The organism is Paracoccus haeundaensis, from assembly GCF_006239215.1.
Lineage (GTDB): Bacteria > Pseudomonadota > Alphaproteobacteria > Rhodobacterales > Rhodobacteraceae > Paracoccus > Paracoccus marcusii.
In genome coordinates, this window is the sequence record NZ_VDDC01000001.1 from 165211 (window position 1) to 212641 (window position 47431).

48 protein-coding genes are annotated in these 47431 nt (G+C 67.2%); 44 read left to right on the top strand and 4 right to left on the bottom strand.

Translation table 11 applies throughout. The features are described from left to right. The first annotated feature begins 33 nt into the window (after nucleotides 1-33). The 5 genes from FHD67_RS00885 to doeB are packed head-to-tail and all read left to right on the top strand — an operon-like array spanning nucleotide 34 to nucleotide 4904. Nucleotides 34-699, top strand: coding sequence for a TRAP transporter small permease (locus FHD67_RS00885; protein WP_139597513.1), 666 nt, complete (start codon nucleotides 34-36; stop codon nucleotides 697-699). Further along, nucleotides 696-1982, top strand: a complete 1287-nt coding sequence (locus tag FHD67_RS00890; protein WP_139597514.1) for a TRAP transporter large permease — start codon at nucleotides 696-698, stop codon at nucleotides 1980-1982. Before FHD67_RS00885 ends, FHD67_RS00890 begins: the two co-directional genes overlap by 4 nt. A gap of 10 nt (nucleotides 1983-1992) precedes the next feature. Then, entirely contained in the window at nucleotides 1993-2694 is a 702-nt protein-coding gene (locus tag FHD67_RS00895; protein WP_139597515.1) for a maleate cis-trans isomerase family protein, read from the top strand. 27 nt (nucleotides 2695-2721) lie between these two features. Next, nucleotides 2722-3918 carry an ectoine hydrolase DoeA gene (gene doeA, locus FHD67_RS00900; protein ID WP_139597516.1) on the top strand — a complete coding sequence of 399 codons (1197 nt, stop codon included), beginning with the start codon at nucleotides 2722-2724 and terminating at the stop codon, nucleotides 3916-3918. After that, nucleotides 3915-4904: a N(2)-acetyl-L-2,4-diaminobutanoate deacetylase DoeB gene (doeB, locus tag FHD67_RS00905; protein WP_139597517.1), complete on the top strand. Its 990-nt coding sequence runs from the start codon at nucleotides 3915-3917 to the stop codon at nucleotides 4902-4904. Before doeA ends, doeB begins: the two co-directional genes overlap by 4 nt. Here the strand turns inward: doeB and FHD67_RS00910 are convergent. Continuing rightward, on the bottom strand, nucleotides 4901-5527 hold the full coding sequence (locus FHD67_RS00910; RefSeq protein WP_176695008.1) for an alpha/beta fold hydrolase: 627 nt from the start codon (nucleotides 5525-5527) through the stop codon (nucleotides 4901-4903). The two genes, doeB and FHD67_RS00910, sit on opposite strands and share 4 nt — an antisense overlap. Nucleotides 5528-5617: 90 nt before the next feature. On the opposite strand from FHD67_RS00910, the gene FHD67_RS00915 reads away from it, so the two are divergent. From FHD67_RS00915 to cysE, 31 genes are all read left to right on the top strand, one after another. Continuing rightward, the gene (locus tag FHD67_RS00915; protein ID WP_139597519.1) at nucleotides 5618-6496 is read left to right on the top strand and encodes a LysR family transcriptional regulator; all 879 of its coding nucleotides are present in this window, start codon (nucleotides 5618-5620) and stop codon (nucleotides 6494-6496) included. Between the two features lie 90 nt (nucleotides 6497-6586). Continuing rightward, nucleotides 6587-7060: a formate dehydrogenase subunit gamma gene (locus FHD67_RS00920; protein ID WP_139597520.1), complete on the top strand. Its 474-nt coding sequence runs from the start codon at nucleotides 6587-6589 to the stop codon at nucleotides 7058-7060. Then, nucleotides 7057-8574, top strand: coding sequence for a formate dehydrogenase beta subunit (locus FHD67_RS00925; RefSeq protein ID WP_139597521.1), 1518 nt, complete (start codon nucleotides 7057-7059; stop codon nucleotides 8572-8574). Before FHD67_RS00920 ends, FHD67_RS00925 begins: the two co-directional genes overlap by 4 nt. Next, a complete protein-coding gene (gene fdhF / locus FHD67_RS00930) occupies nucleotides 8571-11498 on the top strand; it encodes a formate dehydrogenase subunit alpha (protein WP_139597522.1) in 2928 nt (975 codons plus the stop codon). The genes FHD67_RS00925 and fdhF overlap by 4 nt, the downstream gene beginning before the upstream one ends. 2 nt (nucleotides 11499-11500) lie before the next feature. Further along, on the top strand, nucleotides 11501-12325 hold the full coding sequence (gene fdhD / locus FHD67_RS00935; RefSeq protein WP_139597523.1) for a formate dehydrogenase accessory sulfurtransferase FdhD: 825 nt from the start codon (nucleotides 11501-11503) through the stop codon (nucleotides 12323-12325). After that, entirely contained in the window at nucleotides 12315-12518 is a 204-nt protein-coding gene (locus tag FHD67_RS00940) for a formate dehydrogenase subunit delta (protein WP_127898328.1), read from the top strand. Before fdhD ends, FHD67_RS00940 begins: the two co-directional genes overlap by 11 nt. Nucleotides 12519-12589: 71 nt before the next feature. Then, a complete protein-coding gene (locus FHD67_RS00945; protein WP_246071175.1) occupies nucleotides 12590-13546 on the top strand; it encodes a diacylglycerol/lipid kinase family protein in 957 nt (318 codons plus the stop codon). A 6-nt stretch (nucleotides 13547-13552) separates the two neighbouring features. Then, a complete protein-coding gene (locus FHD67_RS00950; protein ID WP_139597525.1) occupies nucleotides 13553-14344 on the top strand; it encodes a metallophosphoesterase family protein in 792 nt (263 codons plus the stop codon). Nucleotides 14345-14531: 187 nt separating this feature from the next. After that, nucleotides 14532-16211, top strand: coding sequence for a 30S ribosomal protein S1 (rpsA, locus tag FHD67_RS00955; RefSeq protein WP_084693668.1), 1680 nt, complete (start codon nucleotides 14532-14534; stop codon nucleotides 16209-16211). Between the two features lie 239 nt (nucleotides 16212-16450). Beyond that, nucleotides 16451-16735, top strand: coding sequence for an integration host factor subunit beta (gene ihfB / locus FHD67_RS00960; RefSeq protein WP_045999360.1), 285 nt, complete (start codon nucleotides 16451-16453; stop codon nucleotides 16733-16735). A 50-nt stretch (nucleotides 16736-16785) separates the two neighbouring features. Further along, entirely contained in the window at nucleotides 16786-17169 is a 384-nt protein-coding gene (locus tag FHD67_RS00965; RefSeq protein ID WP_127898331.1) for a LapA family protein, read from the top strand. 3 nt (nucleotides 17170-17172) lie between these two features. Continuing rightward, nucleotides 17173-17808 carry a phosphoribosylanthranilate isomerase gene (locus tag FHD67_RS00970; RefSeq protein WP_139597526.1) on the top strand — a complete coding sequence of 212 codons (636 nt, stop codon included), beginning with the start codon at nucleotides 17173-17175 and terminating at the stop codon, nucleotides 17806-17808. A 235-nt stretch (nucleotides 17809-18043) separates the two neighbouring features. Continuing rightward, entirely contained in the window at nucleotides 18044-18451 is a 408-nt protein-coding gene (locus FHD67_RS00975) for a hypothetical protein (RefSeq protein ID WP_045999357.1), read from the top strand. 34 nt (nucleotides 18452-18485) lie between these two features. Continuing rightward, the gene (locus tag FHD67_RS00980) at nucleotides 18486-19745 is read left to right on the top strand and encodes a DNA-packaging protein (RefSeq protein ID WP_045999665.1); all 1260 of its coding nucleotides are present in this window, start codon (nucleotides 18486-18488) and stop codon (nucleotides 19743-19745) included. An 80-nt stretch (nucleotides 19746-19825) separates the two neighbouring features. Further along, entirely contained in the window at nucleotides 19826-21010 is a 1185-nt protein-coding gene (locus tag FHD67_RS00985) for a phage portal protein (RefSeq protein ID WP_045999664.1), read from the top strand. Nucleotides 21011-21013: 3 nt separating this feature from the next. After that, nucleotides 21014-21244: a GTA head formation protein, RCAP_rcc01685 family gene (locus tag FHD67_RS00990; RefSeq protein ID WP_045999356.1), complete on the top strand. Its 231-nt coding sequence runs from the start codon at nucleotides 21014-21016 to the stop codon at nucleotides 21242-21244. Between the two features lie 3 nt (nucleotides 21245-21247). Then, the gene (locus tag FHD67_RS00995) at nucleotides 21248-21778 is read left to right on the top strand and encodes an HK97 family phage prohead protease (protein WP_245008326.1); all 531 of its coding nucleotides are present in this window, start codon (nucleotides 21248-21250) and stop codon (nucleotides 21776-21778) included. Nucleotides 21779-21886: 108 nt separating this feature from the next. After that, entirely contained in the window at nucleotides 21887-23050 is a 1164-nt protein-coding gene (locus FHD67_RS01000; RefSeq protein ID WP_045999354.1) for a phage major capsid protein, read from the top strand. A gap of 190 nt (nucleotides 23051-23240) precedes the next feature. Beyond that, on the top strand, nucleotides 23241-23855 hold the full coding sequence (locus tag FHD67_RS01005) for a head-tail connector protein (RefSeq protein WP_139597527.1): 615 nt from the start codon (nucleotides 23241-23243) through the stop codon (nucleotides 23853-23855). Further along, nucleotides 23855-24193 carry a head-tail adaptor protein gene (locus FHD67_RS01010; RefSeq protein ID WP_139597528.1) on the top strand — a complete coding sequence of 113 codons (339 nt, stop codon included), beginning with the start codon at nucleotides 23855-23857 and terminating at the stop codon, nucleotides 24191-24193. The genes FHD67_RS01005 and FHD67_RS01010 overlap by 1 nt, the downstream gene beginning before the upstream one ends. After that, complete coding sequence (locus FHD67_RS01015) at nucleotides 24190-24609, top strand: DUF3168 domain-containing protein (RefSeq protein ID WP_139597529.1); 420 nt, start codon at nucleotides 24190-24192, stop codon at nucleotides 24607-24609. Before FHD67_RS01010 ends, FHD67_RS01015 begins: the two co-directional genes overlap by 4 nt. 12 nt (nucleotides 24610-24621) lie before the next feature. Continuing rightward, the gene (locus FHD67_RS01020) at nucleotides 24622-25035 is read left to right on the top strand and encodes a phage major tail protein, TP901-1 family (protein ID WP_045999351.1); all 414 of its coding nucleotides are present in this window, start codon (nucleotides 24622-24624) and stop codon (nucleotides 25033-25035) included. Then, nucleotides 25035-25349 carry a gene transfer agent family protein gene (locus FHD67_RS01025; RefSeq protein WP_045999350.1) on the top strand — a complete coding sequence of 105 codons (315 nt, stop codon included), beginning with the start codon at nucleotides 25035-25037 and terminating at the stop codon, nucleotides 25347-25349. Before FHD67_RS01020 ends, FHD67_RS01025 begins: the two co-directional genes overlap by 1 nt. Further along, nucleotides 25346-25600, top strand: a complete 255-nt coding sequence (locus FHD67_RS01030) for a rcc01693 family protein (RefSeq protein WP_045999349.1) — start codon at nucleotides 25346-25348, stop codon at nucleotides 25598-25600. Before FHD67_RS01025 ends, FHD67_RS01030 begins: the two co-directional genes overlap by 4 nt. Then, nucleotides 25587-26231 carry a phage tail tape measure protein gene (locus FHD67_RS01035; protein ID WP_045999348.1) on the top strand — a complete coding sequence of 215 codons (645 nt, stop codon included), beginning with the start codon at nucleotides 25587-25589 and terminating at the stop codon, nucleotides 26229-26231. The genes FHD67_RS01030 and FHD67_RS01035 overlap by 14 nt, the downstream gene beginning before the upstream one ends. Before the next feature lie 13 nt (nucleotides 26232-26244). Continuing rightward, entirely contained in the window at nucleotides 26245-26877 is a 633-nt protein-coding gene (locus tag FHD67_RS01040) for a DUF2460 domain-containing protein (protein ID WP_127898342.1), read from the top strand. Beyond that, complete coding sequence (locus FHD67_RS01045) at nucleotides 26874-27707, top strand: DUF2163 domain-containing protein (protein WP_139597530.1); 834 nt, start codon at nucleotides 26874-26876, stop codon at nucleotides 27705-27707. Before FHD67_RS01040 ends, FHD67_RS01045 begins: the two co-directional genes overlap by 4 nt. Then, nucleotides 27700-28125 (top strand): NlpC/P60 family protein, encoded by a 426-nt coding sequence (locus FHD67_RS01050; RefSeq protein WP_127898344.1) that lies wholly within the window; start codon nucleotides 27700-27702, stop codon nucleotides 28123-28125. Before FHD67_RS01045 ends, FHD67_RS01050 begins: the two co-directional genes overlap by 8 nt. A gap of 24 nt (nucleotides 28126-28149) precedes the next feature. Further along, entirely contained in the window at nucleotides 28150-32031 is a 3882-nt protein-coding gene (locus tag FHD67_RS01055) for a baseplate multidomain protein megatron (protein ID WP_139597531.1), read from the top strand. Continuing rightward, the gene (locus FHD67_RS01060; RefSeq protein WP_045999343.1) at nucleotides 32021-32731 is read left to right on the top strand and encodes a DUF2793 domain-containing protein; all 711 of its coding nucleotides are present in this window, start codon (nucleotides 32021-32023) and stop codon (nucleotides 32729-32731) included. The genes FHD67_RS01055 and FHD67_RS01060 overlap by 11 nt, the downstream gene beginning before the upstream one ends. Nucleotides 32732-32808: 77 nt before the next feature. Beyond that, nucleotides 32809-33636, top strand: a complete 828-nt coding sequence (gene cysE, locus FHD67_RS01065) for a serine O-acetyltransferase (RefSeq protein WP_045999342.1) — start codon at nucleotides 32809-32811, stop codon at nucleotides 33634-33636. Between the two features lie 2 nt (nucleotides 33637-33638). On the opposite strand, the gene FHD67_RS01070 is transcribed toward cysE, so the two are convergent. Both FHD67_RS01070 and FHD67_RS01075 read right to left on the bottom strand, forming a co-directional pair. After that, on the bottom strand, nucleotides 33639-34691 hold the full coding sequence (locus FHD67_RS01070) for a quinone-dependent dihydroorotate dehydrogenase (protein ID WP_139597532.1): 1053 nt from the start codon (nucleotides 34689-34691) through the stop codon (nucleotides 33639-33641). Next, the gene (locus FHD67_RS01075; protein WP_139597533.1) at nucleotides 34688-35023 is read right to left on the bottom strand and encodes a DUF952 domain-containing protein; all 336 of its coding nucleotides are present in this window, start codon (nucleotides 35021-35023) and stop codon (nucleotides 34688-34690) included. The genes FHD67_RS01070 and FHD67_RS01075 overlap by 4 nt, the downstream gene beginning before the upstream one ends. 141 nt (nucleotides 35024-35164) lie before the next feature. Between FHD67_RS01075 and FHD67_RS01080 the strand changes: the two genes are divergently transcribed. The 3 genes from FHD67_RS01080 to FHD67_RS01090 all read left to right on the top strand — a co-directional run bounded on the left by FHD67_RS01080 (nucleotide 35165) and on the right by FHD67_RS01090 (nucleotide 38831). Then, nucleotides 35165-36766 (top strand): bifunctional metallophosphatase/5'-nucleotidase, encoded by a 1602-nt coding sequence (locus tag FHD67_RS01080; RefSeq protein ID WP_139597534.1) that lies wholly within the window; start codon nucleotides 35165-35167, stop codon nucleotides 36764-36766. An 89-nt stretch (nucleotides 36767-36855) separates the two neighbouring features. Further along, complete coding sequence (locus FHD67_RS01085; protein WP_139597535.1) at nucleotides 36856-37449, top strand: nicotinate-nucleotide adenylyltransferase; 594 nt, start codon at nucleotides 36856-36858, stop codon at nucleotides 37447-37449. After that, on the top strand, nucleotides 37446-38831 hold the full coding sequence (locus FHD67_RS01090; protein ID WP_139597536.1) for a D-alanyl-D-alanine carboxypeptidase/D-alanyl-D-alanine-endopeptidase: 1386 nt from the start codon (nucleotides 37446-37448) through the stop codon (nucleotides 38829-38831). The genes FHD67_RS01085 and FHD67_RS01090 overlap by 4 nt, the downstream gene beginning before the upstream one ends. Here FHD67_RS01090 and FHD67_RS01095 read toward each other — a convergent pair. Further along, nucleotides 38828-39250: a tellurite resistance TerB family protein gene (locus tag FHD67_RS01095; RefSeq protein ID WP_045999336.1), complete on the bottom strand. Its 423-nt coding sequence runs from the start codon at nucleotides 39248-39250 to the stop codon at nucleotides 38828-38830. The genes FHD67_RS01090 and FHD67_RS01095 overlap by 4 nt on opposite strands. Before the next feature lie 87 nt (nucleotides 39251-39337). On the opposite strand from FHD67_RS01095, the gene FHD67_RS01100 reads away from it, so the two are divergent. The 5 genes from FHD67_RS01100 to FHD67_RS01120 form a co-directional block, all read left to right on the top strand. After that, nucleotides 39338-40924 carry a lysine--tRNA ligase gene (locus FHD67_RS01100; RefSeq protein ID WP_139597537.1) on the top strand — a complete coding sequence of 529 codons (1587 nt, stop codon included), beginning with the start codon at nucleotides 39338-39340 and terminating at the stop codon, nucleotides 40922-40924. A 129-nt stretch (nucleotides 40925-41053) separates the two neighbouring features. After that, nucleotides 41054-43348 carry a glycosyl hydrolase family 28-related protein gene (locus FHD67_RS01105; RefSeq protein WP_139597538.1) on the top strand — a complete coding sequence of 765 codons (2295 nt, stop codon included), beginning with the start codon at nucleotides 41054-41056 and terminating at the stop codon, nucleotides 43346-43348. 70 nt (nucleotides 43349-43418) lie between these two features. Continuing rightward, entirely contained in the window at nucleotides 43419-44954 is a 1536-nt protein-coding gene (locus FHD67_RS01110; protein ID WP_246071177.1) for a SulP family inorganic anion transporter, read from the top strand. 179 nt (nucleotides 44955-45133) lie between these two features. Further along, nucleotides 45134-47089, top strand: a complete 1956-nt coding sequence (acs, locus tag FHD67_RS01115) for an acetate--CoA ligase (RefSeq protein WP_139597540.1) — start codon at nucleotides 45134-45136, stop codon at nucleotides 47087-47089. Between the two features lie 119 nt (nucleotides 47090-47208). Further along, the coding region (locus FHD67_RS01120) for a DUF4212 domain-containing protein (protein WP_139597541.1) at nucleotides 47209-47431 on the top strand (223 nt) is incomplete at its 3' end.

Genomic DNA, 47431 nt, shown 5'->3' on the forward strand with positions numbered 1-47431 from the left:
GGCGCCCGAGCGAACGATGATGGACAGGTGGCCATGACGCCAGAGACCAAAGGTGACCGGCCCCCAGGCCCGGCCGACGACCCGGACATCCTTGCCGCGGCCGAGGCGACGCAGGCACAGGATGACATCGACGATGCGCTGTACGAATCCGGTCTGCCCGGCGTCCTGGGCGTGGCCGACCGCGCCATCGCCCGGCTGGAGGCCATGGCCCTGGCGATCGGCGTGCTGGCGATGGCGTTCAACACCGTCGCCAATGTCGTCGGCCGCTTCGTCTTTGGCCGCTCGCTCTATTTCGCCGAGGAGGTCAACCAGGCGCTGATCGTCCTGGTGACCTTCGCGGGCATGTCCTATGCCGCGCGGCACGGGCGCCATATCCGCATGTCGGCCATCACCGACGCGCTGCCGCCCAGGGCGCGCAAGGCGATGCTGGTGGCGATATCGGCGCTGACGGCGGTGCTGCTGCTGGTGCTGGCGTGGTTCGCGCTGTCCTATGTCATGAGCCAGGCGGGCCGGGGCAGGGTTCTGCCCGCGCTGCGCATCCCGCAATGGTGGATCATCGTCTGGGTTCCCGCCGGCTTCTTCCTGACCGGCCTGCAATACGCGCTGACCGCGCTGAAGAACCTCAGGGACCCCGACATCTGGCTGTCGACCGCCGTGCGCGACGGGTACGACCTGCCGCAGAAGGACGCCGACGCATGACCACCGCCATCCTGGGCACGATGATCGTGCTGCTGCTGCTGGGCTTTCCGATGATGGTCCCGCTGATCGTCGCGTCGGTCGTGGGCTTCGTCGCGATCTTCGGTGGCATCGGCCACCTGGAGACACTGGTCCAGCAGGTCATCGCGGGCATCCAGCCCGCCAGCCTGATCGCGGTGCCGATGTTCATCTTCGCGGCCGAGATCATGACCCGCGGCCAGTCCGCGGGCCGCCTGATCGACGTGGTCATGGCCTTTCTGGGCCACGTCAAGGGCGGGCTGGCCATCTCGACCGCGGGGGCCTGCACCATGTTCGGCGCGGTGTCGGGGTCGACCCAGGCCACGGTCGTTGCGGTGGGCGGCCCGATGCGGCCGCGCCTGCTGAAGGCGGGCTACAGCGATTCCTTTACGCTGGCGCTGATCGTGAACGCATCCGATATCGCCTTCCTGATCCCGCCGTCGATCGGCATGATCATCTATGGCGTCGTGTCGGGCACGTCGATTGCGGAACTGTTCCTGGCGGGGATCGGGCCGGGGTTGCTGATCCTGGTGATGTTCTCGATCTACTCCTATGTCTATGCGGTGCGCCACGACGTGCCGACGGAACCGCGCATGCCCTGGCCCGACCGGCTGCGTGCCGTGCGCCGGGCCATCTGGCCGATGGGCTTTCCGGTGCTGATCATCGGCGGCATCTATGGCGGGGTCTTCTCTCCGACCGAGGCCGCGGCCGCCTGCGTCCTTTATGCCCTGGTGCTGGAGATGCTGGTCTTTCGACAGGTGTCGCCCCGCCAGCTGTTCGCGACCGCCAAATCGACCGGGCTGATCACCGCGGTGGTGTTCATCCTGGTCGGCGCCGGCGCGGCCTTCAGCTATGTCATCAGCTTCGCCCAGATCCCGCAGGAGATCCTGGCCGGCATCGGCATCGACGGCATGGGCCCCTATGGCGTGCTGTTCACCATCTCCATTGCGTTCTTCATCGGCTGCATGTTCGTGGACCCGATCGTGGTGATCCTGGTGCTGGTGCCGATCTTTGCGCCGGTGGTGCAGGCGACGGGGCTGGACCCGGTGCTGGTCGGCACGATCATCACTCTGCAGGTCGCCATCGGCAGCGCCACGCCGCCCTTCGGCTGCGACATCTTCACGGCCATCGCGGTGTTCCGCCGGCCCTACTGGGAGGTCATCCGCGGCACGCCGCCCTTCGTGATCATGCTGCTGACGGTATCGGTCCTGCTGATCTTTTTCCCGCAGATCGCGTTGTTCCTGCGCGACCTGTCCATCGACGGGTAAGGGGAGCCGCATGCAGGACAATCTGAACCGGTTCGGGCTGGTGGCCCTGGCCACCGACCTGACGATCGAGGGTGACGCGGCCAGCCTGATGCCGCCCGGAACCCGGCTGCACGTCACGCGCATCGCCTTCGACAACCCCACGACCGAGGACAACCTGCGCGCCACCGGCCCGCGCCTGCGCGACGCGGTGGATCTGCTGGTGCCGGGCGTGGCGCTGTCGGGCATCGGCTTCGGCTGCACCTCCGCCGCGGCTGTGCTGGGCGACACGATGGATGCGCTGGCCGGGGGTCGCGCGCCGGTGACCACGCCCGCGGGCGCGGCGCTGCGGGCGTTCGCGGCGCTGGGCGTGGCGCGGGTCACGCTGATGACGCCCTATCTGGCGGCGACGACCGACCTGGTCGGCGATCATTTCGAGTCGCATGGCATCGACGTCGTCCGCCGGTCGTCGATGGGTCATGCCGACGATCGCGACATGGCCATGCTGAACCCGACCGAGATCACCGAGATGGCGCTGGCCAGCGACCACCCCGACGCGCAGGCGCTGTTCATGTCCTGCACGGCGCTGCCCGCGCTGGACCTGATCGACACGCTGGAGGGGCTGCTGGGCAAACCGGTCGTCACCTCGAACCAGGCGCTGTTCTGGGCGATGCTGGAACGCGCGCGCATCCCGGGTCGCGGGCCGGGCGCGCTGTTTCGCACCCGCAGCTGGTAATTCACCCCCCGACGCAAGGTCCGTCCCATGCCCGAACTGCAACGCACGCCCGAACGTTTCGCGACCGAGGAATACGAGGCCCGGCTGGCCGGCACCCGCGCCCGCATGGCGCGCCAGGGCCTGGACGCGCTGATCGTCAGCGACCCGTCCAACATGGCCTGGCTGACCGGCTATGACGGCTGGTCGTTCTATGTGCATCAATGCGTGATCGTCGGGCCGTCGGGCCCGCCGGTCTGGTTCGGGCGCGGCCAGGACGCGCAGGGCGCGCTGCGTACCGTCTGGATGCCCGAGGACGCGATCATCGGCTATCCCGACCATTACGTCCAATCGACCGAGCGTCACCCGATGGAATACCTGGCCGCCCGTCTGACCGATCTTGGCTGTAACCGGGGCACCATCGGGGTCGAAATGGACAACTACTGGTATTCGGCCAAGGCCCATGCCTGCCTGGCGGCGGGCCTGCCCGATGCACGCCTGACGGATGCCGCCTCGCTGGTCAACTGGCAGCGCGCCGTCAAGACCGAGAAGGAACTGGAATACATGCGCAAGGCCGCGCGCATCGTCGAGCGCATGCACCGCCGCATCGCCGACAAGGTCGAGGTCGGCATGCGCAAATGCGACCTGGTGGCCGAGATCTATGATGCGGGCCTGCGCTATGACGAATGGTCCGGCCATGGCGGCGATTATCCGGCCATCGTGCCGCTGCTGCCGTCGGGACCGGATGCGGGCGCGCCGCACCTGACCTGGGACGACCAGCCGATGAAGCCCGAGGAGGGCACCTTCTTCGAGATCGCCGGCTGTTATCAGCGATACCACGTGCCGCTGTCGCGCACGATCTTTCTGGGCACGCCCCCCGACGCCATGCTGGAGGCCGAGAAGGCCGTCCTGGAGGGCATGGACGAAGGGCTGGAGGCCGCCCGCGCCGGCAACACCTGCGAGGATGTCGCCAACGCCTTCTTCCGGGTGCTGGACCGCCACGGCATCGTCAAGGACAACCGCACCGGATACCCGATCGGCCTGTCCTATCCGCCCGACTGGGGCGAACGCACCATGTCGCTGCGCCGGGGCGACAAGACCGTGCTGAAGCCGGGCATGACGTTTCATTTCATGACCGGGCTGTGGATGGACGACTGGGGGTACGAGACGACGGAATCGATCATCATCACCGATGGCGCGCCCGACCTGTTCTGCACCCTGCCGCGCCGGATGCTGGTGAAGGGATGACTGCGATCACGCCGACCATCCCGCTGGACGCGCCGGGCAAGCATCACGGCTTTCTGCGCATGCCCTACAGCCGCAACGACAGCGCCTGGGGCAGCGTGATGATCCCGCTGACGGTGATCCGCGGCGGCGACGGGCCCACCGCCCTGCTGACCGGGGGCAATCACGGCGACGAATACGAAGGCCCCCTGGCGCTGCAGCAGCTGGCATGGGAGCTGGAGCCCGCGCAGGTGATGGGCCGCGTGATCATCCTGCCCGCGATGAACGCGCCCGCGGTCGCGGCGGGCACGCGGGTCAGCCCCATCGACGGGGTGAACATGAACCGCGCCTTTCCGGGGCGCCCCGACGGTTCGGTCACGCAGAAGATCGCGGATTACCTTGCGACGGTCCTGGTGCCCGCCGCCGACCTGGTGCTGGATTACCATTCGGGGGGCAAGACGCTGGACTTTCTGCCCTATGCCGCGGCGCATTACCTGGACGACGCGGATCAGCAGGCGGCCTGCGTGGCCGCGATGCGGGCTTTTGGCGCGCCCTGGTCGATGATGATGCGGGAAATCGACGCGGTGGGCATGTTCGACACGACCGTGGAACAGCAGGGCAAGGTGTTCGTCACCACGGAACTGGGCGGCGGCGGCACGGCCACTGCGGCGACCGTGTCCATCGCGCTGCGCGGGGCCCGCAACGTGCTGCGCCACGCGGGCATCCTGTCCGGCCCGGTCGAGGGGGTGGACGACAGTCGCATGCTGGACATGCCGGACGATGCCTGCTTCCACTTCGCGACCCAAGGCGGGCTGCTGCATCCCCTGGTCGATCTGGGTCAGGACGTGGCCGAGGGGCAGCCGCTGGCCTGCATCTGGCCCGTGGACCGCACCGGCATCGCGCCCGTGACGGTCTGCGCGAACCGCCCCGGCCTGCTGGCTGCGCGGCACTTTCCGGGGCTGGTGCAGACCGGCGACTGCCTGGCGGTGGTGGCCGTCCCCACGCCCTAGCGCGCGATCGCGTTGATCAGGTCGGCCAGCCCCTGCGGGTCGGACTGGAAGGGCGAATGCCCCCAGGGCCGGTGGTGCAGGTGATCGACCGGCGCGCGGTCCAGCATCGCGCGCTGCGCGGCAGGCAGGATGGCGCGGTCCCGGTTGCACAGGACATAATGGCGGGTGGTCTGCTTGCGCGGACCCGGCAGCGGGTCGCGGAGCGGGCCGACCGGCTGGGGCCGCAGGCGGGACAGGTCGGCGTCGGCGCAGTTGTCATACAGCATCGCCCGCGCGGCGTCCGGCGGCAGAACCAGCCGCCCCAGGTCGTCGCGCGGCCAGTTCCGGGGCGGCGTGGGGATCAGCCGGTCCAGCGACGCCACGCTGTCGCCCGGCAGCGGCAGATAGGAACACAGGTGGATCAGCACCCGCGGGGCCGGATCCATCGCCTCGGCCAGCATGCCGCCCAGGGAATGACCCACCACCACCGGCGCCCAAGACAGGGCCGCAGCGCAGGCGGCCAAGGTGTCGCCCGCCACATCGGGACAGGCCACGCGCCAGCCTTGCGCCCGCAGCAGGGCCGCGGTCCGGTCCCAGCACCAGCCGCCGTGCCATGCCCCGTGGATCAGTAAGATATCTGTCATGCCCCGACCCTGACCCGCGACGGCCCGCGCGGCAAGTCCTTGACCGCGCCCACACGGAGGCGCCTGATGGCAGCCAAAGGGGGACCGCGCATGATCGACAAGCTGGAGATGTTCCTGGCCGTGGCCAAGGAGGGCCATTTTGGCCGCGCCGCCGCGACCATCGGCGTGACCCAGCCCACGCTGTCCGCCGGGATCAAGCAGCTGGAGGAGAGCCTGGGCGTGCTGCTGATCTTTCGCGGATCGCGCTATGGCGGGCTGACACCCGAGGGGCAGCAGGCCTTGGTCTGGGCACGGCGCATCGTGGGGGATACCCGCCAGCTGCGCGACGAGATGCGGGCCGTCCGCCACGGCCTGTCGGGCCGGCTGCGTATCGCGGTCATTCCCACCGCGCTGACCTGGGCCGCACGGATCAGCGCCCGGTTCGGGGCGGCGCATCCGAACGTGGGCTTCACCATCCTGTCGCGCACCTCGGCCGAGATTTTGCAGATGATCGACGACCTGGAGGTGGATGCCGGCATCTCGTATCTGGACAACGAACCGCTGGGCCGGGTCAGCAGCGTGCCGCTCTACGACGAACGCTATCTGCTGGTCGCGCATCAGGATCACCCGCTGGCGGCGCAGGCGCAGGTCGCGTGGTCTGATCTGGACGGTCAGCGGCTGTGCCTTCTGTCACAGGACATGCAGAACCGCCGTATCATCAACCGCACCCTGACCGCCGCAGGCGTGGTGCCGCAGGCCACGGTGGAATCGAATTCGACCGTGGTGCTGGTGTCGCATGTGATGGCCGGTGGCTGGCTGACCATCCTGCCCGAGGATATCGCCGGTTTCCTGGCGCAGGGCAAACCCTTGCGCCTCATCGCGCTGGAGGGGTCGGCACCGGGCCACGCCGTGGGCCTGATCGCCCCCTGGCGGGAGCCGCACACCCCGGTTCTGGAGGCGCTGCTGAGCGAGGCGCGGCGCATGGTTTGATAGAAATGCTCTATCGTTCAACGGAACTGCGATATTGATTTCAGATGGTCCCCGCTGTCTTCTGGGGAACGGATATCTGAAAGGCCAGCCATGCTGAACGACGCGCCAGCCCCGACCGCGGACGAGATCCGCGATGTCGTCACCCCCCTGACCGCGCTGGAGGGGCCGCTGCTGCCGATGCTGCATGCGATCCAGGCGGAATGGGGCCACGTGCCGCAGGCCGCCGTGCCGGTTCTGGCCGACGTGCTGAACCTGGGCCGGGCCGAGGTGTATGGCGTCATCAGCTTCTATCACGATTTCCGCGACCATCCCGCCGGGCGTCACATCCTGAAGATCTGCCGGGCCGAGGCCTGCCAGTCGATGGGCGGCGCCGCGATGGCCGCGGGCGTTCTGGACCGGCTTGGTGTGGACTGGCATGGGACCACCGCCGACGGGGCCGTGACGGTCGAGCCGGTCTATTGCCTGGGCCTGTGTGCCTGCGGTCCGGCCGCGATGCTGGACGGGCAGCTGATGGGACGGGTCGACGGCGACCGGTTGGTCGCCGCGCTGGAGGCCGCACGATGAGGATCTTTGTTCCCCTGGACAGTGCCGCCAAGGCGCTGGGTGCCGATGCCGTGGCCGACGCCCTGACGCAGCAGATCGCCGCGCGGGGTCTGGATGCCCAGGTCGTGCGCAACGGGTCGCGCGGCATGGTCTGGCTGGAGCCCCTGGTCGAGATCGAGGCCGACGGCCGGCGTCTGGCCTATGGCCCGGTGACGCCCGCCGATGTGGGCGCGCTGCTGGATGGCACGTTGCCCTGCCTTGGCCGGGTCGAGGACATTCCCTTCTTTGCGCGCCAGACGCGACTGACATTCGCGCGCTGCGGGCTGATCGACCCGCTGGACCTGGACGAATACGAACGCCATGGCGGTCTGGCGGGGCTGCGCCGCGCGATCGGCATGGACGGCGCGGCGATCGTGGCCGAGGTCATGGCCAGCGGGCTGCGCGGGCGCGGCGGCGCAGGCTTTCCGACCGGCATCAAGTGGAAGACCGTGGCCGATGCGGTCGCCGATCAGAAATACATCGTCTGCAATGCCGACGAGGGCGACAGCGGCACCTTCGCCGACCGGATGATCATGGAGGGCGATCCCTTCACCCTGATTGAGGGGATGGCGATCGCCGCCCTGGGGGTCGGGGCGACGCGCGGCTATGTCTACATGCGGTCGGAATACCCCGTGGCGATCGACGTGCTGGAACGCGCGGTCGTCATCGCCCGCCAGCGCGGCATGCTGGGTGCGGATGTGCTGGGCTCGGGGCGGGCCTTCGACATGCAGGTGCGGGTCGGCGCCGGCGCCTATGTCTGCGGAGAGGAGACCAGCCTGTTGAACAGCCTGGAGGGCAAGCGCGGCACGGTGCGCGCCAAGCCCCCGCTGCCCGCGTTGGAGGGGTTCCTGGGCAAGCCGACGGTCGTCAACAACGTCATCAGCCTGGCCACCGTCCCGGTGATCTTCGAACGGGGCGCGCAGGCCTATGCCGATTTCGGGCTGGGGCGGTCGCGGGGCACCGTGACCCTGCAGATCGCCGGCAACGTCGCGCGCGGCGGCCTGTTCGAGACCGCCTTCGGGATGTCGCTGGGCGAGGTCGTCAACGACATCGGCGGCGGCACCGCGACCGGGCGTCCGGTCAAGGCCGTGCAGGTCGGCGGGCCGCTGGGCGCCTATATGCCCGTCAGCAAGTTCGACACGCCGATGGGATACGAGGATTTCGATGCCGCGGGCGGGCTGATCGGCCATGCCGGGCTGGTCGTGTTCGACGACAGCGCCGACATGCTGCAGATGGCGCGTTTCGCGATGGAATTCTGCGCGGTGGAAAGCTGCGGCAAGTGCACGCCCTGCCGGATCGGCGCCGTGCGGGGGGTCGAGACCATCGACCGCATCGCCGCGGGCGACCCAGGCGCCGCCGCCCTGCTGACCGATCTGTGCGAGACGATGAAGGACGGGTCGCTATGCGCCCTGGGCGGCTTCACGCCCTATCCAGTCATGTCCGCGCTGACGCAATTTCCCGACGATTTCGCCACCCATAAGGAGGCCGCGGAATGAAAGACTTCATCATCCCGGAATTCGCGCCCGGCGACGACCGTGACATGGGCACGCCTGCGCGCAGCGGCGCCCCGGTCGCCCTGACCATCGACGGCATCGCGGTGATCGTGCCCGAGGGAACGTCTGTGATGCGCGCCGCCATGATGGCCGACGTGCAGATCCCCAAGCTGTGCGCCAGCGACAACATGGAGGCCTTCGGGTCGTGCCGCCTGTGCGTGGTCGAGATCGAGGGGCGGCGCGGGACGCCCGCATCCTGCACGACCCCCGTGGCCGAGGGGATGGTGGTTCACACGCAGTCGGCCAAGATCCGCAAGCTGCGCAAGGGCGTGATGGAGCTGTATATCAGCGACCACCCGCTGGATTGCCTGACCTGTTCGGCCAATGGCGATTGCGAGTTGCAGGACACGGCCGGGCAGGTTGGCCTGCGCGACGTCCGCTATGCGCCGGGCGACAACCATTTCGACCCGTCGGGAACGGGCGCGCGGTCGCAGGCCGAGGCCCGGCTGCGCGGGGGGCATGACAACCCGCAGTTCATTCCCAAGGACAACTCCAACCCCTATTTCACCTATGATCCCAGCAAGTGCATCGTCTGTTCGCGCTGCGTGCGGGCCTGCGACGAGGTGCAGGGGACGTTCGCCCTGACCATCGAGGGCCGGGGCTTCGACAGCCGCGTCAGCGCCGGGACCAGCGCCGACGATTTCTTCTCCAGCGATTGCGTCAGCTGCGGTGCCTGCGTGCAGGCCTGCCCGACCGCGACCCTGCAGGAGAAGTCGGTGGCCGAACTTGGCACGCCCACGCGGTCGGTCATCACCACCTGCGCCTATTGCGGCGTCGGCTGCAGCTTCAAGGCCGAGATGAACGGCGACCAGCTGGTGCGCATGGTGCCCTACAAGCACGGCAAGGCGAACCGCGGGCACAGCTGCGTCAAGGGGCGGTTCGCCTATGGCTATGCCGCCCACCAGGATCGCATCCTGAAGCCGATGATCCGCGAGCGGATCGAGGACCCGTGGCGCGAGGTCGCCTGGGACGAGGCGCTGGCCTTTGCCGCCGACCGGATGCGCGGCATCCAGGAACGGCATGGGCGGCGGTCGGTGGGGGTCATCACCTCCAGCCGCTGCACCAACGAGGAGACCTATCTGGTCCAGAAGCTGACCCGTGCGGTGTTCCTGAACAACAACACCGACACCTGCGCGCGGGTGTGCCATTCGCCCACGGGATACGGGTTGGGCAAGACCTTCGGCACCTCGGCCGGGACGCAGGATTTCGACAGCGTGGAACAGACCGACGTGGTGCTGATCATCGGGGCCAACCCGACGGACGGCCATCCGGTCTTTGCCAGCCGCCTGAAGAAGCGCCTGCGTCAGGGGGCCAAGCTGATCGTCGTCGATCCGCGCCGCACCGACATCGTGCGGTCCGCGCATGTCGAGGCATCCCATCACCTGCCGCTGCGCCCCGGCACCAACGTCGCCGTCATCAGCGCCATGGCGCATGTGATCGTGACCGAGGGGCTGATGGACGAGGCCTATATCCGCGACCGCTGTGATTGGGACGAGTTCCAGCATTACGCCGAGTTCATCGCCGATCCCCGCCACGCCCCCGAGGCGACCGAGACCCTGACCGGCGTGCCCGCCGCAGAGCTGCGCGCCGCCGCACGGCTGTTCGCGACGGGCGGGAACGGCGCGATCTATTACGGGCTGGGCGTGACCGAGCACAGCCAGGGGTCGACGACCGTGATGGCGATCGCGAACCTTGCGATGCTGACCGGCAATATCGGGCGGCCCGGCGTGGGCGTGAACCCGCTGCGCGGTCAGAACAACGTGCAGGGCGCCTGCGACATGGGGTCGTTCCCGCACGAGCTGCCGGGATACCGCCACGTCAAGATGCCCGACGTGCGCGCGATCTTCGAGAACGCCTGGGGGGTCCAGATCGACCCCGAGCCGGGCCTGCGCATTCCCAACATGCTGGATGCCGCGGTGGAGGGGACCTTCAAGGGTCTCTACTGCCAGGGGGAGGACATCCTGCAATCCGATCCCGACACGCATCACGTGGCGGCGGGCCTTGCCGCGATGGAATGCGTGATCGTCCACGACCTGTTCCTGAACGAAACGGCGAATTACGCGCATGTCTTTCTGCCCGGATCGTCCTTCCTGGAAAAGGACGGGACCTTCACCAATGCCGAACGCCGCATCAACCGTGTGCGCAAGGTCATGGCGCCCCGCAACGGCTATGAGGACTGGGAGATTACCCAGATGCTGGCCAACGCGATGGGGGCGGGGTGGCATTACACCCACCCGTCCCAGATCATGGACGAGATCGCCGCGACCACGCCCAGCTTTGCGGGCGTCAGCTATGAGCGGCTGGAGGAGCTGGGCTCGGTGCAGTGGCCCTGCAACGAGGCCGCGCCCACGGGCACGCCGCTGATGCATGTCGACGGGTTCCAGTCGGGGCGCGGGCATTTCGTGATCACCGAATACATCCCGACCGACGAACGCACCTCACCGCGGTTCCCGCTGCTGCTGACCACCGGTCGCATCCTGTCGCAGTACAATGTGGGCGCGCAGACCCGGCGGACCGAGAACACCGCCTGGCACGGCCAGGACGTGCTGGAGATCCATCCGCATGACGCCGAGACCCGCGGCATCCGCGACGGCGACTGGGTCCGGCTGGCCAGCCGGGCGGGGGAGACCACGCTGATGGTGACGCTGACCGAACGGGTGTCGCCGGGTGTGGTCTATACGACCTTCCACCATCCGGCGACGCAGGCTAACGTGGTGACGACCGATTTTTCGGACTGGGCGACGAATTGCCCGGAATACAAGGTCACCGCGGTGCAGGTCAGCCCCTCGAACGGTCCGTCGGACTGGCAGGAACGCTATACTGCACAGGCCGAAAGGTCGCGGCGGATCCTGTCAGCCGCGGAGTGACGATGAACCTGCCCGACCCCACGACCCAAGCCCCCGCCACCCATGTCCGCGCGGCCAGCCGCGCGGATGTCACCCGGACCCTGCCGGAGGAGATGGCCGTGGCGATGGTCTATGGCGGATCGACCCAGGCCGTCATGATGGCCACGCCCGCGGATCTGGAGGATTTTGCCGTGGGCTTTTCCCTGACCGAGGGGATCGTGACCGACCCCGCCCAGATCGAGCGGCTGGAGGTTCTGGCCCATCCCCGCGGCGTCGAGGCGCAGATGTGGATCGCGGATGACCGCACCGACGCGCTGGCGGCGCGGCGCCGCTTCATGGCGGGGCCGGTGGGCTGCGGGCTGTGCGGGATCGACAGCCTTGAGGAGGCGGTGCGCGCGCTGCCCGACCTGTCGGGCGCTGGGCCGGTGCTGGATGCAAGCCAGATCGCGCGGGCGACCGACGATCTGCGCGGCTGGCAGCCATTGCATGACCGGACCCGCGCGGTCCATGCGGCAGGCTTCATGATCCCCGGACGGGGGATCGTGCTGGCGCGCGAGGATGTGGGCCGCCACAACGCCTTGGACAAGCTGATCGGCGCAATGGCGCGGCAGGGCATGGATGCGGGGCAGGGCGCCTTTGTGCTGACCAGCCGCGTGTCCGTCGAGATGGTGCAGAAATGCGCCTTGGCCGGGGGCGCGGTGCTGATCGCCGTGTCCGCCCCTACCGCTCATGCGCTGCGGCTGGCGCAGGGCGCGGGCATCACCCTGGCGGCCTTTGCCCGCGGCGAGGGCTTTGATCTGTTTTCCCACCCCGAACGGCTGCGCGCCGAGGTGTCCGATGTCGCCTGACAAGATGGTCCTGATGGTCAACCAGATCGCCGGTTTCTTTGACACCCAGCCCGGCGGCGCAGCACCCGAAAAGATCGCCGCCCATCTGCGCGATTTCTGGGAGCCGCGGATGCGCGAACAGCTGGTCGCCTTTGTCGGCGGCGGCGGGCAGGGGCTGAAACCGTCGGCCGAGGCGGCGGCCCGGCTGCTGTAGATGCAACCCTGCGGCGGGGTTGGGTGTTCGGTGCCCAGCAGATGACAATCACGGCCGGGGACAGTCCAGCGATGCAGCACAAGACCGATGGGTTCGACCTGGCCAGTGCCAAGGTCTGCGTCGTGATGAACCGCGGATCGGGCAAGAAGAAGCATGTCGAGTTGCGCGAGATGCTGAACGAACGGCTCGCACCCGCCTGCGGCAGGTTCGAGCTGCGCGAGAGCCGGAAGGGGAGCGACCTGCCCGCGCTGGCGCGCAAGGTCGCGACTGAGGGGTTCGATCTGGTGATCGCCGCGGGTGGCGACGGCACGCAATCGGCGGTGGCCGGTGCGCTGGTTGATCGTGACGTCGTGATGGGCGTCCTGCCGGGCGGGACGTTCAATTATTTTGCCCGCGACCTGGGCGTCGGAGAGACCGTCGAGGAGGCGCTGGACACGATTTTGGACGCCCGGGTCGAGGCGGTCGATGTCGGCGACGTCAACGGGCTGATCTTTCTGAACAATGTCAGTCTGGGCGCCTATCCGCAGATCCTGAAGACGCGCGAGGGGATCTACAAGCGGTGGGGGCGGTCGCGGATGGCGGCCTATTGGTCGGTGCTGGTGGCGCTGCGGCGCCTGCGGCGCCCGATGCAGCTTGTCGCCCGCGTCGACGGGCAGGAGAGCCGCTATACCAGTGCCTTGGTCTTTGTCGCGCGCAGCGCCTATCAGTTGGACAGCTTTGGGCTGGAGGGGGCGGAGGAGATCCGGCGCGGCGAATTCGCGGTGCTGATCGCCAAGGCGAAGCACCCCCTGCCGTTGATGCGGTCCGCCCTGCGCATGGCGATGGGCAAGAGCGCCAAGAACGACGACTTCGACCTGATCCTGACGGACGAGCTGACCATCGAGACGCCCAAGCGGCGCCAGCTGATCGCCCATGACGGCGAGAAGACCGCGTTGGAGAGCCCCTTCCGGCTGAAGGTGCGCCATGACGGGCTCAAGGTTCTGCTGCCCCGCGACGGGGTCAGCAAGACCGAGCAGCCGAAGGGCTGACCACCGGTGACGCGCATCCTTCATCTGACCGACCTGCATTTCGGATTTCACCGTGCCGCGTTGGAGGAGCCGCTGCTGGCGCGGATCGCGGCGCTGCGCCCCGACCTGGTGGTCATCGGCGGCGACATCACGCACCGCGCGCTGCCCCCGCAGATGCGGCAGGCACGCGCCTTTCTTGACCGCATCGAGGCGCCCTTGATGTGCATGCCGGGCAATCACGACGTACCGGCATGGAACCTTGTGGCGCGGATGTTCTGGCCCTTTGCGGGGTTCCGGCGGCATTTCGGTCCCGTGCTGACACCGGTGGGGCGGGCGGGCGACGTGCGGGTCATGGCGCTGAACAGCGCCGATCCCTATGCCTGGCAGCGCGGCAAGATCCGCGAGGGCGAGATCGGCCGCGTCATCGGCAATGTCGACGCGATGGGCACCAATATCGTGGCGCTGCATCATCCGCTGCAACAGCTGCCGCGCGTCGACAAGGCGCTGGCACGGCGCGCGTCCGAGGCGCTGTACCGGCTTGAGGCGTCGGGGGTGCAGGTGGTCCTGTCGGGGCATCTGCACCGTTGGGCGACGGACGCGTTGCTGGCGACGGGGCGCCATCCGCGCGTGCTGCAGATCCAGACCGGCACGGCGCTGTGTGCGCGCATCACCGACGGGCAGAACGAGTTCGTGCTGCTGGAGATCGACGGCCCGGACCTGCGGCTGGAGCGGCATGTCGCGCCGATGGACGCCAATGGCTTTGGCACCCCCGAGATTGCCGATTACAGCCGCGTGTCGGGCGTGTGGAGACGCGTTTAGGCGTTGAAATTGGCCTCAAACACGGGTATTGGGGCCGCAGTCACACGGGCGACATGGTCAGAACAGACCGCATTCCAACGGGTCGGGCGTCATGCCGCGACCCTTTGGCGTTGCCCCAACGGCACCATAAAGACCGGCGGAGCCAACCGTCAGGCCGGAAAACAGACACAAAGGATACTGAATACGTATGTGCGCTAAAGCGACCATGGAGGAGTTCGAGGCCCTTCTGAATGAAAGCCTCGAGATTGACACCCCCGACGAGGGCAGCGTTGTCAAAGGCCGCGTCATTGCCATCGAGGCAGGCCAGGCCATCATCGACGTCGGCTACAAGATGGAAGGCCGCGTCGATCTGAAGGAATTTGCCAATCCCGGCGAAGAGCCCAGCATCAAGGTCGGCGACGAGGTCGAGGTCTATCTGGACCGCGTCGAGAACGCCCGCGGCGAAGCGTCGATCAGCCGTGAGAAGGCCCGCCGCGAGGAAGCCTGGGATCGTCTGGAGAAGGCCTACGAAAGCGAAGAGCGCGTCGAAGGCGCCATCTTCGGTCGCGTCAAGGGCGGCTTCACGGTCGACCTGGGCGGTGCCGTCGCCTTCCTGCCCGGTTCGCAAGTCGATGTGCGCCCCGTGCGCGATGCCGGCCCGCTGATGGGTCTGAAGCAGCCGTTCCAGATCCTGAAGATGGACCGTCGTCGCGGCAACATCGTCGTGTCGCGTCGCGCCATCCTGGAAGAGAGCCGCGCCGAACAGCGCGCCGAAGTCATCGCGAACCTGACCGAAGGTCAGTCGATCGACGGCGTGGTCAAGAACATCACCGAATACGGTGCCTTCGTTGACCTGGGCGGCGTCGACGGCCTGCTGCACGTCACCGACATGGCCTGGCGTCGCGTCAACCACCCGTCCGAGATCCTGGCGATCGGCGAGACCGTCAAGGTCCAGGTCATCAAGATCAACAAGGACAGCCACCGCATCAGCCTGGGCATGAAGCAGCTGCAGGCCGATCCGTGGGATACGGTCGCCGACAAGTTCCCGATCGAGTCGGTCCACCAGGGCCGCGTGACCAACATCACCGATTACGGCGCCTTCGTGGAGCTGGAAGCCGGTGTCGAGGGTCTGGTCCACGTTTCGGAAATGAGCTGGACCAAGAAGAACGTCCACCCGGGCAAGATCGTCTCGACCTCGCAGGAAGTCGAAGTGATGGTTCTGGAGATCGACGAGGCCAAGCGCCGCGTGTCCCTGGGCCTGAAGCAGACGATGCGCAACCCGTGGGAAGTGTTCGCCGAAACCCATCCGACCGGCACCGTCATCGAGGGCGAGGTCAAGAACATCACCGAGTTCGGTCTGTTCATCGGCCTGGAAGGCGACATCGACGGCATGGTCCACCTGTCGGACATCAGCTGGGATGCCCGCGGCGAAGACGCGATCCAGGACTTCCGCAAGGGCGACGTCGTCAAGGCGGTCGTCCAGGACGTGGACGTCGAGAAGGAGCGCATCAGCCTGTCCATCAAGTCGTTGGAAAACGAGAACATGGCCGAGGCCGTTGATGGCGTGAAGCGTGGCACCATCGTCACCGCCGAAGTCACCGCGATCGAAGAGGGTGGCATCGAGGTCGAGTACAACGGCGTCAAGTCGTTCATCCGCCGCAGCGACCTGGCCCGCGACCGTGCCGACCAGCGCCCCGAGCGTTTCAGCGTCGGCGACAAGGTCGATGCCCGCGTGACCAACGTCGACACCAAGACCCGCCGTCTAGGCCTGTCGATCAAGGCCCGCGAGATCGCCGAGGAAAAGGAAGCCATCGACACCTATGGCAGCTCGGATTCGGGCGCGTCTCTGGGCGACATCCTGGGTGCGGCACTGAACCGCAACAGCTGATCGGCCCGACCCGATCGATCCTTGCCCGCCCCGGTTCGTCCGGGGCGGGCTTTTTCTTGCCCACGGCCGGGCGGATGCGCGCCATCCCGCTTGCGCGTTTGGGGCAAAGCTGGCAACGCTATGAAACCAGTGACTTCTGTCGGGCGTTGAACGGAAACATGAAGGGCGGTATTGCACCGGCCTTGCGGTTTGACGTGCTGACTTTGACGGCAGGAAGACCCGTCCAATTGGGGGAACATATGATCCGGTCCGAACTGATCCAGAAGATCTCAGATGAAAACCCCCACCTGTTCCGCCGCGACGTCGAGAGGATCGTGAACACGATCTTCGAGGAGGTCATCGACGCGATGGCGCGGGGCGACCGGGTCGAATTGCGCGGCTTTGGCGCCTTCTCTGTCAAGAAGCGCGATTCCCGGACGGGGCGCAACCCGCGCACCGGTGAATCGGTCGAGGTTGACGAAAAGCACGTTCCGTTCTTCAAGACCGGCAAGCTGCTGCGCGACCGCCTGAACGGCGACGCCTGAGGCCCCTGTTTACCGGGCATCCCGCCCGTCTGCGATATCGAGGAAATTCAATGCGCTTCATCCGTCTGATCTTTGTCGCAGCACTGGCGCTTGTGCTGGTGGCGGTCGCCTTGGCCAACCGTGACATGGTCACCCTTTCGGCGTTCCCGGCCAATTTCGGACAGTACTTGGGCGGCACGTGGTCGCTGACGGTACCGCTGTTCCTGGTGATCTTCGTGGCCTTTGCCTTGGGCATGCTGGCCGGTCTGGTCTGGGAGTGGCTGCGCGAGGCGCATTTCCGCCGCGAGGCGCGTCAGCGCAATGCCGAGGTCGTGCGTCTTGAGAGCGAGGTCGGGCATCTGCGCGACCGCCACGCCGCCCCGCGCGACGAGGTGCTGGCGATCTTGGACGAGCCTGCCCCCGCCAAGGGTGCGGCCCTGCCTGCGGTTCGCTGAGGCGTGGCCGAGGTCAAGATCTGCGGGCTGTCCGAGGAACGCCATGTCGCGGCGGCCGTCGATGCCGGTGCGCGCTTTCTGGGGTTCGTATTCTTTCCCAGGTCGCCGCGTGCAGTGACCGCGACCCAAGCCGCAGCGCTGACGGCGGAGGTTCCCGTTGGGGTCGCCCGCGTGGGACTGTTCGTCGATCCGTCGGACGATCTGCTGCGAGAGGTGCTGGACCACGCGGCGCTGGACGTGATCCAGCTGCATGGCTATGAGAGCGCCGCGCGGGTGGCCGAGGTCAAGGCGTTGACGGGGCTGCCTGTGATGAAGGCGGTCGGGCTGTCGGGTCCGGCGGACTTGCCACAGCTGATGGATTACGGCGTGGCGGCGGACATGCTGCTGGTGGATGCCAAGCCGCCGGCGGGGGCCGATCTGCCGGGTGGGAACGGGTTGGCCTTCGATTGGCGGCTGCTGGTCGGGCGGCATTGGTTGCGGCCCTGGATGCTGGCCGGGGGACTGACACCGGACAACGTCGCGGAGGCCGTGCGGCTGACGGGGGCGCCTGTCGTGGACGTCAGTTCGGGCGTGGAACGTGCACCGGGGGTCAAGGATGTTGCGCTGATCCGCGCGTTCGTCGAGGCCGCGCGAAGCTGATTCAGGGGCGTGTTGCGCAGCGTACGCCGGGGGTGTTGCATAGTGTATCGCATTGTAATCGCAAGGTTTATGCGCCATATTATGCACGTATGGGTTTATCCATTGACTTGGCGAACGCCCTAAGGTAGAACTTTTACATGCTGGAAGAGGTGGGCAAGCGGCCGGGGGAAACCCTTGGGCCGCTTTTTTCGTCTCTTGGCTCGTGCGGACAGGAACACGAGGCGGGGCAGAGTGCATGAACGATATGGAATGGGGCGGGGCCGGGAAAACCGACGGACCTTTCGTGACCGGAACCCAGCCTGAGAAGGCCGGGTTCGCGATGCCCGAGATCGCCGAGGGCGAGGACGAGATCGACGTCCTGCGCTGGCTGTTCTGGGATTACGTCAAGGACCTGCGGGGGCACCAGGCCGAGCTTGAAGCGCTCAAGTCCGGGGAGCTTGACCCGGCCAAGCTGAAAAAGGCCATGGAGACGGCGAAGACGGTCCGCGAGGCCGTCCAGCTGCTGATGGCGGAAAGGATCAAGGTTGACAAACTTCGCAAAGACATCGCGGGCGGCGTCGGAGGGGGCAGCCTTGACCTCGGCGCCGCACGAGACGAGATCGGGCGCCGCCTGGCTTGCCTCCGCCGGGCCGGAGGAGGTTGAGGAATTTCTGGGCGGGCTGTCGCAGAACGCGCTGATGAGCCTGCCCTGGCTGTTCGAGTTCTGGGCGCTGCCCCATCAGTTGCCCCCCGAGGGCGACTGGAAGTCCTGGGTGATCATGGGCGGGCGCGGCGCGGGCAAGACCCGCGCCGGGTCGGAATGGGTGCGCAGCCTGGTCGAGGGGCCCACGGCTGCTGCACCCGGGAAATGCCATCGCGTGGCCCTGGTCGGCGAGACCTTCGACCAGGTGCGCGAGGTGATGGTGTTCGGCGAGAGCGGCATCCTGGCCTGTTCGCCCCCCGACCGGCGTCCGGTCTGGGAGGCGGGCCGCAAGCGGCTGGTCTGGGCGAACGGGGCGACCGCCACGGTCTATTCCGCGCATGAGCCGGAGGCTTTGCGCGGGCCCCAGTTCGACGCGGCCTGGGTCGATGAGCTGGCCAAGTGGAAGAAGGCCGAGGATGTCTGGGACATGCTGCAGTTCGCGCTGCGGCTTGGCGAGCATCCCCAGCAGGTCGTCACCACCACGCCGCGCAATGTGGGCGTGCTGAAGCGCATCCTGGGCAATGCCAGCACTGTGGTGACCCATGCGCCGACAGATGCGAACCGCGCCTATCTGGCGGAGAGTTTTCTGGCGGAGGTCGAGAGCCGCTATGGCGGGACGCGGTTGGGGCGCCAGGAGCTGGACGGCTTGCTGCTGGACGATGTCGAGGGGGCGCTGTGGACGACCGCGATGCTGGAAGACGCGCGGGTGGCCGAGGCGCCCAAGCTGGACCGGATCGTCGTCGCGGTCGACCCGTCGGTTACCGGCGGGCGGGCCAGCGACGAATGCGGGATCGTGGTCGCGGGCGTCGTTACGCAGGGCGAGCCAAAGGATTGGCGCGCTTATGTGCTGGAGGATGCCAGCGTCCGGGGCGGGCCCACGGATTGGGCCCGCGCCGCGATTGCCGCGATGGACCGCTACGGTGCCGAGAAGCTGGTGGCCGAGGTGAACCAGGGCGGCGATCTGGTCGAGAGCGTTGTGCGCCAGATCGACCCGCTGGTCCCGTTCAAGGCGCTGCGGGCGTCGCGGGGCAAGGGGTTGCGAGCAGAGCCCGTCGCCGCGCTGTACGAGCAGGGGCGCGTCAAGCATCTGAAGGGCGCCCTTGGCGCCTTGGAGGATCAGATGTGCCAGATGACGGTGCGCGGGTTCGAGGGGCGGGGCAGTCCCGACCGGCTGGATGCCCTGGTCTGGGCGGTCCATGAGCTGATGATCGAGCCCGCCGCAGGCTGGCGCAGGCCGCAGATGCGGCGATTGTAACCGGGTCCGAGAGGTCGGACCGACGAAGGGCCGTCCCGCAGGGGGCGGCCCTTTCGCATGGCTGAGGCATGGAGGCGAGCATGGCGTTTCGATTGTTTTCGCGGGAGGAGAAATCATCCCCCCCGCCAGAGAGGAAGGCCAGTGCGACGGGCCGGGTCGTGGCATTCGCCAGCGGGTCCGGGCGCCCTGTCTGGTCGGCCAGGGATACGGGCACGCTGACGCGCGGCGGGTTCATGGGGAACCCGGTGGGCTTTCGCAGCGTGCGCCTGATCGCCGAGGCCGCGGCGGCCGTGCCGATGATCTGCGCGGATCGCGACCATCGCTATGAGGTGCATCCGGTTTTGGATCTGCTGCGCAGGCCCAATCCGGGCCAGGGTCGGGCCGAGCTGTTCGAGGCGCTGTTCGGGCAGATCCTGCTGTCGGGCAACGGCTATCTGGAGGCTGTGGGCGCGGACGCCACGGGCATCCCGGAGGAGCTGCACGTGCTGCGCTCCGACCGCATGAGCGTGGTGCCCGGTGCGGATGGATGGCCCGTGGCCTATGAATATGCGGTGGGCGGGCGCAAGCACCGGTTCGACATGACCGGCAGCCCCGATCCGATCTGCCACGTCAAGGCGTTCCACCCGCAGGACGACCATTACGGTCTGTCGCCGATGCAGGCGGCTGCCGTCGCGCTGGACGTGCACAACAGCGCCAGTGCCTGGTCCAAGGCGCTGCTGGACAATGCGGCGCGGCCCAGTGGAGCGATCATCTACAAGGGGATCGACGGGCAGGGGGTGCTGAGCCCCGAGCAGTACGACCGCCTGGTGGGCGAGATCGAGATGAACCATCAGGGCGCGCGCAATGCGGGCCGTCCGATGCTGCTGGAAGGCGGGCTGGACTGGCGTCCGATGGGTTTCAGCCCGTCCGACATGGAGTTCCACGAGACCAAGCTGTCGGCGGCGCGCGAGATCGCGTTGGCTTTTGGCGTGCCGCCCATGCTGCTGGGGATTCCAGGGGACGCGACCTATGCGAACTATGCCGAGGCGCACCGGGCGTTCTTCCGCCTGACGGTGCTGCCGCTGGCGACACGGGTGTCGGCGGCGGTCGCCTGGTGGCTGTCCGAGCATCTGGGTGCCGAGATCGAGCTGCGCCCCGATCTGGATCAGATCCCTGCCCTGGCCGAGGAGCGCAACCAGCAATGGGCCCGCATCAGCGGTGCGAGCTTCCTGACGGATGCGGAAAAGCGCGCCCTGCTGGGCCTGCCGCCCCTGGACGGGGCGTGAGGCATGGAAGGGTCGCGTTTCGTCAAGGACGGGCTGTGGCACGACACGCGTCTTGAGGCGCAGGAACGGATCATGGCGCTGCAGTTCGGCCAGGTCGAGAAGCGCCTGGAGCGGATCGAGGCGATGATCGAAGGGCTGGAGCGGCGGCTGTGGATGACGGTCTACGGCGTGGTCGCTGTGATCCTGACGCAGGCCGTCCAGGGTATTCTAGATTATGCGCCGAAAGGAGGCTGAGGGATGGTTCCGGGTCTGGAGATGAAGTTCGCGGGCGGTCCGCCCGTGCTAACCGACGGTCAGGTGATCGAAGGCTATGCCAGCCTGTTCGGTTTGACCGATCAGGGCGGCGATGCGGTGCTGCCCGGCGCGTTTGCCGCGTCGCTGGCGCGGATCGCGGCGCGCGGCGACAAGGTGCGCATGCTGTGGCAGCACGACCCGACCCGACCCATCGGGGTCTGGGACGAGGTCCGAGAGGACGGCAAGGGCCTATGGGTCAAGGGCCGCCTGTTGCCCGACGTGGCGCAGGCCCGCGAGGCGGCGGCGCTGATCCAGGCGGGTGCGATCGACGGGCTGTCCATCGGCTATCGCACCCTGCGGGCCGAACGCGACAAGGCCGGGCGGCGCGTGCTGGCCGAGGTCGAGCTGTGGGAGGTGTCGCTGGTGACCTTCCCGATGCTGGCCGAGGCCAAGGTGGATCGCAAGGACAGCGACGAGCTGCGCGACGTCGCGGCGCTGTTCGTGCAGGCGGCACAGGCCCTGCGCGGCGCATGAGATTTCGGACCGGGCGCATCCCGGTCCGTCAACCAGGTTCGGACCAGTCCCGTGCGGGAGGTCCGACGACAGGGGCGCGGCCCCGATCACCGTGACGAGGAGAAGACCATGACCGAGGTGAAGGCCGCGGGCGGCGGCGACATGCCCGCCGACCTGAAGGGGGCCATGATGGGGTTCGTTAGCGAACTCAAAGGCTTTCGTGAAGATATACAATCCAAGCTCAACGCACAGGAACAGCGTATGACCATGATCGACCGCAAGACCGCCCTGCGGGGCCGCGCGCCCCTGTCCGCCACCGCAGAGGTCGAGGTGCCCCACCAGAAGGCGTTCAACGCCTATCTGCGCAGCGGCGACGACGACGGCCTGCGCGGTCTGGCCATCGAGGAGAAGGCGCTGTCGGTGGCCAGCGACGGCGGGTTTCTGGCGGCACCCAAGGTTGCCGAGACCGTGCAGAACACGCTGCATTCGACGTCGTCGCTGCGCCGTCTGGCCAACGTGGTGACCATCGAGGGCAGCGTCTATGAGGCGCTGGTCGAGCGTGGCGACATGGGCGCCGGTTGGGCCACCGAGGCCGCCACGGTCGAGACCGCGAACTCGGCCCTGGACCGCATCGCCATCCCGGTGCACGAGCTGTCCGCGATGCCGCGTGCCAGCCAGCGCCTGCTGGACGATGCGGCCTTTGATGTTGAGGGCTGGCTGGCCGAGCGCATCGCCGAGAAGTTCGCCCGGTCCGAGGCCAACGCCTTTCTGCGCGGCGACGGCGTCGACAAGCCGCGCGGCCTGCTGAGCTATCCGACCGCGCCTGCGGCGACCGCGACCACGGCCCAGATCGGCTTCGTCGCCACCACCGCGGCTGGCGATTTCCCGGCCGCTGCGCCGATGGATTGCCTGATCGACCTGATCTACTCTCTGGGCGCGGAGTATCGCTCGAACGCCTCGTTCCTGATGAACTCGAAGACGGCGGCGCGGGTGCGCAAGATGAAGGATGCAGACGGCCGCTTCCTTTGGACCGATGCGCTGAGCGTGGGCCAGGTGCCCCAGCTGCTGGGCTATCCTGTGATGATCAGCGAGGACATGCCCGACATGACGACGAGCTCGTTCTCGATCGCGTTCGGTGATTTCCGCGCGGCCTACACGATCGTCGAGCGTCCCGACCTCCGCGTGCTGCGCGACCCGTTCAGCGCCAAGCCGCACGTGCTGTTCTATGCCACCAAGCGTGTCGGCGGCGGGATCACCGATTTCCGCGCCGTCAGGCTGCTGCGCTTCATCTGATCCCCCGGGGGATCAGATGAGGGAGGGGCGCGCCTGGTGCCGGGCATTCCGGTTTAGCAACTGTCCGCGCGCGCTGATGGCCGGCGTGCGGCGCGCCCCGCTTCCCTTTTGCCTGCAAGACAGCCGGGGCCCCGTTCGGGGGCCCCGCCTTTGGTGGAACATGCGGACAGCACGACGGGAGGTTCGCAACATGATGCTGATAGAGGAAACGGCGCCCGCGGCGGAGGCGCTGCCGGTGGCCGCCCTGCGCGCGCATTTGCGTCTGGCCCAAGGTTTCGAAGGGCCCGACGACGCCGCCGAGACGGCGGCACTGGCGGGCTTTCTGCGTGCAGCGATCGCCACGATCGAGGGGCGCACCGGCAAGGTGCTGCTGAAGCGGCGGTTCCGCATGCAGCTGGACGATTGGCGCGACCGGCTTGGCCAGTCGCTGCCGCTGGCGCCCGTGCATTCGGTCGAGCGCATCGAGATCGACGACGGGAACGGCACGCTGACCCAACTGCCCCCCGAGGGGTGGCGGCTGGTCCCGGACGGACAGCGCCCCGTGATCCTGCCCACTAGGGTCGTGCTGCCTTCGATTCCACGGCGGGGGACGGTGACGATCACGTTTCTAGCGGGCTTCGGGGATGCCTGGTCCCAGGTTCCGGCGGATCTGGCGCAGGCGGTCATCCTGTTGGCCGCGCGGTATTACGACGATCGCAGCCAGGATGGTTTGCGTCATGCGCTGCCTTTCGGTGTCAGCGCGCTGATCGAGCGCTGGCGCGCGGTCCGCACGCTGGCCGGGCGCGGCAGCCGGGAGTGGCGCTGATGGCCGCCCCGAACCTGTCGACGCGGCTGGCGCTGGAGACATCCGACCGGATCGCGGACGGCCTGGGCGGCTATGAGACGCGGTGGCGTCAACTGGGCTGGCTGTGGGCGCAGATGGAGGCGCGGTCGGGTCGCGAACAGGGGACCGGCGCGGGAATGATCAGCGTGGTCCAATGGCGCATCACGCTGCGCGCTGCGTCTGTGGGTGATGCGCGACGCCCTCGGCCTGGGCAGCGGCTGCGCCAAGGAACACGGTTGTTTCAGATCGAGGCGGTCGCGGAAAGCGATCCGTCCGGTCGGTATCTGGACTGCTTTGCGCGCGAGGAGGATCTGACATGAGCTATGGGGCAGGGGTCGCCTTGCAGGCGGCCATCTATCAGCAGCTGCGTACGAACGAGGCGCTGGCGGATCTGGTGGGCGATGCGATCTTCGACGCGATGCCTGTGACGGCGCCGAGCGGAATCTATGTCTCGCTTGGTCCCGAGGAGGTGCGTGACGCCAGCGATTCCACGGCACGCGGATCACGGCATGATTTCGTGATCTCGGTCATGGCGGGCAGCGACAGTGGGGCGGGCTTCGGCGCGGTCAAGGCCGCAGCGGTCGCCGTGGCCGATGCGCTGGAGGCGGGCGGACTGGTGCTGTCGCGCGGACAGCTGGCTGGTTTGTGGTTCCTGCGCGCAACCGCGCGGCGGGTGAAAAGCGGCGCGGCTCGTCAGGTCGACCTGACCTTTCGCGCACGCATCGATCTGAACTGAGGAGATGGGACAATGGCAGTGCAAAGCGGACGTGATCTGCTGATCAAGATGGATATGTCGGGCAACGGCACGTTCGAGACCGTGGCAGGCCTGCGTGCGACGCGCCTGTCCTTCAATGCCGACACCGTCGACGTGACCAGCATGGACAGCGCCGGTGGCTGGCGCGAGCTGTTGGGCGGTGCCGGCGTGCGCAGCGCGTCGATCGCCGGATCCGGCGTGTTCCGCGACGCGGCCACCGACGGGCGCGCCCGCCAGGCGTTCTTTGACAGCGAAATCCCGTTGTTCCAGGTCATCATCCCTGATTTCGGCACCGTGGAGGGCCGGTTCCAGATCACCGGCCTGGAGTACGCGGGCAGCCACGACGGAGAGGCGACCTATGAGATGTCGCTGGCTTCGGCAGGGGCGCTGACCTTCGTGGCGCTGTGATGGCCAACCCGATGCGAGGCGAGGTGTCGCTGATGCTGGATGGTCGGCCGCATGTCGCGCGCCTGACCCTCGGCGCCCTGGCCGAACTGGAGGCGCAGCTTGAGGCGGACGGGTTGACCGGGCTGGTCGCTCGTCTTGACGCCGGGCGTTTCTCCAGCCGCGAGATCCTGGCCGTGCTGGTGGCCGGGCTGCGCGGCGGCGGCTGGACGGGGCAGGCGGGTGATCTGACGGCGGTGCAGATCGACGGGGGTCCGCTGGAGGCCGCCCGCGTTGCCGCCCGCCTGCTGGCCCTGGCGTTTCGGGCGCCTGCATGACCGGGCGCGCCGGGGGGTTGGACTGGGCGGGCCTGATGCGGGCGGGCCTGCAGGGGCTGCGTCTGCATCCCGATCAGTTCTGGGTACTGACCCCTGCCGAGTTGGGCCTGATGCTGGGCATGGGTCCGACGACACCCCGCATGACCCGTGACCGGCTGGCCGATCTGGCAGCCCGATATCCCGACGCGCCCGCACCGGCGGGCGTGGTCTTGGCTGAAACGACGGGGGATCATCAAGATGACCACACGTGACGGGACCGGCACTGCGCTGGACCAACTGGACGACGACCTGGGCCGCAATTCCCGCATGACGCAGGAGTTCCAGGCGGAACTGGGTCGGCTGCGCCAGGCTATGATGTTCACCACGCGCGAGGTCGGTACCCTGTCCTCGGGGCTTGAGCGTGGCTTGGGCCGCGCCATCGACGGCCTGGTCCTGGACGGCGGCAAGCTGTCGGACGCGTTGAAATCCATCGGACAGTCGCTGGCAGATACCGTCTATAGCATCGCCATGAAGCCCGTCGAGAACGCTTTGGCAGGGTCGATCGCGGGCGGCATCGGCGGGATGCTGGGCGGGGTGATGCCCTTTGCCAAGGGCGGGGCATTCGCCAACGGCCGCACCATGGCCGGAGATGTCGTCTCCGGACCCACGGCATTTCCGATGCGCGGCGGTCAGGGGCTGATGGGCGAGGCCGGGCCCGAGGCGATCATGCCGCTTCGGCGCGGTCCCGACGGCAAGCTGGGCGTCGCCGCATCCGGGGGAGGGGGATCGGTGAACGTGACGTTCAACATCCAGACCCCGGACGTGGCCGGGTTCCAGCGCAGCCAGTCGCAGATCGCGGCGCAGATGTCGCGCGTGCTGGCCCGCGGCGAGCGAAACAGCTGAGAGGAGGCAAAAGATGGCGTTTCACGACGTAAGATTTCCGACGAACCTGTCCTTTGGCGCCATCGGCGGTCCCGAGCGGCGCACCGAGATCGTGGCGCTGGCCAGCGGGTTCGAGGAGCGCAACACCCCCTGGACGCATGCGCTTCGCCGCTTTGACGCGGGCATGGGCCTGCGGTCGTTGGACGACCTGTCGGAGGTCATCGCCTTTTTCGAGGCGCGTGCGGGCCAGCTGCACGGGTTTCGGTGGAAGGATTGGTCCGACTACAAGAGTTGTCTGCCGTCAGCGGCCCCGGCATTCGGCGATCAGGTGATCGCGGTCGGGGACGGGCAAACGCGGGTCTTTCCGTTGTCGAAGGCCTATCGATCCGGGGCGACGGTCTATCGTCGGCCCGTGACCAAGCCGGTCCAGGGTTCGGTGCGTGCCGGGATCGGGGGGGCAGAGGTGTTCGTCGGCATCAACTATGCCGTGGACCATGTTGCCGGGCGCATCATCTTTGACGAGGCCCCGGAGGCAGGCGCGGACATCTCTGCCGGGTTCGAATTCGACGTTCCGGTGCGCTTCGACACGGACCGGATCGCAGTGTCCGTCGCGTCGTTCCAGGCCGGGCAGGTCCCCGACATTCCGGTCGTGGAGGTTCGGGTATGACGACGACGACAGTTGCACGCGCTTGGTCCGTGCGCCGAGCGGATGGTCTGACGCTTGGCTTTACCGATCATGACCAGCGGTTGGTCTTTGGCGGGGTGACCTTTCGCCCTGACCGCGGCCTGACCGCGCGGGCGCTGGTTCAGGGAACCGGCCTGTCGGTCGACAACTCCGAGGCCGTCGGGGCGCTGAACGATGATGCGATCACCGAGCGCGATCTGATGGCCGGTCGGTGGGACCAGGCGGAACTGCGCATGTGGGAGGTCGACTGGAGCGATGTCGCCCGTCGCAAGCTGGTGTTTCGCGGGTCTTTGGGCGAGGTCTCGCGTGCGAACGGGGCCTTCCGCGCCGAGCTTCGCGGCCTGTCAGACGCGCTGAACGCGCCGCAGGGGCGCGTCTATCATCCCCGGTGCAGCGCGCGCCTTGGCGATGGGGCGTGCAGGGTCGACCTGAGCGCGGAAAGCCTGAGCGTGCTGCGCCAAGTGCAGGTTCTGGACGAGGGACGCGTCTTCACGTTCACCGCATTTCCGGCCTTTGACGCGGCGTGGTTCGATCATGGTCGGCTGGAGGTTCTGTCCGGAGCGGCGCAAGGTCTGCATGGTGCGATCAAGAACGACACTGCACGCCCCGGTGGCCAGAGGATTATCGAGCTGTGGTCCAGTCTGGGCATTTTGCCCGCCACCGGCGACCAGATCCGACTGACGGCAGGATGCGACAAGGCTGCGGACACGTGCCGGCTGAAGTTTCGTAATCATCTGAACTTCCGCGGGTTTCCGCATCTGCCGTCCGAGGATTGGCTGATGGCGCCTCAGGCAGGTCGCCGGAATGGATAGCCCGGTCGTCGATGCCGCCCGGCTGTGGCTGGGCACGCCTTATGTCCATCAGGCCAGCGTCCGGGGCAGTGGCTCCGATTGCCTCGGGCTGATCCGCGGCGTCTGGCGCGACCTCTATGGGGCGGAGCCTGAGGCGCCCCCGGCCTATACCGCCGATTGGGCCGAATGCGGCAGCACCGAAGTGCTGCTGTCCGCGGCCATGCGGCACCTGCGTCCGGTCGATGATGCGGACTGGCAACCAGGGCAGGTGCTGTTGTTTCGGATGCGGCAGGGCGCCATCGCCAAGCACTTGGGCATCCTGTCGGCCGCGGGCGATGCCCCGCGGTTTCTGCATGCCTATACCGGCCACGGTGTCATCGACAGTCCGCTGACCCCTCCGTGGCAATCCAGGATCGTGGCGCGGTTCCGCTTTCCCTGACCAATTCGAACGAAGGAGGCCCTTATGGCCACGATTGTCCTGTCTGCCGTGGGTGCGTCGCTTGGCGGAGGTTTCGGGGGGGCGGTCCTTGGGCTGTCGGGTGCCGTTCTGGGCCGCGCGGCAGGAGCCGTCCTGGGTCGTGCCATCGATCAGCGGCTGCTGGGCGGTGGGGCGAAGGCCGTCGAGACGGGCCGGATCGACCGCCTTCGCATCCAGACAGCCGGAGAGGGCATGGCCATCCCCCGGATCTGGGGACAGATGCGCCTGCCCGGGCATGTCATCTGGGCATCCGACCTTGCAGAGGTCACGCGGTCCGAAAGTGCGGGTGGTGGCAAGGGCGCACCCAGTACCCAGGTGACCCAGATCAGCTATCGCCTGTCTGTCGCATTGGCGTTGGCCGAAGGTCCGATCCTGTCGGTGGGCCGGGTCTGGGCCGATGGCGAGGAGATTGCACAGGCGGATCTGAACATGCGGATCTATCGTGGTGGCGAGGCGCAGATGCCGGACCCCGTGATCGCCGCCATCGAAGGCGACGCGGCCCCTGCCTATCGCGGGACGGCCTATGTCATTTTGGAGAACCTGAGCCTGGAGCGGTGGGGCAACCGCATGCCGCAGCTGAGCTTTGAGGTGACAAGCCCGGCGCGTGACGGCAGCGGCCTGTCGCGCGACGTCCGGGCCGTCGCTCTGATCCCCGGCACGGGGGAGTATTCGCTGGCCACAACGCCTGTGACCGAAAGTGGTGACCTGGGAGAAAGCCGCAGCTTCAACACGAACACGCCGATGGGCGGGACCGACTTTCGCGCGTCGCTGGATGTCCTGGGGCGCGAACTGCCGAATGTGGGTTCGGTGTCGTTGATCGTGTCTTGGTTCGGCAGCGATCTGCGCATTGGTCAGTGCCGCGTGCAGCCCAAGGTCGAATACCGTCAGGTCGACGGGGCGGAGATGCCCTGGCGCGTTGGTGGCATCGGCCGTGCGGATGCGGCCGAGGTCGCGCGCAAGGATGGACGTCCGATCTATGGCGGCACGCCGTCTGACCGCTCGGTGATTGAGGGGCTCCGGGCGCTGTCGGCGTCGGGGCGCAAGGCGATCTTCTATCCGTTCATCTTGATGGAGCAACTGGGCGGCAACGGATTGACCGACCCTTACGGCGCGACCGAGCAGCCTGCCATGCCCTGGCGCGGCCGCATCACGACCAGCGTGGCCCCCGGCCGGACCGGCACCACCGACGGCACGTCGGCCGCCGTCGATCAGGTGGCCGCGTTCTTCGGATCGGCTGCTCCGACCGATTTTGCGCGCATCGGTGAGACCGTCACCTATTCCGGTCCGGCCGAATGGTCGTACCGGCGGTTCATTTTGCACTATGCCCATGTCTGCGCAGCGGCGGGCGGTATCGATGCCTTTCTGATCGGGTCCGAGATGGTCGCGATGACCCAGATCCGCGGTCCGGGAAACACCTATCCCGCTGTGGCGGCCCTGCGCCGCCTGGCTGCGGACGTCCGCGGCATCCTTGGGCCGAACGTCAAGATCGGCTATGCCAGCGACTGGTCAGAATATTTCGGCCATCACCCCGGAAACGGAGAGCTGTTCTTTCATCTGGACCCGCTGTGGGCTGATCCGAACATCGATTTCATCGGCATCGACAACTATATGCCGCTGTCCGACTGGCGCGATGGCGACGACCATCTGGATGCGTCCTGGGGTCGGATCGACAATATCGACTATCTGCGCGCCAATGTCGCAGGAGGAGAGGGGTACGATTGGTTCTATGCCAGCGACGCCGACCGTCTGGCGCAGAACCGCACGCCCATCACCGACGGTGCCTATGACGCGGCTTGGGTCTGGCGTTACAAGGACCTGACGGGCTGGTGGCAGAACCTGCACTACAACCGCCCCGGTGGTGTGCGGCAGAGAGAAGCGACCGCATGGGTGCCCGGGTCGAAGCCGATCTGGTTCACCGAGTTCGGCTGCGCCGCCCTAGACAAGGCGACGAACCAGCCGAACAAGTTCCTGGACGCGATGTCGTCCGAGAGCATGCTGCCGCATTTCTCCAACGGTACGCGGAACGATGCGATTCAGGCCGCCTATGTCGAGGCGACGATGGCGCATTGGCGCGACCCGGCCAACAACCCGGTCAATGCCGATGGCATGCGGATGCTGGACGTGGACCGCGCGCACGTCTGGTGTTGGGACGCGCGGCCCTATCCGGCCTTTCCGGGGCGTGGTGATCTGTGGTCGGACGGTCCTGCGTGGGATCGCGGACACTGGCTGAACGGGCGTGCGGGCGCCGTCACGCTGCGCGCGGTGGTCACGGACATCTGCAAGGGTGCGGGTGTGACGGCCGTTGATGTGTCGAGAATATCAGGCGTGGTGCGGGGCTATGCCCTGCAGGGTTCCGAATCCGGGCGGGCGGCATTGCAGCCCCTGATGCTGGCACATGGGTTTGACGCGGTAGAGCGCGACGGCGTGCTGAAGTTCGTCTCGCGTGACGGACTGGCACGCGCGCAGATCGGACCTGATGACCTGGCCATCACCGGCGACGTGACCGGGTTCGAGACCGTCCGTCAGATGGAATCCGCGAACATCGGTCAGCTACGCCTGAGCCATGTCGCGGCAGGGGGCGACTATGCGGTCGCGACGGCCGAGGCCAGCCTGACGGATATCGACCGTCGCGCCGTGTCCGAAAGCGAACTGGCCATGGTGCTGACCCGCCCGGAAGGGCGCGCCATCACCGACCGCTGGATCGCCGAGGCCGAGGTGGCGCGCGATACGGCACGGTTCGCGCTTTCGCCATCACGTGCGGATCTTGGCCCTGGCGACGTTGTCGTGACGCATATGCCGGGGCAGGAGAGCCGCCGCTGGCGGATCGACCGGGTCGAGCGTGCGGGCGCCATCACGGTCGATGCCGTTAGGGTCGATCCCGGCCTCTACACGCCGCGTCTGGCGCATCAGGATCAGGGCGGTATCGGCCGGTATCTGCCGCCGATGCCCGTGTTCCCGGTGTTCATGGACCTGCCCCTGCTGCGGGGCGACGAGGTTCCGCATGCCCCGTGGCTGGCGGTCGCGGCCCATCCCTGGCCGGGATCGGTCGCGGTCTATGGCTCCGTCGAGGCCGAGGGCGGGTTCGACCTGAACCTGATGCTGCAACGCCGCGCCCTGATCGGTCGGACGCTGACGCCATTGGGGCGTGCAAGCCCGGGCCTGATCGACCGGGGCGAACCGCTGCGTCTGCGGATGCTTCGCGATCCGTTGCGGTCCGTGAACGAACGCGCGTTGCTGTCGGGTGCGAACGCGATGGCGATCGGGGACGGCAGCCTGACCCGATGGGAGATCGTCCAGTTCGCGAACGCAGAGCTGGTGGCACCGGACACCTGGCAGATCAGCCGCCGCCTGCGTGGGCAGGCCGGCACGGATGCGATCATGCCGGATGTCTGGCCTGCTGGCAGTCTGGTCGTGCTGCTGGATGGCGGCCCCCGCCAGGTCGACCTGCCACCCTCCACTCGCGGCCAGGAGCGGTTCTGGCGGGTGGGTCCGGCCCTGCGGGCGCCGGACGACGCCAGCTACCGCAGCCGTACGACGGTCGCGCCGGGGATCGGGCTGCGGCCCTATGCGCCCTGCCACCTGCGCAAACAGGGCAATGACATCACCTGGATCAGGCGCAGCCGGATCGAGGGTGATGGCTGGGACGGCGCCGACGTTCCGCTTGGCGAGGAATCGGAACGCTATCTGTTGCGCCTGATCCAGGCGGGGCAAATCGTCGCCGAGACGCAGACGCAGACCCCGTCATGGACCATCCCCGCGGCGGTCCGCGACCAGTTGCAGCCCGGACAGGTCACGATCGAGGTGGCTCAATTGTCGCAGACCTTCGGGCGCGGCCCCTTTGCAAGGAGAGACTTCAATGCCCAGTGAAACCGCGCGCCTTCAGATGGCCCTGTTGCAGCCCGCGCAGGCCCAGAAGCACGTCACCGTCAACGAGGCGCTGATGCGGCTGGACGGCATGGTGAACCTTGTATTGCAGAGCGTGTCGACGCAGACGCCCCCGGCAACGGTTCTGGATGGCCAGTGCTGGGGCGTTCCCGCGGCGCCCACGGGGGCATGGGTGGGGCAGACGGGGCGCATCGCCGTGGGATCGAACGGCGGGTGGGTCTTTCTGCCGCCGTCCCGCGGCATGCGCTGTTTCGTCGCCGACAGGGGGGTGGAGGCCATCCATGACGGCACTGCCTGGATCGTCGGCGCGATGAGCATGGGAAGCCGCGGGTCGGGCCTGGTCACCGGGATGGCCGAGGGCGAGGTCATTCTGGGCACGGGCAGCAGCACGGTGACCGGGGTCTTCATCCCGGCGGGTGCGCTGGTGATCGGAGCTGTCGGACGGGTCACGGCCACTCTGACCGGTTCGCTGACCGGCTGGCGTCTTGGTACGGCGGGGGCGTTGAACCGCTTCGGTCAGGGCCTTGGCAAGCAGCAGGATTCATGGGCAAGGGGGATGCTTGGTTCGCCCATGGCCTATTACCAGGCCGATCCGCTGATCGTCACGGCCGAGGGCGGCACGTTCACGGGCGGGCGCATCTCTCTGGCGGTGCATTGGCTGGAAATGCGGCTGCCGAACTGATCGACCGGGCCCGCCCGTCTTTTCCCGGACCGCATTCTGTCCTATGTTGGAGGTCTGACAGACCGGGCGGGCCCAAGATGAACATGCTGCACACCGAAAAGACACCGCTGTCCCTGGACCGTGATGCGATCTGGGCGCAGCTGCGCGACGAGGGGCGGGCGGCAGCCGCTGCCGAGCCGCTGTTGGGCGCGCTGATCCATGCGGGGCTTTTGCATCACAAGAGCCTTGAGGCAGCACTGGCCTATCGTCTTTCGCTGAAGCTGGCATCGGGAGAGATGAGCGAACAGATCCTGCGCGAGATCGCCGATCACGCCTATGCCAATGCCCCCGAACTGGGAGACGCCGCGCGGGCCGACTTGATGGCGGTCTATGACCGCGATCCGGCGACGCATCGGCTGATCCAGCCGCTGCTGTTCTTCAAGGGGTTCCAGGCGCTTCAGGCCTATCGGATGGCGCATTGGCTGTGGCAGCAGGATCGCAAGGATCTGTCGTACTTCGTCCAGATGCGGTGTTCGGAATGCTTTGGGGTGGACATCCATCCCGCAGCGCGCATTGGCACGGGCATCATGATGGATCACGCCCATTCGATCGTCATAGGTGAAACGGCGACCGTCGGCAACGACGTGTCGATGCTGCATTCCGTGACGCTTGGAGGGACCGGCAAGGAGGATGGCGACCGTCATCCTAAGATCGGCGACGGCGTGCTGATCGGCGCGGGCGCGAAGGTTCTGGGCAACATCCGCGTCGGGCACCATTCGCGGATCGCGGCCGGGTCGGTCGTGCTGCACGAGGTCCCGTCCTGCAAGACCGTCGCGGGCGTCCCCGCCCGCGTCATTGGCGACGCAGGTTGCCCCGAACCATCGCACAGCATGAACCAGCTGCTGGGCGCCGACGACTACGGCTAGGGTCAGTCGGCGCTGGCGCTGCCTCTCAACTCGTCGAGGGTGATGCGCTGGCGGGTCAGCCGGTCGTCCAGCGCCTCTGCCAGGCGAGGCGCAATCGACAGTCCCTGATAGATCATGGCCGAATAGATCTGCACCGCCGTAGCGCCGGCCCGCAGCTTCTCCCAAACATCGTCCACGCTGGTGATACCGCCGACGCCGACAAGCGGCACAGCGCCTTTCGTTTCACGATACAACAGGGCAAGGACGCGGGTCGACCGGGCGAACAGGGGTCGACCGGAAAGTCCGCCTGCCTGTCCGGCATGCGGTCTGGTGATGCCGTCACGCGACAGCGTCGTGTTCGTGGCGATGATGCCGTCCAGTTTGGCATTCATGGCGACCGACGCGACCTGCGCGATTTCAGTGTCGGTCAGATCCGGGGCGATCTTGACGAAAACCGGCACGCGCCTTGCCAGGCCGTCCCGCGCGGTCAGCACCCGGTCCAGCAGGGCAGAAAGCGCCTCTGCCCCCTGCAGGTCGCGCAGTCGTTCCGTGTTCGGCGACGAGACGTTGACGGTCACGAAATCCGCTGATTGTCCCGCGACGCGTAGGACCTGGGCAAAGTCCTCGGCCCGGTCCGTGCTGTCCTTGTTGGCGCCCAGGTTCAATCCGACCGGCACGCCCGTGGGACGTGCCGCCAGGCGCCGGCCGATCACGTCCGCACCTTCGTTGTTGAAGCCGAACCGGTTGATGATGGCTTGTTGTTCCGTCAGTCGGAACAGGCGCGGTTTGGGATTGCCCGGTTGTGGGCGCGGGGTGGCGGCCCCGACCTCCAGAAAGCCGAAGCCGGACCGCATCAGAGGGGCAATGACGCGCGCGTTCTTGTCGTATCCCGCGGCAAGGCCAATCGGGTTGGGCAACGTCATTCCCGCCAGAGACACCTGCAACCTGTCGGATGTCACGGCTCGTCCATGCAGCGGCACCACACCGCGTGCCAGCGCCGCGATCGACAGGTCGTGCGCCCGTTCGGGGTCAATGCGGTGCAGCGCGGCAAGTCCCAGCTTTTCGACCACGCTCATGGCGCGATCCCCGTGTCGTGACCCGCGTCGGTCAGGCCAATGGGTCGCGACCATTGCACATCCGCCAGCGTCAATGCCCGGTACAGATGCGGGAACAGCGCCCCGCCGCGCGACGGCTCCCACCGTAGATCAGGCGCCAGGGCGTCCGGATCGCAGGACAGCAGGATCAGCCCGTCCTCATTCGCAAAATGCTTGGACAATGTCACCGACAGCTGCTGGGCCGTCGAGAAGTGGATGTAGCCGTCGGCCAGATCGACGGGCGCCCCGAGGGTGCGGCCGTCCTGCTGCATCTGGGCCCATTCGGCCGCGCGAAATACTTTGAAGATCTGCATGGCGGCATTTGCCTCCGCCCGGGGCTGCGGGTCAAGACGTCATCGGCCTCCATGCTGCCTAGGGACCTGAAGGTTTGACCCGCCCCGTCGGCTGCGCCAAGCTGCCGGGGCCAACCAACAGGGCCACATAGGGAATCAGGGATGACACGACGCCTTCTTGCCGCCGCATCCGCCATCGCGCTGTTCGCAGGAACCGCGCAGGCCGAAACCGTTCTGCACATTCTTCACACGAATGACGTCCACAGCCGGATTGAGCCGATCAGTGACCGCGACAGCACATGTGATGCGGAACAGACCGCCGCGGGCGAATGCTTTGGCGGGATGGCCCGCATCGCCACCAAGATCAAGGAACTGCGCGACCGGATCACGACCGAGGGCGGGAACGTCATCGTGCTGGATGCGGGCGATCAGTACCAGGGGTCGCTGTTCTACACGACCTACAAGGGCACCGAGGTGGTCGAGTTCATGAACGCCATCGGCTATGACGCGATGGCGGTCGGCAACCATGAGTTCGACGACGGACCCGAGGGTCTGGCGGTACTGACCGACGGCGTCGACTTTCCGGTCCTGTCAAGCAACATCGACGTTTCCCAGTCGAACGTGCTGGCCGACAAGGTCGCCAAGCACACCATCCTGGAGGTCGGCGACCAGAAGATCGGCATCGTCTCGGCCTTGGCCATGGACACGCCTGAAACGGCGTCGCCCGGGCCCAATGTCATCTTTCAGGACGACGCCGACAGCCTTGCTGCGGCAGCGGCGGAACTGGCCGATCAGGGCGTCGACAAGGTCATCGCCCTGACCCATGTCGGCTATCTGCGCGATCTGGAACTGGCAGCCGAGGTGCCGGGGATCGATGCGGTCATCGGTGGCCACTCCCACACCCTGCTGGGTGACATGGAGGGCGCGACGGCGGCCTATCCCACCATGGTGGACGGGGCAGACGGCGCGCAGGTGCCGGTGGCGCAGGTCTATGCCTATGGCAAGTATCTTGGCCATCTCACGCTGACCTTCGATGATGCGGGCGTTCTGACGTCGGTCGAGGGCGAGCCCATTCTGCTGGACGCCTCGGTTCCCGAGGACGAGGCGATCGCCGCCCGCGTGGCCGAGATGGCCGAACCCATTGCCGCGCTGCGCGAGGAGGTGGTGGCCAGCACATCGGCGCCGATCAACGGCGACCGGGACGTCTGTCGTGCGCGGGAATGCGAGATGGGCAATCTTGTGGCCGACGCCATGCTGGACCGCGTGGCGGATCAGGGCGTGACCATTGCCATCCAGAACGGTGGCGGACTGCGCGCGTCGATCGACGAAGGCGAGGTGACGATGGGCGAGGTCTATACCGTCCTGCCGTTCCAGAACGTCCTGGCGACCTTTCAGCTGACCGGTGCCGATGTCGTCGCCGCACTGGAGAACGGCGCCAGCCAGTACGAGGAGGCCGCAGGCCGTTTCGCGCAGGTGGCGGGACTGAAATACACCGTCGATCCTGCTGCTGAATCGGGCGCGCGCATCAGCGAGGTGATGGTGCAGCACGATGGCGAATGGGTGCCCATCGATCCTGCGGCGACCTATGGCGTCGCCACCAACAACTACATGCGCGGGGGCGGCGACGGGTACGAGGTCTTCGCGAAGGGCGGCCAGAACGCCTATGATTTCGGACCCGATCTGGCCGAAGTGGTGGCGGATTATCTGGGCGCGCGTCAGGAGGGCTATGCCCCCTATGTCGATGGCCGCATCACCGTGAAATGACGCCAAGGGGTGCCGGGCCGTGGGTCTGGCACCCGCTTTTTGCAGTCCGCGTGCTTGGCGCGGGCGCCGCCTTGCGCTAATCGAGCCGGATGCGAACGGGCTGTCCCCTCGCGCGGCCAGGCCAGCGCATCGGCATTCTGGGCGGGTCCTTCGATCCGGCCCATCAGGGGCACCTGCTGATCAGCCAGGTCGCCCTGCGCAGGCTGGGTCTTGACCGGGTCTGGTGGCTGGTCTCTCCCGGAAACCCGCTCAAGGCGCACGGCCCCGCGCCGTTGGCGACGCGCATGGCCGCCGCCCGTGCCACCGCCCGCGATCCCCGCATCCTTGTCACCGACATCGAGGCCAGGCTTGGCCTGCGCAAGACGGCGGATACCCTGCACGCGCTTGCGCGGCTTTATCCGGGGGTGCGGTTCGTCTGGCTGATGGGGTCCGACAACATGGTGCAGTTCCACCATTGGGACCGCTGGCGCGCAATCGCCGACCAGGTGCCGATTGCCGTGATGGCCCGGCCCGGATCGCGGCTGGCGGCGCGTCATGCCGTTGCGGCCAGCATCCTGCGTCGCGCGCGCCTGCCGGAAGCGCGGGCCGCTTTGCTGGCACAGGCACGGCCGCCGGCCTGGGTGCTTTTGAACCTGCCGATGTCGGGCCTGTCCTCCACCGAACTGCGGAAAGGGCTGCGATGACGCTGAACCGACGCCGGATGCTGACCATGATTGCGGCCGCGACCCTGGCCCCCGGTACCCTATCCGCGCAAGGGCTGGACCTGCGCCCCCGGCCGCGACCCGTTCCGGAACCCGGTGATCTTGTCGCGCGGTCCGGCCTGCCCGGGCGGGTGGCCTTTGCGTTGACCGACGGGACCGAACCGCTGGCCCTGCGCCAGGCGGGGGCGTTGCTGGCGCCGGCCAGCACGATGAAGGCGATCACCGCGCTTTATGCGCTGGACCGGCTTGGCCCGGCCCATCGGTTCCGCACGCGGGTGATCAGGGCAGGGGACACGCTGATCCTGGCGGGCGGCGGCGACCCGGTGCTGACCACCGATGACCTGGCGCGTCTGGCCGACGATCTTGCCGGGCTGAAGACGCCAAGCCCTGCGCGCTTTGCGGTCTGGGGCGGCGCCTTGCCCGGCATCGCCGAAATCGCCCCCGAACAGGACGATCATCTGCCTTACAACCCCGCCATCTCGGGGCTGATGCTGAACTTCAACCGTGTCCATCTGGGCTGGACCCGCGTGGGCGTCGACCATCAGATCAGTGTCGAGGCGCGGGCGGCCGACAATTCCCCCCGCGCCTATACCGTCACCGCGATGCCGGGCGACCAGGCCGACCTGTTCACCTATCGCCACGATCTGGAACGCGAATATTGGACCGTATCCCGCGCCGCGATGGGTCGAACGGGCAGCCGGTGGCTGCCGGTGCGCCTGCCCGAACTTTATACGGCGGACGTGTTCCAGACGTTGTGCCGCGCCCGCGGGCTGGTCCTGCCCGCGCCCGACGTCATCGACCGCCTGCCAGCGGGCCAGGACATCGCGCATCATGACAGTCCCCCGGTCGAGGCGCTGGTCCGCGACATGCTGGAATATTCCACGAACCTGACGGCCGAGGCGCTTGGGCTGCATGCCAGCGGTGCGCCCGATCTGGTGCGGTCGGGACAGGCGATGCGCGGCTGGCTGGACGGGCTGGGGCAGGGGATGCGGCTGGCCGATCATTCGGGCCTGTCGGATGCCAGCCGGATCAGCCCCTATGCGATGACGCGCGTGCTGGCGGGGCCGGGGCGCGATCTGCTGTTGTCGCGCCTGATGCGGCGCAATCCGCTGGCCGACGACGACCACCCGGTCAACGCGCCGGTCGCGGCCAAGACCGGGACGCTGAACTTCGTGTCGAACCTGGCCGGATACGTCACCGGGCCGTCGGGAACCGAAGGCGTGTTCACCATCTTCTGCGCCGATGCCGAGCGTCGCCGAGCCGCCATCGGAGAGGAGCTGCCCGCAGGGGTCAGCACCTGGACCCGGCAGGCCAAGGCGCTGCAGGCCGATCTGCTGAACAGTTTCGCGGGTCGCCTGGCCTAGACGGTCATGTGGCGCACGCGGGCCGACAGCTCGATCGCGGCGGCGTGCAGGCGGCTGATGTTCAACTGGTCGCGGATCTCGGCCAGCATCATGACCTCGCCCTCGTACAGGCGGCCGTCGGCGGCGCCCACGTCGCAGGCCAGCGCATAGGCCGTCTCATAGAGCTTTTCGGGCAGCGCGTCGCGGATCAAGCCGAACAGCGCGTCCACGCCGTCCTCTTCGTCGAACAGCGTCATCACGGTCTGGCTGATCGGCCGGATGCGGTCGTCGTCATAGGCCGCAAAGACCGGCGCATGGTCGACCATCCGCTGGATCGCCACCAGTTCGGACGTGCGGATGGTGCTGTCCGAGCAGGACACCGCCACCATCACCGCGACAAGCGCATCGCAGGGGGACAGGGAAGGCAGGTCGATGGTCATGGCACACTCCGCTTCGTTCGGGTGCAAATTATTGACGATCTGCGGCGCTTTCAATAAGCGTTCCGGACCTCAACAGGAGATCCGACCATGACCACCCTGCGCGACGCCGCGATGCAATCGAAGGCTTGGCCGTTCGAAGAAGCGCGCCGGGTGCTGAAACGGTACGAGAAGCAGCCCCCCGAAAAGGGCTATGTCCTGTTCGAGACGGGCTATGGCCCCTCGGGCCTGCCCCATATCGGCACCTTCGGAGAGGTCGCGCGCACGACGATGATCCGCCGTGCCTTTCAGGAGATCAGCGACATCCCGACGCGGCTGATCTGTTTCTCGGACGATCTGGACGGCATGCGCAAGGTCCCCGAGAACGTCCCCGACCAGGAGATGCTGACGGAGCACCTGCAGCTTCCCCTGACCTCGGTCCCCGATCCGTTCGGCGAATACGACAGCTTTGGCGGTCACAACAACGCCATGCTGCGCCGCTTTCTGGACACGTTCGGCTTCGACTACGAATTCGTCAGCGCGACCGAGTTCTACAAGTCCGGCCAGTTCGATGCGGTGCTGCTGCGCGCCGCCGAACGCTATGACGACATCATGGCGGTGATGCTGGCATCCCTGCGCGAAGAGCGTCAGCAGACCTATTCCTGCTTCCTGCCGATCAGCCCCAAGACGGGCCGCGTGCTGTATGTGCCGATCAAGCATGTCGACGCCAAGGCCGGGACCATCACGTTTGACGAGGACGGCGAGGAGATCACCCTGCCGGTCACCGGCGGCAATGTGAAGCTGCAGTGGAAGCCCGATTTCGGTGCGCGTTGGGCCGCGCTGGACGTCGACTTCGAGATGTATGGCAAGGATCACAGCACAAACACGCCGATCTATGACCGCATCTGCGAGATCCTGGGCGGCAAAAAGCCCGAGCATTTCACCTATGAGCTGTTCCTGGACCAGGACGGCCAGAAGATCAGCAAATCCAAGGGCAACGGCCTGTCGATCGACGACTGGCTGACCTATGCGTCCACGGAAAGCCTGTCCTATTTCATGTATCTCAAGCCCAAGACGGCCAAGCGGATGCATCTGGACGTGATCCCCAAGGCGGTGGACGAATACCACCAGCAGCTGCGCGCCTTTCCCGACCAGACCCCCGAACAGCAGCTGGCGAACCCTGTCTGGCACATCCACGGCGGCAACGTGCCGGCGTCCGACATGGCGATCCCGTTCCAGATGCTGCTGAACCTGGCATCCGTCGCGGGCGCCGCGGACAAGGAGGGGCTGTGGGGGTTCATCCGCCGCTATGCCCCCGAGGCCAGCCCCGAGACGCATCCCGGTCTGGATCAGGCTGCGGGCTTTGCGCTGCGCTATTTCACCGATTTCGTGGCCCCCTCGCGGCAGTTCCGCGAACCCACCGAAGTCGAGCGTGCCGCGATGCAGGACCTGGCCGATCGGCTGGCCGCATGGGACCAGCCCGCCGACCCCGAAACGCTGCAGTCGATGGTCTTCGCCGTCGGCAAGGAGCACGGGTTCGAGCCGCTGCGCGACTGGTTCGCGGCCCTGTACCAGGTGCTGCTGGGCGCGGACCAGGGGCCCCGGTTCGGCGGCTTCATCGCGCTTTACGGCGTGGATGAGACCCGTGACCTGATCCGGGACGCGCTTGACGGCAAGCTGGTCCTGAACCAAGGCTGACGTTGCGGACGGGGCCGTTGCGGCGCACGCTGCGTTCAGGCCCCGTTAACCTTTCATCAACTATTTCTGTCCGCATCACGGCGGGTCTTCCCGGACCCGCCCGCCATGCCGATACGGAAGGGATAGCCGATGAACATAGCGATCACGAACGGGCTTTTGCTGACCCCACCCGCCTTCAGGGCGGGCCTGGGCGTTTTGTCGCGCAGCGACGGCACATCGGGCAGTCCCACCTGGGCCGATGCGGGCAATGCCGGCATCGTTCCCGCCGACCAGGATTTCGGTCCCTGCTTCGAGGTCGTCAAGCAGCAGACCACGACCAGCCTGCGCTTCATGGGAGAGACGCCGATGATCCCCGGCGTCTATCTGCGCGTGTCGGCGCGGGTCAAGATCGTCGCCGGGCCGCTGGCGAGCGTGCGCATCGCGGGCTGGGCGGGCGACGGGTCGCGCAATGCGGTCGCGGGCCTGGTCACCGCGGGGACGACCGTGGCGCTGCGCAACTACGGCGAGGTGGTCGAGGTCAGCGCCATCGTCGGCGTCGGCAACCGGCCGGGCGTCGATCTGCCGTGGGGCACGCGCGCGGTCTATGGGCATTTCGGTCTGGACCTGGTGGGCGCCAATGGCGGGGCGTTCCGGGTCGAATCGATCCGTATCGACGACATCACCGCGGCGTTCGTGCCGTCGCTGCTGGACTGGGTGGACGTGCGCGATTTCGGCGCGGTCGGCGATGGCGTCACGAACGACCGGGCCGCGTTCCTGGCAGCGGACCAAGCGGCGGCGGGCGGATCGATCGTGGTGCCCGCAGGGACGTTCTTCATCTCGGGCGACCTGTCGATCAACAGCCGCATCCGTTTCAAGGGCCGCCTCATCACCCCGCCCTCAACACGCGTGTCGCTGCTGCGCAGCTTTGATTTTCCGACCTATGCGGATGCCTTCGGCGACGAGACGCTTGGCATGAAAAAGGCGCTTCAGGCGCTGCTGGGCTATACCGACCACATCTCTCTGGACCTTGGCGGGCGCCGCGTGGACTTGGACGAACCGCTGATGCTGGCCGAACTGGCGCCCACGCTGGAGGGGTTTGCGAACCGCCGGGTGATCCAGAACGGCTCGATCCAGGCAAAGCCCGGCCCCGCATGGCAGACCGGCCGCGCGACCAGCCCCGGCACCTACAACCCGGCCCAGCCCTATCTCCTGAGCAACGTCGCCAATGTCGCGGCCATCGAGGTCGGCAGCCGCATCATCGGCAGCGGCGTCGGCCGCGAGGTCTATGTGAACGCCAAGAACGTCGCCCAGGGCACGCTGACCCTGTCGCAGCCGCTTTATGGCGGCGCGGGGACGCGGCAGTACAGTTTTGAACGCTATCGCTATCTGTTCGACTTTTCGGGCGTGCGCGAACTGAGCCGCCTGAACTTCTCCAAGGTCGATTTCGGCTGCGACCGCATCGCCAGTGGCGTGATGCTGCCCCAGCAGGGAGAGATGATCCAGTTCGCCGATTGCTACTTCACCCGTCCGATGGACCGGGCGATCACCTCGATCGGGCGCGGCTGCCAGGACCTGCTGGTCGATAACTGTCAGTTCATCTCGAACGATCTCGACCTGCCGGCGCAACAGCGCACCACGGTCGCGATCAACGTGAACGCCAACGACATCAAGATCCGCAACAACCGCTTCGTGCGGTTCGCGCATTTCATGGTGGCGAACGGCGGTGGCCACATCATCAGCGGCAACCACTGGTTCCAGGGCGACGGGTCGGGGCAGGGGCTGCGCTATGCGGGCCTGGTGCTGACCCAGCCCAACGTGCAGACGACGGTGTCGGGCAACTATATCGACAACGCCTCGATCGAATGGACCAACGAACACAGCGCCATCCCAAACTTCACCGGGTCCGAGTTCAGCTTTGGCGGCCTGACCCTGACGGGCAACACCTTCCTGTGTTCGAACACCGTTGCGTGGTTCACCTGGATCACCGTCAAGCCCTATGGCTCGGGGCATTTCATCCAGGGGCTGAACGTCGTGGGGAACGTCTTCAAGGCGCTTTACGGCAACGTGGAGCGGATCGACCGGGTCGACACCTCGATCGCCGACCTGAACTACAACAGCATGCGAAACCTGCAGTTCGAGGCGAACACCTTCAACGGCATCAACACCTATGTGTCGAACCCGCTGATGATCCAGCTGACCCAGAACACCGCGACGGCGACCTGGACCACGCCGGTCCTGACCGGCCTGCCATTCCAGGGCTGGGCGCGGTCCGTCCAGTCCGTCGTGACCGAGGTCGCGCTGCAGTCGACCAGCGGCGCCCGTGTCGATGCGACCCCGACGGTCGTGCCGGATTCGGGCACGTCAAAACGCCAGATCCGGCTGACCTGGTCACAGCCCCTGCGCGGCCGGGTCTGCATCTATGCGCGGATGGATCGCCCGCAATAGCACGATCATGCTGTTGACAGGCGCCTTGGGCCGGGGGCAACCTCGGCCCAAGGCCATGTGCGGAGGATCCATGGGCTATCGCCCCGCCTTTCTGGATCTTTCATTCGATCTCAAGGACCTGCAGGCAGGACTTACGGTCGCCATCGTGGCGCTGCCGCTGTCTCTGGCGATCGCCATCGCCAGTGGCGTCGGTCCCGACCGCGGGCTGGTCACGGCCATCGTGGGCGGGTTCCTGGTCAGCGCCATGGGCGGGTCACGCCACCAGATCGGCGGCCCGGCAGGCGCGTTCATCGTGCTGGTCGCGGGCTGCGTCGCGGCGATCGGCATCGACGGCCTGATCCTGGCCACGATGCTGTCCGGTGCAATGCTGGCGGTGCTGGGCCTGCTGCGTCTTGGTGGCACGATCCGGCTGGTGCCCTATCCGGTGATCTTGGGGTTCACTGCCGGGATTGCGGTGATCATCGCCGCAAGCCAGCTGCGCGACCTGTTGGGCCTAACGCTGTCCGTGCCCGAACCTGCCGCGCTGCTGCCCAAGCTGTCCGCCCTGTGGCAGGCCCGTGCCACGGCTGATCCGCAGGTCATCGGCGTCGCACTGACCGCGGTCGCGGTTATCGTGATCGCACAGCGCCTGGCGCCCCGCCTGCCGGCGCTGCTGCTGGGGATCGTCGCCGCCACCCTTGCCGCACAGGTGCTGGACGCGCCATCGGTCTTTGATCGCTTCGGCGCGCTGCCGGCCGGTCTGCCGATGCCGATGCTGCCCGCGCTTGACTGGGCGTCCGTTCAGGCGGCGCTGCCCTTCGCGGTGGGCTTCACCTTGCTGGGGGCGATCGAATCGCTTCTGTCGGCGATGGTCGCCGACCAGATGGCCGGCACCCGCATGCGTCCCGATGACGAGTTGATCGGGCAGGGGCTTGCCAATATCGGGGCGGGTCTGTTCGGCGGCTTTTGCGTCACCGGCACCATCGCGCGGACGGCGACCAACGTGAAGGCCGGAAGCCGCGGCCCGGCATCGGGGATGATCCACGCCGCGCTGCTGCTGGCCTTCCTGATCGTCGCGGCGCCGCTGGTCGGGGCCATTCCCCTGGCCGGCCTGGCGGGGCTTCTGATGGTTGTTGCTTGGAAGATGATCGAATGGCACGCGATGATCAGCCTGACCCGCATCGACCGGGCCGAGGCGGGGGTGATGGCCGCGACCTTCCTGGGCGTGATCCTGCATGATCTGACGACCGGCATCCTGATCGGCATGGCGCTGACCGGGATGCTGTTCATCGCGCGGATGTCGCGCGAGGGGACCGCCCATGCCCCCGCAGCCGACCCCGATGGCCCGGCGGACCGGATGGTGATCCATCTGTCCGGGCCGGTCTTCTTCGGCTCGGTCGCGCGGATCGAGGGGGCGCTGGCCCGGATCGACGCGCATCCCCGCCTGCTGCTTCTGGACATGTCACAGGTCACGCTGATCGATCGAAGCGGTGCCCAGATGATCCGCGACCTGTCCGACCGGCTGGCGCGCCGCGGAACCCGGGTCGTGGCGGTCCATGCGCGGCCGGTGCTTCGGGCGGGACTGCACGGCAGCGTCACGGTTGCCGAGGACTCTGCCCGTTTGTGAAGCATTGACAGGATCGGTGATCCTCAAGTCAATTCATTTACAAAATTTCCGTTTGTAAAAAACAAGTTAACTTGGTCCCTCATCTGTGATTAACATGGTGGCGACGCAGCGTTGCGCCCACACCCTGACAAGGGTCGTCGCGGCCGGGCTGCAGCATGGCGACGACGAGGGGGAAAGTCATGACCGCTGAAAACATTCGCAAACACGCCATTCCGGCCGGCCTGGAGGACGCTCATGCCGGCCCCGAGGATTATGCGCGGCTGTATGACGAATCGATCCGCGACCCGCAGGGCTTCTGGTCCCGCGAGGGGCAGCGGCTGGACTGGATCACGCCCTATACCAAGGTCAAGAACACCGACTTCACCCTGGGGCAGGTCAGCATCAAGTGGTTCGAGGACGGGGTCCTGAACGCCTCGGTCAACTGCATCGACCGCCACCTGCCGACCCGTGCCAACCAGACCGCGATCATCTTCGAACCCGACGATCCGCAGACGCCCGCCCAGCACATCACCTATGCCCAGATGTCCGAAAAGGTGAACCGGTTCGCCAACGTCCTGCTGAGCCAGGGCGTGATGCGCGGCGACCGCGTGGTGATCTATCTGCCGATGATCCCCGAGGCCGCCTATGCGATGCTGGCCTGTGCGCGCATCGGGGCAATCCATTCGATCGTCTTCGCGGGCTTTTCGCCCGACGCGCTGGCCAACCGCATCAATGACAGCGGCGCCAAGGTTCTGGTCACCGCCGACACCGCGCCGCGTGGCGGCCGGCGCACGAACCTGAAATCGAACGCCGACGCGGCACTGCTGCATTGTTCGGACAAGGTGCGCTGCCTTGTGGTCAAGCATACCGGCGACCAGACCACCTGGGTCGAGGGGCGCGACATCGACGTCAAGGCGCAGATGGAGCAGGTCGCCCCCGACTGTCCGCCCCGCCCCATGGGCGCCGAGGATCCGCTGTTCATCCTGTACACGTCGGGATCGACCGGCAAGCCGAAGGGCGTCGTGCACACGACCGGCGGCTATCTGGTCTATGCCGCGATGACGCATCAGTACACGTTCGACTATAAGGATGGCGACGTCTTCTGGTGCACGGCGGATGTGGGTTGGGTCACCGGCCACAGCTATATCGTCTATGGCCCGCTGGCCAATGGCGCCACGACCGTGATGTTCGAGGGCGTCCCGACCTGGCCCGATGCCGGACGCTTCTGGCAGGTCTGCGCCAAGCACAAGGTCACCCAGTTCTATACCGCACCAACCGCCATCCGCGCGCTGATGGCCAAGGGGCCCGAGCCGGTCGAGGCGCATGACCTGTCGTCGCTGCGCATCCTGGGTACCGTCGGAGAGCCGATCAACCCCGAGGCATGGAACTGGTACAACGAACATGTCGGCAAGGGCCGCTGCCCCATCGTCGACACCTGGTGGCAGACCGAGACCGGCGGCCACCTGATCACGCCGCTGCCCGGCGCGATCGAGACAAAGCCCGGATCGGCCACGGTGCCGTTCTTCGGCGTGGTCCCCGTGATCCTCGACGCGGCCTCGGCCGAGGTGCAGCAGGGCGACCCGGCCGAGGGCGTGCTATGCATCGGCGACAGCTGGCCCGGCCAGATGCGGACCCTGTGGGGCGATCACGCCCGCTTCGAAGAGGCGTATTTCCAGCAGTATCCCGGCTATTATTTCACCGGCGATGGCTGCCGGCGGGATGAGGACGGCTATTACTGGATCACCGGCCGCGTCGATGACGTCATCAACGTCAGCGGCCACCGCATGGGCACGGCCGAGGTCGAATCCGCCTTGGTCGCCCATGAGAAGGTCGCCGAGGCCGCGGTCGTGGGCTATCCGCACCCGATGAAGGGGCAGGGCATCTATGCCTATGTCACGCTGATGAACGGCGTGGACCCCTCGGAGGAGCTGCGCGCCGACCTGGAGAAATGGGTCCGTACGGAAATCGGCCCGATCGCCAAGCCGGACCTGATCCAGTGGGCGCCGGGCCTGCCGAAGACGCGGTCGGGCAAGATCATGCGCCGCATCCTGCGCAAGATCGCGGAAAACGACCACGGTACCCTGGGCGACACCTCGACCCTGGCCGAACCCGAGGTCGTGGACGATCTGATCGCCAACCGCATGAACCGCGGCTGACGACCGGCCGGGGGCCTTGGCGCCCCCGCAAACCTGCCCGCGCCCATCGCCGGGGACGGGCTTGGAAGAACACTAGGGCGGAGTGACAGACATGTCTGAACAGGGAGGGACCTAGGGACATGAGTGACAGACAATCCTCGAATGCCTATTGGCAGGCCAATCTACGCATCATCTACATTTGCCTCGCGATCTGGGCGCTGGTGTCCTACGGCTTCGGCATCATCCTGCGGCCGCTGCTGTCGGGCATCTCGGTGGGCGGAGCGGCTCTGGGATTCTGGTTCGCGCAGCAGGGGTCGATCCTGTGCTTCATCGCGCTGATCTTCTTCTACACCTGGCGCATGA

Bases quoted from the DNA above. Each gene is read 5' to 3' on its own strand.
- FHD67_RS00885 (WP_139597513.1), top strand. From the start codon at position 34: ATGACGCCAGAGACCAAAGGTGACCGGCCCCCAGGCCCGGCCGACGAC.
- FHD67_RS00890 (WP_139597514.1), top strand. From the start codon at position 696: ATGACCACCGCCATCCTGGGCACGATGATCGTGCTGCTGCTGCTGGGC.
- FHD67_RS00895 (WP_139597515.1), top strand. From the start codon at position 1,993: ATGCAGGACAATCTGAACCGGTTCGGGCTGGTGGCCCTGGCCACCGAC.
- doeA (WP_139597516.1), top strand. From the start codon at position 2,722: ATGCCCGAACTGCAACGCACGCCCGAACGTTTCGCGACCGAGGAATAC.
- doeB (WP_139597517.1), top strand. From the start codon at position 3,915: ATGACTGCGATCACGCCGACCATCCCGCTGGACGCGCCGGGCAAGCAT.
- FHD67_RS00910 (WP_176695008.1), bottom strand. From the start codon at position 5,527: ATGACAGATATCTTACTGATCCACGGGGCATGGCACGGCGGCTGGTGC.
- FHD67_RS00915 (WP_139597519.1), top strand. From the start codon at position 5,618: ATGATCGACAAGCTGGAGATGTTCCTGGCCGTGGCCAAGGAGGGCCAT.
- FHD67_RS00920 (WP_139597520.1), top strand. From the start codon at position 6,587: ATGCTGAACGACGCGCCAGCCCCGACCGCGGACGAGATCCGCGATGTC.
- FHD67_RS00925 (WP_139597521.1), top strand. From the start codon at position 7,057: ATGAGGATCTTTGTTCCCCTGGACAGTGCCGCCAAGGCGCTGGGTGCC.
- fdhF (WP_139597522.1), top strand. From the start codon at position 8,571: ATGAAAGACTTCATCATCCCGGAATTCGCGCCCGGCGACGACCGTGAC.
- fdhD (WP_139597523.1), top strand. From the start codon at position 11,501: ATGAACCTGCCCGACCCCACGACCCAAGCCCCCGCCACCCATGTCCGC.
- FHD67_RS00940 (WP_127898328.1), top strand. From the start codon at position 12,315: ATGTCGCCTGACAAGATGGTCCTGATGGTCAACCAGATCGCCGGTTTC.
- FHD67_RS00945 (WP_246071175.1), top strand. From the start codon at position 12,590: ATGCAGCACAAGACCGATGGGTTCGACCTGGCCAGTGCCAAGGTCTGC.
- rpsA (WP_084693668.1), top strand. From the start codon at position 14,532: ATGTGCGCTAAAGCGACCATGGAGGAGTTCGAGGCCCTTCTGAATGAA.
- ihfB (WP_045999360.1), top strand. From the start codon at position 16,451: ATGATCCGGTCCGAACTGATCCAGAAGATCTCAGATGAAAACCCCCAC.
- FHD67_RS00965 (WP_127898331.1), top strand. From the start codon at position 16,786: ATGCGCTTCATCCGTCTGATCTTTGTCGCAGCACTGGCGCTTGTGCTG.
- FHD67_RS00975 (WP_045999357.1), top strand. From the start codon at position 18,044: ATGAACGATATGGAATGGGGCGGGGCCGGGAAAACCGACGGACCTTTC.
- FHD67_RS00980 (WP_045999665.1), top strand. From the start codon at position 18,486: ATGAGCCTGCCCTGGCTGTTCGAGTTCTGGGCGCTGCCCCATCAGTTG.
- FHD67_RS00985 (WP_045999664.1), top strand. From the start codon at position 19,826: ATGGCGTTTCGATTGTTTTCGCGGGAGGAGAAATCATCCCCCCCGCCA.
- FHD67_RS00990 (WP_045999356.1), top strand. From the start codon at position 21,014: ATGGAAGGGTCGCGTTTCGTCAAGGACGGGCTGTGGCACGACACGCGT.
- FHD67_RS00995 (WP_245008326.1), top strand. From the start codon at position 21,248: ATGGTTCCGGGTCTGGAGATGAAGTTCGCGGGCGGTCCGCCCGTGCTA.
- FHD67_RS01000 (WP_045999354.1), top strand. From the start codon at position 21,887: ATGACCGAGGTGAAGGCCGCGGGCGGCGGCGACATGCCCGCCGACCTG.
- FHD67_RS01005 (WP_139597527.1), top strand. From the start codon at position 23,241: ATGATGCTGATAGAGGAAACGGCGCCCGCGGCGGAGGCGCTGCCGGTG.
- FHD67_RS01010 (WP_139597528.1), top strand. From the start codon at position 23,855: ATGGCCGCCCCGAACCTGTCGACGCGGCTGGCGCTGGAGACATCCGAC.
- FHD67_RS01015 (WP_139597529.1), top strand. From the start codon at position 24,190: ATGAGCTATGGGGCAGGGGTCGCCTTGCAGGCGGCCATCTATCAGCAG.
- FHD67_RS01020 (WP_045999351.1), top strand. From the start codon at position 24,622: ATGGCAGTGCAAAGCGGACGTGATCTGCTGATCAAGATGGATATGTCG.
- FHD67_RS01025 (WP_045999350.1), top strand. From the start codon at position 25,035: ATGGCCAACCCGATGCGAGGCGAGGTGTCGCTGATGCTGGATGGTCGG.
- FHD67_RS01030 (WP_045999349.1), top strand. From the start codon at position 25,346: ATGACCGGGCGCGCCGGGGGGTTGGACTGGGCGGGCCTGATGCGGGCG.
- FHD67_RS01035 (WP_045999348.1), top strand. From the start codon at position 25,587: ATGACCACACGTGACGGGACCGGCACTGCGCTGGACCAACTGGACGAC.
- FHD67_RS01040 (WP_127898342.1), top strand. From the start codon at position 26,245: ATGGCGTTTCACGACGTAAGATTTCCGACGAACCTGTCCTTTGGCGCC.
- FHD67_RS01045 (WP_139597530.1), top strand. From the start codon at position 26,874: ATGACGACGACGACAGTTGCACGCGCTTGGTCCGTGCGCCGAGCGGAT.
- FHD67_RS01050 (WP_127898344.1), top strand. From the start codon at position 27,700: ATGGATAGCCCGGTCGTCGATGCCGCCCGGCTGTGGCTGGGCACGCCT.
- FHD67_RS01055 (WP_139597531.1), top strand. From the start codon at position 28,150: ATGGCCACGATTGTCCTGTCTGCCGTGGGTGCGTCGCTTGGCGGAGGT.
- FHD67_RS01060 (WP_045999343.1), top strand. From the start codon at position 32,021: ATGCCCAGTGAAACCGCGCGCCTTCAGATGGCCCTGTTGCAGCCCGCG.
- cysE (WP_045999342.1), top strand. From the start codon at position 32,809: ATGAACATGCTGCACACCGAAAAGACACCGCTGTCCCTGGACCGTGAT.
- FHD67_RS01070 (WP_139597532.1), bottom strand. From the start codon at position 34,691: ATGAGCGTGGTCGAAAAGCTGGGACTTGCCGCGCTGCACCGCATTGAC.
- FHD67_RS01075 (WP_139597533.1), bottom strand. From the start codon at position 35,023: ATGCAGATCTTCAAAGTATTTCGCGCGGCCGAATGGGCCCAGATGCAG.
- FHD67_RS01080 (WP_139597534.1), top strand. From the start codon at position 35,165: ATGACACGACGCCTTCTTGCCGCCGCATCCGCCATCGCGCTGTTCGCA.
- FHD67_RS01085 (WP_139597535.1), top strand. From the start codon at position 36,856: ATGCGAACGGGCTGTCCCCTCGCGCGGCCAGGCCAGCGCATCGGCATT.
- FHD67_RS01090 (WP_139597536.1), top strand. From the start codon at position 37,446: ATGACGCTGAACCGACGCCGGATGCTGACCATGATTGCGGCCGCGACC.
- FHD67_RS01095 (WP_045999336.1), bottom strand. From the start codon at position 39,250: ATGACCATCGACCTGCCTTCCCTGTCCCCCTGCGATGCGCTTGTCGCG.
- FHD67_RS01100 (WP_139597537.1), top strand. From the start codon at position 39,338: ATGACCACCCTGCGCGACGCCGCGATGCAATCGAAGGCTTGGCCGTTC.
- FHD67_RS01105 (WP_139597538.1), top strand. From the start codon at position 41,054: ATGAACATAGCGATCACGAACGGGCTTTTGCTGACCCCACCCGCCTTC.
- FHD67_RS01110 (WP_246071177.1), top strand. From the start codon at position 43,419: ATGGGCTATCGCCCCGCCTTTCTGGATCTTTCATTCGATCTCAAGGAC.
- acs (WP_139597540.1), top strand. From the start codon at position 45,134: ATGACCGCTGAAAACATTCGCAAACACGCCATTCCGGCCGGCCTGGAG.